The following is a 54,491-nucleotide window of genomic DNA, read 5'->3' on the forward strand; positions in this document are numbered from 1 at the left end:
GCATAGCTCATGATCTGAACGTTGTGATGCCCGCCCATTTCGAGCGCCATGCGGATCGCGTGCACGCGGCCATCCATCATGTCCGATGGGGCGATAATGTCTGCGCCCGCTTCCGCTTGGTTGATCGCTTGATCGACCAGCACGGCCACGGTCTCGTCATTCACGACATAGCCCGTGTCATCGAGCAGACCATCCTGCCCGTGGCTGGTATAGGGGTCGAGTGCGACATCGGTCAGCACGCCAACATCGTCGCCGCAAGCATCTTTGATAGCCTTGATCGCGCGGCACATCAGATTGTCTGGATTGTGCGCTTCCCCGCCATCGTCGCTGCGGCGGTCGTGCGGGGTATTCGGAAACAGCGCGACAACCGGGATACCTAGGTCGACCGCCTCTTTCGCGCGTTTGGCAATCCCATCGACCGACCAGCGCGACACGCCGGGAAGCGTAGCGATTGGCTCCTCGACACCGTCGCCCTCGGTCACGAAGAGTGGCCAGATCAAGTCCGCTGCTGTGAGCACCGTTTGACGGTGCAGATTGCGGCTCCAGGCGCTCGCACGGGTGCGGCGCAGGCGGATGTTCGGATAGCTGCCACTCATGGCGAGCGGTGTTGCCGCAAATTGTCAGTCGGCGCAATCGCGCTGACCGAGATCGTGCCGTAAAGGCTCAGCTGACCTCTTTGGCGCTATCTAGCTTCTCGATTTCACGCTTGGGCGCTTCGACTTCGCTGGTGAGCGGCTCAAGATCCTCAAGCGCGGCGCCCGGGGCGACCGTTTTCAACCGCGCAAGCGCAGCGCGGAAATCAGCAAGTTCGCGCCCTGATAGCTCCGCACGGGTTACAAACTTCACGCTTGCCGGATTGATCGCCCGGCCACCACGATACATTTCATAGTGAAGGTGCGGGCCGGTTGAGAGGCCGGTCGATCCGACATAGCCGATAACCTGTCCGCGCCGTACGCTCTCTCCGCGGTTCACGGCTATCCTGCTCATATGGCAATATCGCGTTGAAAGATCACCGCCATGGTTAAGGCGTACTGCCTTGCCGCATCCGCCAGCGCGCCCAGCTGACGTTACGCGGCCATCGGTCACCGCCACAATCGGTGTGCCGTGGCGCGCGCGGAAATCCATTCCTGCGTGCAAGCGACGATAGCCGAGAATCGGATGGCGACGCATACCAAAGCGGGAGGATACTGGACCAGGCACCGGCGCGACCAGACCGCCGCGCTGCTCGCCCACACCAGAGGCTTCATAGAATCGCCCTTCGCTCCCCCAGCGCATCAGCTGCGTCTTCGGCTTTCCACCACGATCAATGCCAGCATACATCAGCTTACCCGCCTGACGCTCACCTGTAGCCGCGCGGCGGTACGCGATGATCATATCGAATTCGTCACTTGCGCTGACTTCGCGGTCCATATCGAGCTGGTTGTCGAGCGCCTTGATATAATCCTGCACCGCACTGGCCGGAGCGCCTGCGGCGCGCATTGAGCGATAGAGGCTTTCGCCGACCCGTCCTCGAATACGCAACGGCGTCTCGTCAGTGCGGATGATTTTGCGTTGGAGTGCCAATTGACCGCTTTCGCGTGTCACGGCCAATTCGAGGTCGAAACGCGCACGAAACGCCAATTCATCCAACGGTCTTGGAGTGCCTGAGGCTGCTCGACGGCCAAGGATGATATCCATTTGCGTGCCCGATTCGATCTCGCTCAGTGGCATCGCGCCCGAAATCAATGCAGTCACACGGCTGATATCGCCTGTCGAAAGCCCCGCGCGCCGGAGCATCGTCGAAAAACTGTCACCTTCGGCCAGTGTCGCAACCAGTTCGATCTGCGGACGCTCAGGTGCGCTTTTTAAAGGAATCACGTTGGCGGTTGCGCTCATACGCCGTACCGGTGTCTCCACCCATCGCCAGCGGCATGATCATTTGGCTGCGCAATTCATCGCGGGCAGCCGCATCCAGGTTCATCGCCGGGCGCGCTTCTAACGGACCCATGCTTGGCCAGAAAGCCAGTGCGACGGCTCCCAGCACAATCATCGTGAAAAGCCCGCGCAGCCAGCGGCGACTGCCGATATCACTCGCTAGATCGGGCGCAATATCTATCGCCGCGAGCCGTTGCTCGATCCCGAACTTCCATTCGTCATAGCGCTGTGACCAACCATTAACGCGCGCCACGACCAGCTTTTTCGCTGCCTGTGCGCCATTGCGGGGCTGTTCGGCAACGCGCCGCTCGAGCAAATCAAACAAGTCTTCCTGCTCGGACTCAACATTCCGATCAGACACGCCGCGCGCGGCATCAGCACCCAATTCGTCGGGAGCGTCAGACATTTCGCCGTCAGCAATGTCGCGTGCGTGATCCAAATCCGGTCTCATATAGGAATGCAAGTGCCCCGTTGCCGTAATGGCGGAAATCCATGCCCGATTAAAGTAAATGCTGTCTTAACTTTCGACCAATGGACTCTTCCAAGCGACGACTTGTGGAGAACCTGTCGATGCAAATTCCCGTCTGTCATTGCGGCGCGGCGAAGGGGGTGACAGAGTCTTGAGCGTGACACTGAAAACTCGAAGCTTCTCGGACAATGGCCGCGTGCGCGCTGTGCTTGGCCCGACCAACACCGGTAAAACCCATCTCGCGATTGAGCGCATGTGCGGGCACTCCTCGGGTATGATGGGCTTTCCACTGCGGCTTTTGGCGCGCGAGGTCTATGATCGGGTGCGCGCAATCAAGGGTGACAAACAGGTCGCGCTGATCACCGGCGAAGAGCGGATCGAGCCGCCAGAGGCGCGCTATTTCTGCTGTACGATGGAAGCAATGGACCGCTTGGGTGGCGGACACGCCTTTGTCGGCATTGACGAAGCGCAAATCGGAGCAGACCCGGAACGCGGGCATATCTTCACCGACCGCTTGCTGAATGCGCGTGGTCGGGAAGAAACGATGATTCTGGGCTCAGCCACACTTGAACCGATCGTCAAACAGCTGATCCCCGGTGCGGAGCTTGAAAGTCGCCCCCGCTTTTCGACACTTTCACACGCGGGTGAGTGCAAATTGTCGCGCTTGCCTCCGCGCAGCGCGGTGGTCGCCTTCTCGGTCGAGCAAGTCTACGCGATGGCCGAAATGCTTCGCCGGTTTCGCGGCGGTGCAGCGGTGGTAATGGGCGCGCTATCCCCGCAAACGCGCAACAAGCAGGTCGAATTGTTCCAGAATGGCGAGGTGGATTACATCGTCGCCACCGATGCAATTGGTATGGGTCTCAACCTTGATCTGCACCATGTCGCATTCGCGGCACTCGGCAAATTTGACGGACGACGCAAACGGCGGCTCACCCCAGCGGAAATGGCGCAGATCGCTGGCCGGGCCGGTCGCCACCAGACCGACGGCACGTTCGGCACGCTCACCGGGGGTGGAATGCGCGACGGCGCTCCACTCGAATTCAGCGAAGAAGAGATCTATGCGATCGAAGAGCATCAATTCGCGCCGCTCACGAAACTGTTTTGGCGCGAGGCCGAGCCGCGCTTCGACAGCGTAAAAACGCTAATCAAGGACTTGGAAAGCCGTCCAAACGAAGAGGTGCTGACCGCCGCACCGCGGGCAATCGACCTCGCCGTGCTCAAACGTCTCGCCGAAGACGACATTGGCGAGCGCGTCAGCGGAAGCGGACAAGTGCGGCGTTTCTGGGAGGCCTGCTGCCTGCCCGATTTCCGGCAGGTCGGGCCTGACAATCATGCGCGGTTCGTCGCGCGGTTGTGGCAAGATCTGTCCGAGGGGTATATCGGCGCGGATTATGTCGCGGCGCGCATCGCTGAGCTGGACCGAATGCAGGGCGATATCGACACGCTGCAGGGACGCATCGCCGCGATCCGCAGTTGGGCCTATATCTGTCAGCGTACCGGACTGGGTGCTGGCACGTGATGAAATGGCTGCGCGGGCACGCGCGGTCGAAGCCAAGTTATCGGATGCGCTGCATGGGCGGCTCACCGAACGATTCGTCAATCGGAGGACGACAATACTGATGAAGTCTTTGGGCCAAAATGCAGGTGAATTGCCAGTGACGCTGGAACCGGATGGCCAGATCTGCGTCGAAGGTGAGGCCATCGGACGCCTCGACGGCTTTCGCTTCGCGGTCGATCCCAATGCAACAGTTGCAGATCGCAAAATGTTGCTTGCCGCTGGCGAGAAAGCTTTGCCGACGATCCTGACTCAGCGCGCCGACTGGCTGCTTGCCGAGGGCATGGGAGAGCTCGAGATCAAGGGCGGCGCAATTCGCTGGCAAGATCGCAAGCTCGCCGACATTGAAATGCCCGATGACTTTGCTGCGCCGCGGCTCAATCTGTCGCGGGAAATTTCGCTCCTGCCGGATGGACCAAGGGCCAAGCTAGAGGCTGGTCTTTCGGACTGGCTCACCCAGCAGCTTGAACCGCTAGAGCCCTTGCGCAAACTGGCCGAAGCTGCGCGCGATCCCGAGGCTGGGTCTGAGGCGCGCGCTCTGCTGCACACTCTGATCGACGCTCGCGGAGCCGTAACGCGCGAACAGGCCGGCTTGCAGCATCTGCCCAAGGAAATGCGCCCGTTTTTGCGTAAACTTGGGGTGGTTTTCGGATCGCTCGACATTTTCGCGCACCCGCTTCTCAAGCCTGCACCGCGCCAGTTGCTGCACAAACTCGGCTTAGATAAGCGCGCGCTCAACGAAGGGATGCTCCCAGTCATTCCTGAAGCAAAAAGCTTCCCGCTGGGTATCGACCGTACCGGTACGCAGGCAATTCGCGTCGATCTGGCAGAAAAGATCTTCCGCTCGGCCTTTGATGCGCGTGGCAAGGCGCAGGAGAAGCTCAAAAGCAAAGACAGTGAGAGCGAGAAAAAGCCGCGCCATCCGCATTTCGCACTCGACCTCGCGCTGCCAATCTCCATCGGGCTTGAAGAAGACAATGCCCGCCGTTTGCTGAGCGCTGCCGGTTTCAGGGTGCAGCGCGCCTGCGCGCTTGAGGAAGGCGCTTTCGGCCCGCCCGCGCAAGACAGTTGGGTCTGGCGGCCCAAGCGCAACAACGCGCCGGGGAGGCGGGGCGGAAAACCCAATCAGAATACGAAGGGTCCGCGCGGAAAAGGCGCCAAGAGTAAAGGCCCCAATGGCAAAGGGCGTCCCCAGCACGGTCGCGGGAAAAAACCCGATACCGGCCCCGCCAAGGCCAGCGGCGCATTCGACGCTTTGGCTGATCTTTTGCGCTGATGCGGATCGACCGGCTTCTGGTCTATCTCAGGTTTGCCAGAACCCGGTCGATCGCCGATGCGATGATCACAAAGCGGTCTTTACGCTGCAATAGAAAGCATGTGCTGCGAGGATCCCACGATGTGGTAGCGGGCGATGTGCTCACTTTAGCAATTGGCAACCAAGTGCGGGTTATCGAGATACTCACGCTGCCAGAGCGGCGCGGGTCGGCAGATGAAGCTCGCACACATTATCTGGAGCTTGACCGCGCTGGGTAATCCGCCCTAGCAGCCCCGCAAACAGATAGAGTTCGTAAGAAAGACCTTTCTCCATGACTTACGTCGTCACCGATGACTGCATCAAATGCAAATACACCGACTGCGTCGAAGTGTGTCCGGTAGACTGCTTTTATGAAGGCGAGAATATGCTCGTCATCAACCCGAGCGAATGCATCGATTGCGGCGTATGCGAGCCTGAATGTCCCGCAGAAGCGATCCTGCCCGATACCGAAGATGGTCTTGAAAAATGGCTTGAGCTCAACACCAAGCTTTCAGCGGAATGGCCCAATATCACGAGCCAGAAAGAGCCGCCTGCCGATGCCGATGACTACAAGGGCATGAAGGGCAAATTCGAGAAATACTTCAGCGAAGCGCCCGGCGAAGGCGACTGATTCATCGATTTAGGCGCTGTTTTGACACAAAACTTGCGCTGCCAAAGACCCTGTCAAGCTGCGACTCGCAATTTTGTTGCGATTGTGCTATATAATCGAACAACCGCACCAGTTGGTCCTGGTGTCGGGTCGATAACAGGAAGGCAAAGACCAGCAACACCAGCTTGAGCACAGCCAGAATCGACGCGCATGTTTTGCCGTCGTTGGCTTCCTCTTCGCTCTGACAGGTGGGTCGAATGCCGCATGAAAGGATTACGCATGGCAAGCAATTCGCCTGCTTTTACCGTCGGTGACTACGTCGTCTATCCCAAGCATGGGGTCGGACGAGTGATCGAACTCCAGAATGAAGAAATCGCCGGCATGCAGCTTGAGCTGTATGTGCTGCGCTTCGAGAAAGAGCGCATGACCCTGCGCGTTCCGACCAACAAGGTCGAAGCGATCGGTATGCGCAAGCTGTCCTCTGACAAGACCCTCAAAGAGGCGATGGACACGCTCAAAGGCAAGCCAAAAGTGAAGCGCACCATGTGGTCGCGCCGCGCTCAGGAATACGAAGCGAAGATTAATTCCGGTGAGATCGTCCTGATCGCCGAAGTGACCCGTGACTTGTTCCGTCCGGACGATCAGCCCGAGCAGAGCTATTCCGAGCGTCAGATCTTCGAAGCGGCCTCCAGCCGTCTGGCACGCGAGCTCGCTGCGATGGAAGAGACCGACGAGCCGACAGCTCTCGAAAAGATCCTCGACGTGCTGCGCGAACACGCGCCGCAATATTACGACAACGATGAGGAAGAGAGCTAAGACGGCTCGATTTTTGATGAATACAAAAGGGTCGCCCCAGTGGCGGCCCTTTTTGATTCCCACCCTTGCAGTGAGCCAATTGGTGTATTATATCACTAATACGCTAAGAAATTCAGGTGGAGGAATTAACCCGTGGACCGCATTCTCTCAAAGTCACTCACCCCGGCCATCGTATTGTCGATGGGGCTCGCTCTTTCTGGCTGTGAGATCAATATCAACGCCGACGGTGATGGTGTGCCCCTTGCGGAACTCCAGATGGAAGGCGCTGCGCCCGACTCTCTCTCTATCGCCGCGCCCGACCAAGTGATCGTCACCGAAGGCGAGACGCTCGACATAACCATCGAGGGAAGCGACGAGGCGGCGGCTGACCTGCGCTTTGACCTGGATGGCAATGACTTGGCAATTTACCGTGAGAGCGGTTGGGACAATTCCGAAGCGACCACCATTCGCATCACTATGCCCGCACCCCGCGATATTAATATTGGCGGAAGCGGCAATGTCGAAACGGCCGTGATGGGCTCCGAAGCGTCGATCAACATCGGCGGAAGCGGCAGCGTCAACGTCGCAGCATTCGAGGCGACAACTCTCGACGTGAACATTGGTGGTTCCGGCGAAGTGTCGGGCGCTGGCAGCGTCGAAAAACTCGAACTGGTTATTGGTGGCAGCGGCGATGTGAAGTTCGGCGATGTTCAAGTTGGTGATGCCGAGGTCACAATCGGCGGCAGCGGTGATGTGGCCTTCGCCTCGGATGGCAGCGTCGAAGCGACAATCGCCGGATCTGGCGAGGTCAACGTGGTTGGCGATGCGACCTGCGAACTCAATTCATTCGGTTCGGGTGATTTGAATTGCGCCCCGCGCAGCGAACCAGGAGCGAGCGCATCTGAGGAAACACCGCAGGCCGAGGCTGAAGAAAGCTAATCAGGCTTTCGACTCACTTGCCATTCAGGGATGTGCGGGCAACAAAGAGAGCATGCGTCGCACATCTTTCATTTTAGCCCTCACATCCTCGATTTTGCTCAGTGGCTGTGTCGCCAGCGTCGTCAAAGACGTCGTGACGGCCCCGGTCAAAGTCGCCAGCAAAGCAGTGGATGTCGCCACCACCAGCCAGTCCGAAGCGGACGAAAACCGCGGGCGGGAATTGCGCAAACGTGAAGAGCGTCTGGGTAAGCTCGAACGGCGCTATGACAAGCAGATCGAAGATTGCCGCGATGGCGATGAAGAGGCGTGCGACGAGGCCCGCGAAACCTACGAAGAAATTCAGGAAATCCTGCCAACCGTGCCGGTTGAGCCTGAGCGCTAGGGCGTGGGCGTAGCTGCGCGGCGCAGACGATCGTTGATCGCTCTACCGACCTCGCCATAGGGAACAGGCGCGACCGCAATGCGGGTTTTATCCGATGCGGCTCGCGCGATGCAGACATTCGTAAAGGCGCGCGGCTGCTTCATTGAGGTCGCCAGCCGGTGACAAGCTGCAATCGCCACCCACGTCACCGAAGCCAATGAGGTACTCATCATCGTGCGCCTCGACCGCACTGAGCCTCAGCGGCTTGCCGGGCGAATAATGCCGGGCCAGCTGACCGGGTGCTTCTATATTGGCCTCATCCGCAGCGGTCTCTGGGCCAAGAATCCGTTCAAGAGTTTCCTTGGAGACCGGTCCAGGTCGCAAGAGCGACCACTCACCGGCCTCTCGCAAAGCCACAATAGTGGATTCGACACCCTTCTGGCTCGCTCCACCATCAAGCACCATCGGACAATCCTCACCGAAGGATTCCATCACGTGCTCCGGGCGGGTCGGGCTGATCTCCTCGCTGCGATTGGCAGAAGGCGCAGCAAACGCCAGGCCGGTTTCGGCCAGGACAGCCGCCATGATCTTATGCGAAGGCTGCCGCACAGCAATGGTCGGCAGGCCCGCAGTCACCGCAGCCGCAACCGGAGCATCCTCGCGCAAGGGCAAAACCAATGTCAGAGGTCCCGGCCAAAAGCGCTCGGCCAGATCGCGCGCCTGGTCGTTAAAGCGGGCAAGACTTTCAGCCTGCGCCAAATCCCGCACATGCACGATCAGCGGGTTGAAATCGGGCCTGCCCTTCGCCGCGTAGATCTTCGCCACCGCCTCGGCGCTGTCGGCGCGCGCAGCAAGCCCGTACACTGTCTCGGTCGGAACAGCGACAAGCCCGCCCTCTTCAAGGATTCGCGCCGCGCGGGCGATCCCCTCGGCATCCGCCGGCACCACTTCCGTAGGGTTCTTGTCGCTCATGCGATCTGCGCTATATTCACATGCAGGCGCTGCCAAGAGGCAGACTTCCCCCGCTGCCCTAATACTATGCTTCAGAAGGACGAGTTTCGCCCGTGACACCTTTTTCGCCGCCCACCCAAGACCAATTGCTTGCCATCCGCGTGAATGCCGGGATCGAAGATCTGGCCAAGAGTGAACGCTTTGCCGGAGCGGAATCCGATCTGGTGGAAGCGATCGTCGAAGGTGTCGGTCAATTCGCCGCCGGAGAGTTTGCGCCTCTCAATCGCGTGGGTGATCTGGAAGGCGCGAAGCTGGAAAACGGCGTGGTCCGCCTGCCAGATGGCTTCAAAGAGGCGTATGACGCCTATGTCGAGCAGGGCTGGAACGCGATTGCTTCCCCAGAGGAGTTTGGCGGCCAAGGCATGCCTTTTACCCTCGCTTGCAACGTGCTCGAAAACCTTGGCGCGGCAAACATGGCCTTTACGCTGCTACCGATGCTGTCGGTCGGCGCGATCGAAGCGATCAACCATCATGGCAGCAAGGACCAGCAGGCGAAATACATGCCCGATCTGGTCAGCGGCAAATGGTCAGGGACGATGAACCTGACTGAGCCGGCGGCGGGCAGCGATGTCGGCGCGCTTCGCTCGACCGCGACACCGATTGAAAGCGGGGAGCATGCGGGCAAATATCTGATCAAAGGTCAGAAAATCTACATAACTTGGGGCGAGCACGATCTCGCCGAGAACATCATTCACCTGGTTCTTGCTCGCTTGCCCGATGCACCAGAAGGCTCGCGCGGTATCTCACTGTTCCTCGTCCCGAAATATCACGTCAATGATGATGGATCGCTTGGCAATCGCAACGACCTGCGCTGCGTCAGCCTTGAGCATAAGCTCGGTATCAATGCCTCCCCGACCTGCGTAATGAGCTATGGCGACAATGATGAGTGCATTGGCGAGCTGGTGGGTGAACCCAATCGCGGCCTGATGGCGATGTTCACGATGATGAACAACGCGCGCATCAATGTCGGCAATCAGGGCACTCAGATCGCCGAGCGCGCGACGCAGCAGGCGATCTCCTATGCAATGGATCGTGTGCAGTCCGCTCGCGCCGGTTCGCCCGACAAGACGCCCGTCGCCATTATCGAGCATCCGGATGTGCGCCGTATGATCCTGCGCATGAAAGCGCTGACCGAAGGTGTTCGCGCACTACTCTATTACTGCGCTGGTCAGGTCGATCGAGGCACAATTGGGGACGAGGCCGCAGGCGAGCGCGCAGAAGTGCTCGTGCCATTGGTGAAAGCCTGGGGGACCGACATTGGTGTCGAAGTCTCGGGCATTGGCATTCAGGTGCACGGCGGTATGGGCTTCGTCGAAGAAACAGGCGCGGCACAGCACTGGCGCGATTCCAAGATCGCTCCAATTTACGAGGGTACAAACGGCATTCAGGCCGCAGACCTCGTCACGCGCAAGCTCGGCCTGTCAGGCGGCGAAGCGGTGATCGCGTTATTCGAAGAGATTGCGCGCGATGCGTCAGACGAAGGTGCATTGGCTACGCTCGCTGCTGATTGTGCTAACATTGCGCGCTGGATGCGCGACGAAGCGAGCCTCGATGATCGCCTCGCCGGGAGCACGGCCTTCTGCACCATGGCTGCGGTCGCGGTCGCAGGTTGGCAAATGACCAAGCAGGCCCAGGCGGTCGCCAATGGAGCGGCGCCAGCGCTGGCAGAGACCAAGCCTGTCACGACACGCTTCTTCCTCGATCACATCGTGCCGGAAGCCGCTGGGTTGAAAGCGAGCGCGATTAGCGGAGCCGATCTCCTCTACGCTTTGCCAGCCGAGAAACTCGCGGGCTAAAGCACAGCAAAGTCGCGCGGCGCGACTTCTCAGATCATTATTGCGCAGGGACGGTGCGGGCGTAGTCCTCTTCACCAAAACTGGCAGTCGGGTCTCCGCTCAATTCATTGCGCGGAGGCAGATCCTCTGTGTCCAGCCGCGCAATCGCCGTAGCTGGCTGCGAAGCTGGTGCAATCGCGCGCCAGATAATCCCCGCGGTGTCGTCCGAGACGAGCAAAGATCCATCACTTGCCCACTCAACCCAGGTTGGGCGCCCTTTTGTCGTGCCATCTTCGTTGAGAAAGCCAGTCAGGACCGGCACAGGCTTGCCGACAGGGTTTCCGAGATCGTCAAAGTCGACAAATACCACGTCATAGCCCGATGGTGGCTTGCGGTTCCACGATCCGTGCCGCGCAATGAAAGCGCCGCTGGCAAAGGCATCACCCATCCGGTGCCCTTCGCGCGAGAACACCAGACCCAGCGCCGCAACATGCGGCCCGAGCGCATATTCGGGCTTGCGCGCATATTCCATCAGATAGGCGGGCATCGGAGCCTTGACCCGGCGGTCTATCTCCGTTCGATAGTAGATCCACGGCCAGCCATACTGCGCGCCGACGGGTACATTCGTGAGATAATCCGGGACGAGGTCTGATCCCAGCATGTCGCGCTCATTCACTGTGGTCCAGAGTTCACCGGTCCAAGGGCTGAAATCCATGCCATTAGGGTTGCGAAGGCCGACGCCAAACTGTCGCTGTCGCCCTGCCGCCAGATCATATTCCCAGATCATCGCGCGGCCTTCTTCAACCGCCATCCCGCTTTCACCGATATTGCTGACCGAGCCGACCGCAACATAGAGCTGGTCGCCCTCTGGACTCAGCTCGATATTACGCATCCAGTGACCGCCACCCGGGGCCAAATCCATCAGTTTCGTTGGTCCACCGGTCACGGCTGTGGCGCCCAATTCATAGGGGAACGCCAAAACCGCATTGTGGTTGGCGACGTAGAGCGTGCCATCCTTCCAGCTCATGCCCGAAGGAGAATCGAGACCTTCGGACAAGATCGTCTTACGCACCTCGGCTACGCCATCTCCATCCACATCGCGCAGCAAAACGACTTCATTAGGAGATTCGCCTGCCGCGCCCGATTTTTCAAAAAGATAACTCGCAACCCAGTCGCGAATGCTCGCCATGATCCCGCCATCGCCTTCATCTTCGGACTTGGGAGAACGCGTGAGCGTCACCAGCACATCCCCGTTGGGAAGTGTGTAGAGCACGCGTGGGTGATCGAGACCCTCGGCAAATCGCGTGACGGTCAGGCCGTCCGCCGCCTCGGGAAGTTCGCCCTCTTTCCAACCCACTGGCTCGGCAATCTGCACCGTGGGAACAGTCTCGGGATCAGCTTCTTCGAGTGTGGGATCCGTCCCAGCAACCTCTTCAACCGATAGATCGGCTGTGTCCCCGCGCGTGAGGAAAAAACCGGCGATGCCTATAACGGCAACCAAAACGACCAAGGCGATAAGAAGCTTGCGTAAAATACCCATATCCCGCCCGATATAAGAGCTGCGCTCTTGCGGCAATGGGGGAAGCGATTACATCGCGCTGGCATGTACGATTTCAAACCCGACGAAAGCCTCGAGCCAGCTGAACTCTACCGGCAATTGGTGGAAGCTGCGCGCGCCCTTACCGACGGAGAGAGCGACGGAGTCGCCAATATGGCCAATGTCGCGGCGCTGATTGGAGAATTTGTCCCTCGGCTCAATTGGGCGGGATTTTATCGCGTGATCCGGAACGGGACGGAAAAAGAGCTGGTGCTCGGACCGTTTATCGGGCGGCCCGCCTGTATCCGCATTCCGTTTGGCCAGGGCGTTTGCGGGACGGCAGCCGAAAGCGGCGAAACGCAATTGGTTGCTGATGTTCATGCCTTCCCCGGACACATCGCCTGCGATGCCGCGAGCGAATCCGAGGTGGTCGTGCCCGTAATGCGCGATGGCGAAGTCATCGCTGTCATTGATTGTGACAGCCCTGAAAAGGGGCGGTTTTCCGAGGCCGACGCGCGCGGATTGGAGCAGTTGGCTGCAAGTTTGAGCGACCGCATCTGAGCTCAAGGATCACTTAATATAGTGAATCCGCAGCAGAAACGCCCCGAAACGAGACAGCCCTACCGCGATAATGGCTCCTCGGCAGATCAAGTGGTAAACAATTAGCTAACGCAAAGCTTGTCGCGACCGGAGTCGCGTTTGAAACAGGGGATTGAAGATGTCGACTTTACGCATTGCACTGAAAGGCATGAGCGCGTTCGCAATCGTCGCGGCCTCGCCAGCTATGGCTCAGGCCGATGTCACGCTGACCGAAGGCGAAGTGGAAGAATTACCGTTCGAGCTGCGCAGCGCGCCGGTCCAAGCAACCGAAACGGCTGACATTCCAATCCGCGCCTTGGGCGAGACTGAAGAAGTGATTGTCGGAGAAGACGGTGTCGAAACGATCGTTCGCACCCGCTATATCGCTCCACGCACGGCAGCGCGCTCTATTCCTGCGGATGGTGCAGCGTATGAACAGAGTGCAACTGTGCAGTATTATCCAGCGGCGCAACCTGTTGTTTTTCAGCGCGAACAATGGCTCGACGAATGTCGCCGTCGCACCGACGGGATCAATGATCGTGATAAAAAGGGCGGGATTATCGGCGGCCTTCTTGGCGCGATCACCGGTGGCATCATCGGAAACCGCGTTGCCGATGGCGACCGTCTGGCAGGCACTTTGATCGGTGGCGGTGTCGGCGGTCTAGCCGGAGCGGCCATTGGATCATTGGTCGGCGGAAAAGATAGAGATGAAGGCTACGATTGCGAAGCTGCACTCGACAACTACCTCAATCAGGAAGGCGGCCTCGTAGCGGGCCCTGCCCCGCGCCTCGCCAGCCGCACGATTCCTGCACCAGCATATGCATACCCGGCTTACGCACCGGCACCAGCGTATTACGGCTATCCCGGTTATGGAGCGGGCTGCAATTGCTATCAGCCGCAAGCCTATCAACAGAACGTGCTAGTTCCCGTCCAATACGAGCAACGCCAGCGCGTCATCGTGCGCGAACGCGTAACCGAAGAGATGGTGCCTGTTGTGCGTGAGCGGACTATCCCGCCACCACTCCCGCCACGCCTGATCAAGGATCCAGCCCCAGTCGCTCCAGCGCCGCGGCCGGTGAAAATGATCAAGAACTGATAATTGGCAAAAGCCAAGACTGTAACGCGCGGGTCTCGAGAGAGCCTCGCGCGTTTTCTTTTGCACTAATGGACACGAAAGTTGCGCCGCGCGACTCTTGGGGGGCGCGAGGGATCTACAAGCCTTTGATGTGCAGGCCTAAATGTCGCCGCCAGTCAGGCGCTGACATACGAGATCCAGCTGATCGAGCGTGCGGTAGCGAATTGTCACAGCGCCAGAGCGCGGGTCCGCGTCCGCTTTGATGCGAACCTTCAGTCCGAGAAACTCCTCAAGATGGCGCTGAACCGCTTCGATATCGGCGTCGTTTGAAGTTGTCTTCTCTGACCCCGATCTCGCCGATCTTGCAACCTTTCCAGCAACTTGCCGCACCATTCGCTCAATTTCACGAACCGAGAGATTGTCATTTACAGCCTGCTGAGCGAGGCTTGCGGCATCTTCCTGCCCGATAAGAGCCTTTGCGTGCCCCATGGAAAGCTTTCCAACCTCAACCAGGTCGAGCACCGCCTCTGGCAAGGCCAGCAGACGTTGGAAATTCGCGACATGGCTGCGCGATTTGTCGACCATCCGGGCGATTTCCGCCTGGGTCATGTGCTCTTCATCGGATAGACGCTGATAGGCACGCGCCTCTTCAACGGGGTTCAGATCTTCGCGCTGGATATTTTCAATCAGCGCCAGCGCCATAACCTCGCGATCATCAAGATCACGGACGAGAGCAGGGATTTCATGCAAGCGGGCCTTTTGCGCCGCGCGCCAGCGCCGCTCACCAGCAACCAGTTGGAAGCGCCCCTCCCCGCGTGGCCGCACGATAATCGGCTGGATCACACCGCGCGCAGCGATCGAAGCCGCCAACTCACCCAGAGCGGCATCGTCGAAATGTTTCCGCGGCTGACCAGGCAGCGGGCTGATCGAGGCGATCGACAGAGATGCAAGCCCGCTTTCCTTGGCAGCACCACCAGCTTGTGTTGCATTTTCAGAGGTTTGCGCCGCTTCAGAGCGTACGAGCGGCTCTTCGCGCTGGGTTTCACCAAGGAGAGCGCCCAAACCTTTGCCGAGCTTCTTCTTGCTGTGTCCAGGAGCCAATTTTGGGACGCTGAACTTGATCTTGTCGTTATCCGAGGTTGGTTTGCTGCTCATGCCGCTTTCCTTTCAGGTGGGAAGCGCCCGATCAATTCTCTCGCCAGCGCGATATAGGCTCGGCTGCCCGTGCACGAATGGTCATAGACGAGCGCCGGGAGCCCATGGCTTGGCGCTTCGGAAAGGCGCACATTGCGCGGGATCACCGTCTCAAACACCAGATTGCCGAGGCAATCGCGCACATCGTCCGCAACTTGGTCGGTAAGGCGGTTGCGGCGGTCGAACATGGTCAGCGCGACGCCGATAATGCCCAAATCCGGGTTGAAGCGCTGCTGAATGCGCTCAACCGTCTGCAAAAGTTGGCTAAGGCCCTCGAGCGCAAAGAACTCGCATTGCAGCGGAACGAGCAAAGTATCGGCTGCACACAGCGCGTTTAGGGTCAAAAGACCGAGGGACGGAGGACAATCGATAAAGCAGATGTCGTGTTCGCCATGATTTGCGAGCGCGGTACGGAGTCGATGGGTACGCTCGTCGACCGAAACCAGCTCCACTTCGGCGCCGCTAAGGTCGACCGTTGCCGGAACAATATCCAGACCGGGAATGCTCGTAGGGACAGTTGCGTCGCCAAGCGTGACTTGATCGACCAGCAAGTCGTAGCTCGATAGGCCTCGCTCAGCCGCACTCACACCCATTCCGGTGGAGGCATTGCCCTGCGGATCGAGATCAATCAGCAGTGTACGCCAGCCAGTCGCCGCCATAGCGGTCGCGATATTGATCGCGGTCGTGGTCTTGCCCACGCCGCCCTTCTGGTTCGCAATTGCTATTGTCAGCATAGACGCTCCGCCTTCGTTTTGATGTCTAACTTGGCTGTAAACCAAGTCGCACGCGAAAATCACCGACTTACGATGATGCCTGCCTCACAATCGGTCAATGATTGTTCCACGTGGAACATTTTCCGAATCGAAGGCTTTTGGTCTTCCAATTCGTGCGCTGCAGAGCGTCCTTTGGGCAATATGTAGCGGGTCGCCTCGGTGGAAAAGGGTGCGGATAACCGAAGGAGTTTGTCGAGCGGAGCAAATGCGCGTGCCGTTATGATACGGACAGGAAAGGGTTTTATTCGCTCAAGACGCTCGCCGATGACTTTGCACTGATTTAGTCCGAGTGCATCAACAGCGCGATTGAGGAAGTCGACTCGGCGCGCACGGGACTCGACCAGAATGAAGGACATTTGCGGCAAAAGCGCTGACAGGATTATCCCCGGAAAGCCTGCACCTGTGCCCAAATCCATCCAGGGATCACCTTGCGCCTCAGCAATTGTTCCACGTGGAACGTGTTCGAGCAATTGCGCACTGTCGGCAATGTGGCGCTGCCAAATGTGTGCCTCAGACGGGCGTGAAATAAGGTTTTGCTGCTGATTTTCCTCAAGAAGTAGGCCTGCAAAGCGTTCAATGCGTTCCATTGCCGCTCTGTCGGCCCAGCGCTCAGCATAAGCGCGTGCCTGCTCTTCAGTCTCAATCAGCTCGGTATCTCTCATGCAGCGGCTTGCCAGCGGCGAGCATAGACTAACAAGGCAGAAAGCGCTGCAGGGGTTACTCCGGGTACCCGGCCCGCTGCTGCCAATGTCGGAGGCTTGGCCGAAGTCAGGCGTTCGATCATCTCAGACGACAGTCCGGGCACCTCAGCGAAGGGAAAGCCATCGGCCAGTGCAAGCGCCTCACTTGCCCGCAGATCCCGCAATTCCGCCTCTTGCCGGGCAAGATAGGGCGCATAGGCGGCATCTTCAGCCATTTCTGCGAGCAAATCGCTCTGAGATGAAACATCTTCCTCAATCCATGGCTGCAGGTCGCCAAGTTCGACACCGTCATGCCGCACCCATTCAGCAACGGGCTTGTCTCCACCATCGCGGCGGACGGGCAGGCCAGCATCCGCCAGCAGCTTTGAATGCAGCGTGCGGTTGAACAGCGGCCTGAGGTCTGCCCTCGCCCGTTCACGCGCCTCAAACCAGGCTTTGCGCTCGTCACCGATGCATCCTGCTTCCATCCCCAGCTTCGTGAGACGTGTTGAGGCATTGTTCGCGCGAAGACGCAGGCGATACTCCGCCCGCGATGTAAGCATACGGTATGGCTCGCTCACCCCCTGAAGGGTAAGGTCATCGATCATCACCGCAATATAGCTGTTCGCGCGGTCAAGCGCTGGTGGCGCTTCGCCAAGCTCGGCTGCGGCGGCTGACACACCTGCCACGAGGCCTTGCGCAGCCGCTTCCTCATATCCAGTGGTGCCATTGATCTGCCCGGCGCAATAAAGGCCAGGAATCGCTCGCAACTGCAAATCGGGCGTCAGCGCACGCGGATCGATGTGATCATATTCGACCGCATAGCCAGGCTCGACAATCTCGGCCCTGGACAATCCCGGCATTGCGCACACCACAGCGTGCTGCACATCGACAGGCAGAGAGGTGCTAATCCCGTTGGGATAAACCAAATGCGTGCTCAAGCCCTCAGGTTCGAGAAAGACCTGATGTCCGTCGCGGTCGCCAAAACGGTGGATCTTGTCCTCGATAGAGGGGCAATAGCGCGGTCCGGCGGCATCAATGGCGCCTGAAAACAGCGGAGAACGGTGCAAGTTGGCGCGGATTGCCTCATGCGCGGCCTCTGTGGTGCGTGTGATCGCACAAAAGACCTGAGGGTTAGCGCGACGCGCAGTAAGCGCGGACATTGTCCAGTCTTCTTCGTCCGAAGCCTGTTCTGGCAATGCAGCCCAGTCAATCGTACGACCGTCGATCCGCGGCGGTGTGCCCGTCTTAAGACGCGCCATCGGAAAATCGGCACTGCGCAGCTGCTCGGCCAACCGCTGAGCAGAGTTTTCACCGATACGTCCGCCTTCGAAGCGCTCTTCGCCGCGAAAAAGCGTGCCGCCTAGGAATGTGCCAGTACACAGGATGACCCGCGGAGCCTTGAGCTCGGTCTCGTCGGCGAGTTCCAAGCCGGCAACCTTGCCACCAGTAAGCGTCAGCGCCGCCGCCTCACCCTCAATCAGCGTCAAATTGGCCTGCGCACGAACAATCCGCTGAACCTCGGCCTTGAAGAGCTTGCGGTCTGCCTGGACGCGAGGCCCCCACACCGCGCTCCCCTTCGAACGATTGAGCATGCGGTAGTGGATCGCTCCAGCATCCGCCGCGCGGCCGATCACACCATCAAGCGCATCGACCTCGCGCACAAGATGGCCCTTGCCCAATCCGCCGATCGCAGGGTTGCAGCTCATCGCGCCAATCGCGTTCAGATCAAAGCTAATAAGGCCGGTGCGCGCACCCATCCGGGCTGCTCCGCAAGCAGCCTCCACCCCGGCGTGCCCGCCGCCGATCACCAGAACGTCGAAGTTTTGCATGCGCGAGCAAATAGTGGCTCCGATGCCTTACGTCAAAGATGTTCCACGTGGAACATTGCGCAAAATGCGCTTGATGAAGCTCGATGTGGCGAGATTACCCGAGCGACGCTATTTTCCGATGCAGAAACGTCCAAACAACGCATCCAGCATGTCTTCGGTGGTTGCCCGCCCGATCAACCGATCAAAGGCCGCACGCGCCCTGCGCAGTTCCTCTCCGCGCAAGAGTAGATCCTTGTGGGCCTGCGCTCCCGCAAGACAGCCAGTGGCTTCGCTAATCAAAGCGTGTTGCCTGGCGTTGAGTGCAGCTTCGCCAGGCTTGGGGAGTGCCTCTCGGGCTGCATTTAGCAAAGCGGCTTTCAGAGGAACCACCCCTTCCCCAGTTTCAGCCGAAAGCGTGAAGCGCGCGGACCCTTTGGAGACGAAATCCGCAGCATCCTTGCGCGCGGCTATCTCCCAAGCGCCGTCTGGCCCTTCACCTTCTGCTCCGAGCCACATCACCAAATCTGCCTTCTCAAGTTCCGCCTCGGCCCGAGCAATGCCGATTTGCTCGATCTGGTCATTGCTCGCATCATGCAACCCAGCCGTATCGACGAAGGTGAACGGCACACTCTCGATCGCCACGTTCCGTTCGATCACATCGCGGGTTGTCCCGGCTATATCCGACGTGATCGCCGCCTCGCTCTCGATGATTGCGTTGAAAAGCGTGGATTTACCTGCATTGGGCGGTCCTGCCAGCACAACGCGATAGCCTTCGCCCAACTTCTCCGCACGCGGCCGATCAAGCCATTCGCCAAGCTCACACACCACAGCACTCAAATCATCGCTGAATTGCTGCGGGAGCTCGGAAACATCGTCTTCATCAGAGAAGTCGAGCGCCGCCTCAACCTGCGCGGACAATCGCAGGACTTCGCAGCGCCAAGCCTCAACCTGAGCCGAAAACGCACCGCCAGCCATCTCCATAGCCGCGGCGCGCTGCAATTCAGTCTCTGCACTGAGAAGATCGCCCAGCCCCTCGGCTTCAGCGAGATCGATCCTGCCATTGGCAAAGGCACGTCGGGTAAACTCGCCCGCTTCCGCCGCCCGCAGCCCGCCTACCGCCGCCAAGGCGTCACAAACTGCGGAAAGCACCGCCCTGCCCCCGTGACAATGGAGCTCAGCCAAGTCTTCACCGGTCGCGGTCTCTGGCCCAGGGAACCACAGCACCAATGCTTGGTCGAGTGGCGCGCCATCGGAATTACGCAAAGTAGCAAGCGACGCGCGCCTTGGTTTGAATGATCGCCCAGCAAGCTCCTGCAAGGATGCACCAGCTTGCGCTCCGCTTATCCGGATAATACCGATTGCTGCGGGTGGGGTGCCACTGGAAACGGCGAAGATCGTGTCACTCATAGAAAGCGCCTGAATATCGCTTTATTTCAGATATTTAAACGTCGTCTTTCTTGCTCGACGATCCGCCAAACCCACCCCGCAAACCGCCTTCGACAAAGTTCTGGAACATCTTCATGCCCATTTGGCCCATGGGAGCCAGTGCGCCTGCAAACTCGGCCAATTGCTCGGGATTGCTGACACCTTTCATCGCCTTGGTGATGTTGTCGACATAGATGTCATTAGCTTTGCTGACATCAGGAAGGCCCAAGAAGGCGCGCGCTTCTTCGGGTGTACAGTCGATCTCAACATTCACTTTCATTGCGGCTTCTCCCGTTGCCCCTGCGACATCTCGTCTTCCGACAGGCTACCATTCGGTTTCCGCTTTGCGAAGCGCTATGAATTCTCTCGCAAAAATTTCTCGACTGACGCCTTGACGCCGGCCTTGTTCAGCTGATCGCCAATATCTTTCAACGCATTTGCAGCGCTGTCAGAGCCGCCTCCAATACGCTTCATACGCCAACGATCGAAATGCAAAGCCTCGATCGTCCGATCCGACGCCACCTCGATCTCAGCATGTCGTGCGTCTTTGCGAATACGGGCAAAAACCTGATCAATGGCTTCCGCACCACCTTCAAGTACCTGAAAGAAATTGCCATTCTGATAGATCAGGAATCCGCAAAGGCCAGCGTCACCGTTACGTCCAGCCGATATCTGGACGATTTGAAACACGTCATCTTGACCCAATCCGGGGGCAGCCTTGCTGGTATAAACGAGTTGTCGCATCTCAGTTGTCCCATTTCGATAGGGCGAATTAGAAGAATGCGGCAAACGATCCGTTAACGACGGGATGTGGGTTCAGAAGCCGATTTTTGGCTCCGTATCCCTTAGTTCAACACCGCGAAATTCATGATGATCTTGCGGGTTTGCTCATCCAAGGATTTAGGTAGCTGGGTCTCCAGAGCCTTGCGGCGATCCTCAATGCTTTCAGCAATCATGATCCGCCGCATCGCCCAATCCGGGCACATGCGTTCATCAATCTGGCGACGATCAAGAATCGAAACACCCGAATGCCGCGGATCGTGCGAAATGCGCAGCATAAGAGCGACCAACTCCGCTTCATCGCCCTCAAGCAATTGCAGGAAGTTACGACCGTTATAGAGCAGCAGGCCCGTCACTCCTCTCTGGGGGTTGTTGCGGGCACTGCTGGCCAAAATCGCCTCAACCTCTTTGCGCGAAAGGCTAGGTGCGGTGCTGATGTAAAGATACTGCGTCAGCATTAAGCGCGAATCCTACTGGTTCATCGTCTCGAAGAAATCCTCGTTCGTCTTCGAGTCTTTCATTTTGTCGAGCAGGAATTCCATAGCATCCACCGTGCCCATTTGCATTAGGATCCGGCGCAGCACCCACATCTTGGAGAGCTGATCCTTGTCGACCAGCAGCTCTTCCTTACGCGTGCCAGACTTGCCGACATCAAGCGCTGGGAAGATGCGCTTATCGGCAACCTTGCGATCAAGCACGATTTCCGAGTTACCGGTGCCTTTGAATTCTTCGAAGATAACCTCGTCCATCCGGCTGCCAGTGTCGATTAGCGCAGTAGCAATGATGGAAAGCGATCCGCCTTCTTCGATGTTACGCGCCGCACCGAAGAAGCGCTTCGGGCGCTGCAAAGCGTTGGCATCGACACCGCCGGTCAGAACCTTGCCCGAGCTTGGCACAACAGTGTTGTAAGCACGACCCAAACGCGTGATCGAATCCAGCAAAATCACCACGTCATTTTTGTGCTCAACCAGGCGCTTCGCTTTTTCGATAACCATTTCAGCGACTTGAACGTGGCGATTGGCCGGTTCGTCGAAGGTTGAGGAAATCACCTCACCCTTCACGCTGCGCTGCATGTCCGTAACTTCTTCCGGGCGCTCATCGACCAGCAGGACAAGCAGGAACACTTCCGGATGATTGTCGGTGATTGCCTTCGCGATGTTTTGCAGCAGCACGGTTTTACCCGTCCGCGGCGGCGCCACGATCAGCGCGCGCTGGCCCTTACCTTGCGGTGAGATGATATCGATTACGCGGGCCGATTTGTCGGTGACGGTCGGATCGGCCTGATCCAGCGTCAGCTTTTGATCAGGGTAGAGCGGCGTGAGGTTGTCGAAATTGGTGCGCATCCGCACCGCTTCGGGATCATCGAAATTGACCTGGGTGAGGCTGGTCAGCGCAAAATAGCGCTCGCCGTCTTTGGGCGCACGAATCTCGCCTTCGACCGTATCACCAGTGCGCAGACCCCATTTGCGAATCTGGTTGGGTGAGACGTAAATATCGTCAGGGCCGGCGAGATAGTTCGCTTCAGGCGAGCGCAGGAAGCCAAAGCCATCCTGCAGCACTTCAATCGTGCCGATGCCCATAATGTCTTCGTTGTAATCTTCGTCCTCTGCCAGCTCGCGCAGGATGCTGAAGAGCAAATCCTGGCGGCGCATGGTGGACGCGCTTTCAACCCCGAGTTCCTCAGCCATCTGGACGAGTTCGGCAGGGGTTTTCTGTTTTAAGTCTTTGAGATGCATAGTGAAAAAATTTCCGTCTTAGGTGATGGCCGGCGGATCAATAACCTTGTGAAAACAAGGCACTTTGCAAGATTTATCGAGCAAAGCTTGGGCTTGGAGAAAGCAGACCTGATTGCGCGTCATCACACAATCTCAGCCGGTTTTGACGTCTCGTAAATATGAGTCGCGCACACTCAGGTCAATCGCGGAATCGCGCCGTAAGCGAGAAAGGTGCAGCATAAGCGCCGGGACAAACCCGGGATAAGTCGCGCTTAGAATGGCTTGATATAGACCAGCACTACGATCAGCACGAGGATCAGGCCAGGCACTTCGCCGATCATGCGGAGCTGCTTTTCGGACAAAGGTCGCTCGCCGCGCGCCATTTTCTTGGTCTGCGCCACCAGCCAACCGTGATAGCCGGTTATTACCAGCACCAGCAGCAGTTTGGCGTGAAACCATCCTTGGCTGAAAGCACCGCTCTGATAAGCAAGGGTCAATCCGAGCACCCAGACAATGATCAGGCTCGGTGTAAGGATGATTTTGCGCAATTTGCCCATGCGCGTGGCCCATTTGGCTTCACCGGCAGAGCCAGGCTCGTGATCGAGCATGTAAATGCACTGACGCGGCAACATGAAAAGCCCCGCCAGCCAGAATACCATGAAAATCACATGGCCCGCTTTAAGCCAGAAATACATCAGAGAGAGCGCTTCTTGCATGGAGCCTGTGTAGGGAGCCGTCCGCGCATTTTCACCCCCTGACAGCCTTTAGCAGCGTTTCTACGTGCGAAATGGGTGTGTGTTGTCCGATCCCGTGGCCAAGATTGAAGACATGCGGGCGATCGGTGAAGGCCTTGAGGATGTGTTTGGCGCGCGCCGCAATGGCATCGCCTCCAGCTTCGAGCAGCAACGGATCGAAATTGCCCTGTACCGGCATGTCTTCAGGCAAAACCGAGTGCACCCAATCTGGATCGAGCGTCTCGTCCATTCCGATCGCATCAACGCCTGTCTCGCGCGCATAGGCCGGGAGCTTTGCGCCAGCGCCTTTCGGGAAGCCGATAACCGGCGTTTCCGGATGAGATTGCTTGATCGCCGCTGTGATCGCCGCATTGGGCGCGATGACCCAACGTTCAAACTCGTCCGGCGCAAGGCTGCCCGCCCAGCTGTCGAACAATTGCACAGCTTCTGCGCCTGCATCGATTTGTCCACGCAGATAGCCGACGGTCACCTCGATGATCGCGTCCATAATTGCCTGCATGCGCACCGGATCGCGATAGGCGAGCAAGCGGGCTGCGCCCTGATCCTTCGATCCCTCGCCCGCGATCATGTACGTCGCGACCGTCCACGGACTGCCCGCAAAGCCAAGCATCGTCACGTCGTCACCGATCATGCCGCGCGTCAGCCGCACCGTCTCATAAATCGGATCGAAGCGCGTATGATCCGCGGTGAAATCTGCCAGTTCTGCTTCGAGCAGTGTCGGGCTGAGCTTCGGCCCTTCGCCTGCGAGAAACGCCAAGCCCTGACCCATTGCGTGCGGGACAATCAGAATATCGGAAAACAGGATTGCCCCGTCAAAGCCAAATCGACGGATCGGTTGAACCGTAATCTCGTACTGCAGCTTCGCTGTCATATACCAACTCAAGAAAGCCGCCCTTTTCCGCCCGTAACTCTCTGTATTCGGGTAAATACCTACCGGCCTGACGCATGAGCCAGACGGGAACTTTTTCTTGTTTCGTGCCTTTTAGAGTTTCGAGAAGACATCCCGGCATGCGTCGATCCAATCAATAATAATATATATTTATATATAGATAGTGGGTGTATGTTGGCCCTGTGGAAAGCGGGAATTACCAGCCTGTGCCTGATTTCCCCAGCGGTGAACAGAGTAAAAGCGTCATGCGACTCTGACACATTGCGTCGTCAAGCGGAATGTATCCCCACTGTCCCCAGCCTGTCGAAAAACGTTAACGCCTGTTAAGATTTACCGGTGCAGACATGCGGGTATCGGGCATGAATCCCATCCACGATCTTGTCGACCGACTTCTCCCGTGGTTTATGCCCACAACCATCAACACCCTGATCCGCACCTGTTTTGACTGCCAACAGGATCGCCAGAAAAGGCTAAAAACTGCATGAATTTGCACCTGGTGTCCGATTCAACCGGTGAAACCTTGGAGATGATTGCCAAGGCGGCTCTGGCCCAGTTCGACAGCCCGCAGGTCAACCGCCATTTCTGGCCTATGGTCCGATCACGCCAGCATCTCGACCGGATCGTGCCTGACCTTGCAGACAATCCCGGTCTGGTCCTTTTTACTCTCGTTAATCCCGAAACGCGGGCCCGGTTGGAGGAGCATTGCCGGCAGATGGGTCTCCCTGCAGTTCCTGTGCTTGATGGAGTAACAGCCGCATTTGAGGCGCAACTCGGGGTCGAAGCGCATGGCCGCCCGGGCCGCCAGCACTTGATGGACGAAGCCTATTTCAAGCGGGTCGAGGCGATCCAATTCACCATCGCTCATGATGACGGGATCGGATGGGAGAATTGGGAGGAAGCCGATATCGTCCTTGCCGGCGTTTCGCGCAGCTCGAAGACGCCGACCAGCATCTATCTTGCCAATCGCGGGTATAAGGTCGCGAATATTCCGCTGGTTGTAGAGAGCCCTCCGCCCAAAGCCTTGTTTGGCCTGCGCCACCCGCTGGTTGTCGGGCTCACCACCGCGCCAGAGCGGCTGGTGCAGATCCGTCGTAATCGGCTGTTGTCGCTGAATGAAGGCACCGAGACTTCCTATGTTGATGGCGAGCGCGTGAAGGATGAATTGCAGTTTGCCCGGCGCATGTTTGCCGACAATGGCTGGCCGGTCATCGACGTAACGCGGCGCTCGATCGAGGAAAGCGCAGCGGCGATCATCCGGCTGGTGCAGGAGCGTGAGCGGCGGGACAGGCCGGTCGATGGAACGGCGAAACCAATATGAGCGCGCCCAGCCTGATCCTCGCGTCCAGATCTGCCTCGCGCCGCGCGATGCTCGATGCCGCCGGCGTTGCTTATGATGCGGTGCCAGCCGAGATTGACGAGCGCGCGCTCGAAGCTGAAATGGCCGATGCAGCGCCCGCCGAAATCGCCGAAGCCCTGAGCGTCGCTAAGGCTGCTCATATTGCAGCCTCTCATCCCGAAGCTTTGGTGCTTGGAAGCGACTCTTTGGTCGTCGCGGGCGGTAAGCGGTTCGACAAACCGACGTCGCGCGAGAATGCGGCGGAGCATTTGCGGTTTTTCTCAGGCAAGGCGATTGAGCTCCACAGCGCTGCCGCGCTGGTGCGAGGTGACACCTGCGAATGGAGCGGCAAGTCGCTCGCCAGCCTGCATGTGCGCGAATTGTCCGAGAACTTTATTGAGCATTATCTCGAGCAGGAATGGCCCGAAATCGGCTACACGGTCGGGTGTTTCCGAATTGAGGCGATGGGCGTGCAATTGTTTGAGCGGATCGAAGGCGATCAGTTCACCGTGCTCGGAATGCCGTTGCTTCCGGTGCTTGGCGCACTTCGCGAACACGATGTGTTGATCGCATGAGCACAAGATATGCCGAGGTGATCGGAGACCCCATTGCGCAATCCAAATCGCCGCTGATCCACGGCTTTTGGCTCGAAAAGCTCGGAACTGAGGCTCACTATCGCGCGCAGCATGTCGCAGCGGAGGGTCTGGCGGATTACATAAAACAACGCCGCGCCGATCCTGACTGGCTAGGTTGCAACGTGACCATGCCGCACAAGCAAGCGGTCATGGCTTTGCTTGACAAAGTGGATGACGAAGCGCGCGCGATTGGCGCGGTGAATACGGTTTATCGCGGCGAGAATGGCGTACTTATCGGCACCAACACTGATGCGCCCGGCTTCCTCGAGCCGATCAACGGTGAACTAGACGACGAGCATTTTTTTCGCATGGCTCGCATCCTGGGCACCGGCGGTGCGGCGCGGGCGATCATCACTGCTCTGGCTGAGCAAGGCTTCACTCTGGTGGTCGCGGGGCGCAATCCCGACAAGGCGCGCGCGTTGCTCGATGAGTTAGCGCCGGTTGGAGAACACCACGCGGTTCACCTCGATCATTTTGCCAAACCGACCGATTTCGCCTTTGATGATCGCCAAGGGTGTCTTGATCTGGTGGTGAACGCCTCCCCGCTTGGTATGAGCGGCAATCCGCCCCTCTCGTTCGATTGGAGTCACGCGCCGCCCGGCGCTATTGCCTACGATATTGTCTATTCACCGATTGACACACCTTTCTTGCAGGATGCGCGGAGCTCTGGTCATCGCACTATCGGCGGTCTGGCGATGCTGATCGGGCAAGCGGCCCATGCGTTTGAGATGTTTTTCAGCGCGCCGCCGCCGCGCGAATATGACGATGAACTAAGGGCTTTGTTGGAAGCATGAGCAAACCCAAAATCCTCGGTCTCACCGGCTCGATCGGTATGGGCAAATCGACCGTCGCGGCCATGTTTGAACGCGCAGGTGTGCCGGTGTTCGATGCCGATGCCGAAGTGCGCAAGATGCAGGGGCCGGTACCGGCGAATTGCTCGAAGCCATTGAAACAGCCTTTCCCGGCTCGACAGGTTCCGAAGGGGTGAAACGTGAGGAGCTCGGCAAGATCGTCTTTGCCAATCCCGAAAAGCTCGCTGAGCTCGAAGCCATCGTGCACCCGGCAGTAGGGCATAAGCGCGCTGATTTTCTCGCTGACAATGCTGATGCTCCGATGGTCTTGTTCGACATTCCACTCTTGTTCGAGGGAAGCGGACATGAGGCGGTCGCCGCCATCATTGTGGTCTCCGCACCAGCAGATATCCAGCGCGAACGCGTGCTCGCTCGCCCCGGCATGACGATTCAAAAATTCGAGCATATCTTGGGCTTGCAGGTCCCCGATGCTGAAAAGCGCGAGCGCGCCGATCACATCATCAACACCGGCACCAGCCTTCAAGAAACCGAGGCGCAAGTGCGCGCTCTGATCGAAGAACTCGGCGGCAGCGCTCATGCATTGGACGGAACGGCGGAATAAAGCGCCATTCTGGCCAAATTTGCGCGCAGCAACCCCTTGCGTGTCAGCGATTTGAGTCCGATAGTGCTGCCAATGCGGGAAATCGTTTTTGACACCGAAACCACCGGCCTCGACCCCAAAACAGGGGACCGGATGGTCGAAATCGGCTGCGTGGAAATGGTGGGCCGGGTGCCGACCGGAGAAACCTACCACGCTTATTACAATCCGGAACGCGACATGCCGCAAGCCGCCGAGGCGGTGCATGGCTTGTCGATCTCGTTTCTCGAGACAAAGCCGCTGTTCAAGAACACCGCGCAAGAGCTGCTCGATTTTCTGGGTGACGCGCCGCTCGTCGCGCATAATGCCGGTTTTGATTTCGGCTTCCTCAACAACGAATTGGAGCTGATCGGCCTGGAGCCCATCTCGATGGAGCGGATGGTCGATACAGTCGCCCTCGCCCGCAAGAAGCACCCGGGCGCGAAGCTCTCACTTGATGCGCTTTGCACGCGCTATGGCATTGATCGCAGCCACCGGGTGAAACACGGCGCGTTGCTCGACGCGGAATTGCTGGCGCAGGTTTATGTCGAGCTGACTGGTGGGCGGCAGATCGGCCTTGGGCTGGCGGCAGATGAGGCTGCGGGCGCACCGACAGGTCAAGCTACCGATCATAGCGTGCCGACCATGGCAGCCAGCGCGGCGGAGCGTCGCCGCGAACGACTGGAACCACGCCCGTATTCAGCTACGCCGGAGGAATTGGCCCGGCACACAGCGTTTATCGAGGGAATCGACAAAGCAATCTGGGCGCGGTGAGCGCCTACCTTTCGGCCCGGCGCAGCGGGCAACCACCAGAGGAGGACTCCCACAATGGATATCCGTGTATCAGGGCATCAAGTGGAAACGGGCGCGGCCTTGCAAGAGCATGTCGAGGACCGACTTGGCGGCATTGTCGACAAGTATTTCGACAAGGCGATCTCCTCGCACGTTACCTTTGGCAAGGCGCCGGCGGGCTTCTTCTCCTGCGACATCGTGACCCATGTGATGCAGGGCCTGATCCTGAAAGCGCGGGCAGAAGCGCATGACGCGCATCAGGCGCTAGACAATGCCGCGACCAAGATTGACACACAGCTGCGCCGATATAAGCGACGACTGACCGATCGGCACGAACAGGCCGCCCACGCCCAGCGCGAGGAAGAGGCTGCTTACACGATTTTTGCCGCGGCTTCCGATGAGCCTGCCGAGGAAGAGCAAACATCTGATGCTCCGCTCGTGATCGCAGAGACCAGCACCGACATCCCGACTTATAGCGTAGCTGATGCGGTGATGATGCTCGATTTGCGCGACACTAATGCGCTCTTTTTCAAAAATGCTGGAACTGAGCGTCATAATATGGTTTATCGCCGCTCAGACGGTTCGATCGGTTGGGTCGAACCAAAATAGGGCTAACCGGCACACTTGGCCGACAGACACGCCCACTCCATATCCCCCGGTGGATCGCCGCTTGATTGCGCGGCACCTGATGCTGTGGACTTGGAGCGTAAATGACTGATTTGGGATCGCTATTTAGCCAATGGATGTAAATTTGAGTTTGCTGCCCGAGGCGGTTGCCTCGGTTCGTCTGGAAACGCGCGATGAAGTCTTGGCGAAAGTTGCCGGGCTGTTGTCGCAGGTCCACGGAATGGACAAGCACACGATTCTTGAACGGCTTGAAGAGCGCGAAGCGCTTGGCAGCACCGGATTTGGGCGCGGCGTCGCGATTCCGCATTGCCGTTCCACCGATGTGAGGCGCCCGACGGTGGTTGTGCTGCGGCTTGAACAGCCGGTCGATTTCGCAGCAGCCGATGCCATGCCGGTAAATCTGGTATTTGGCCTCGTTTCTCCCGAAGATGCGGGTGCGACGCACCTGCACGCGCTGGCCGCAATCTCGCGCGTAATGCGCGACGATGCGATTATCGAAGCTTTACAGGATGCTCCTGACGCCGAGGCGCTTTACGCGGTGCTGACCAATCGATTCCTGCGTGATGCCGCCTGAGGATGAGGCTTTTGAGGCTGGCGCCGCTGCATCATCCGGCGGGGCAGAGCGCCATTATCGCGCGCTTGAGCGGCTTTACAGCTCCGCTCCGATCAATTCGAAATTCGCCTCCAAGCTCGAGATCCCGGCTGAGGGACGCTCGCGCCTGATTTTCACGGTCAGCGAAGATGTTTTCCACGCGGCTGGCGCGGCGCACGGTACGATCTATTTCAAGATGCTCGATGACGCGGCTTTCTATGCGGCAAACACCCTGGCGACCGACCGATTCCTCCTCACGACTGGGTTCAACCTGCACTTCACGAAGCCGGTGCGGACTGGAGAAGTGGTGGCGGAGGGGCGCTGGATCAGCGGTAAGCGCCGAGTGTTCGTAGCCGAATCTCGCCTAATCGACGCCGAAGGGGACGAAATCGGGCGTGGGACGGGCACGTTCATGCGCTCACGCATCGCCCTCTCGAGTCTTGAAGGATATGCCGCGTAAAAGCGGCGAACGAGGCGCATTTGAGCGACGCTCGCTTACCAGCCCATATCGAAATCAGCGGTCTGATCCGCGCTGCTCAGGCGCAAGGTGGTATGGCGACAGTGCTTTCCAAAGGTGAGCGGGACGCCGGCACTATCCTCGTGGTAACCATGTATCGCGGTGAAAACGCAACACTTTATGAGCGGATGCCGCAGCTTGACGGTTCGCGCTCCTTCAGCGTTGCGAAGTCGCAAGATACTGAAAATTCGAATGAATTCGAAGAATATCTGGCTCGTCGCGGCTTCCAGGATCCGGATTGCTGGGTCTTGGAGGTGGACATCGCGGACTCAGAACGGTTCGTCGCAGAGAACCTGCGTTAACTTGACTTAGTTTCAGTTGTGACTACTTGGGCGACAACTTCCAGACGCGCAGGCGGTTCGACACGGCAATAAAGCTGGCGAATTAGCACGCAGACGGGGGGCAGCCGGCAGGCTTAGCAGACCACCTCTCCTTTTCATGTTCGCGAACACTCGCAACAGGTCTCAACCTGCGTCGGAGCTTGCTCACCGCACAGATTGAAGAGTTTTATGAGTCGCAAGACTTATTCTTTAAGTGCAGCAGCGATTGTCGGTGTTGCCAGTTTGAGTTTCTCCAGCCCCGAAATGTCGGGCGCTATCGCTCAGGAAAGCGACGCCGAATTGGTGTCGGTTCCTGAACCAGAGGCTGAATCGATTGAGTTCGTCGCACAAGAGGTGGTCCAGCCACTTCCCGAAGTGGGCGAAGAGTCGGTCGAAGACGTCCAAACCCCCGAAGCTAGTTCGCTGCGTGAATTGGTCGGCTTGGTCGACACCGATGCCAGCTTGAGCGAGCAGATGCGCTGTCTTGCGGGCGCCGTCTATTTCGAATCCCGCGGCGAACCGCTCAAAGGCCAGCTGGCCGTTGCGCAGGTTGTGATCAACCGCGCCGATGATCGCCGTTTTCCGGCTAGCTATTGCGGCGTAGTTTACCAACGTGCGCAGTTCTCTTTTGTGAAGAATGGCCAGATGCCTAAAATCCGAACCGGATCGAAGGCATGGGAGCGCGCCAAGGCGATTGCTCGCATCGCACATGAAGGCATGTGGGATTCTGAGGCGCAGGACTCGCTCTACTTCCACGCGAAGTATGTGAGCCCGAGCTGGAGCCGCAAAAAGGCTCGCCGCGCCAGCATCAACACGCATATCTTTTATAGATGACCCTCAAACGCCGGGCGCGGGCCATCCGGCCCGCTTGGCTTCGCGGCATTAGCCGCGGCGGCCAGTCGGCCTATGACTGCCGTGACCAAGAAATTGGCTCAGAGTCAAACGGCTGCGTAGCAGCCGCAAGCCCAACCGGGCGCCCGCAGCGACGCGACCTTTAGGTCGCATGAGCGAGGATATCGCACTCCGGATGGAGTGCGCAAAATAAAGGATTCCTAATCCCTCAAGACAGCCCAGGTCGGCGCATGGTCGCTCGCCTTTTCGCGGCCGCGATGCTCCTTGTCGACGCCGACCGCTTGCAATCGGTCAGCCAGCTCGGGTGAAAGCAGGATGTGGTCGATGCGAAAGCCGTGGTCGCGTTGCCATGCGCCAGCCTGATAATCCCAATAGGTCCACACCCCGCCACGCGGATTGAGTGTTCGCACCGCATCGGTCCAGCCATCTGCAAGCAAGCGAGAGTATGCCGCGCGCGATTCCGGCTGCATCAGGGCATCGCTCGCCATGGCTTTGACGGAAAATGTATCATCGTCTTGCGGGATAACATTGTAGTCGCCGAGTACAGCGGCGGGCACTTCCTCGTCCCAGATCGCCCTCATGCGCGCGCGCAACTTCTCCATCCAGGCGAGCTTGTAGTCGAACTTCGGCCCTGGGTGCGGATTGCCGTTGGGAAGGTAGATGCATACGATTCGCGTCGCCTGTTCGTCCTTCACGACATCGACTTCGAGATAGCGGGCCTGTTCGCCCTCGCCTTCCTTGGGGCCATCAATCCCAAGGCCGCGCTGGACCTCCTTAGGCGCTTTGTAGCCTGCCTTGCCATCGGTCAGTATCGCGACGCCGTTGAAAGCCTTCTGCCCGTGGGTGAGGACGTGATAGCCAAGCTCTTCAAGCTCACCCGCCGGGAAATTCTCGTCGATCGACTTGATTTCCTGAAGGCAGGCGACCGCAGGGCGCGTTTCCTCGAGCCACTCCTTGAGCCGGGGCAGGCGGGCTTTGACCCCGTTGATGTTGTAAGTCGCGATTTTCATGATAGCCGTAATGGCTCATGATTGTGCTGGCGTCCATGCGAGCGGCCCCGGTATCCGGAACCAACCCCTCAAATTCAAATACCGAAGCTTGACCCGCAGCCGCATCCTGCCGCCGCTTTGGGGTTCTCAACCCTAAATGCCGCGCCGCCAAGGGATTCGACGAAATCAACAATGCTGCCGCCGACCAAATCCAGACTGATCGGATCCACCACCAGCCTTACGCCATCGGTCTCGCTCACGCTGTCATCGCTTGCGGGCGCGTCGGCGAGGTCAAACTTGTATTGAAAGCCTGAACAGCCGCCGCCTTCAACCGAAAGCCGCAAGATTGCTGGCTTGGTCTGCTTTTGCGCGATGGCGGCCACACGTTTGGCCGCTGCAGGTGTCAGGGTGAGCATTTCAGACATGCGTCTAATTTAGGATGCGCAGCTGCAATGCTCAAGCTACGTTTGGATATAAGCCCGCAGAGCCTCAGCCTCGTGCTCGACCTCGTCAATCTTGCTCTTCACAAGGTCACCAATCGAGATGAAGGCGCACAGCGCGCCGTTATCGATGACGGGGAAGTGCCGGAAGCGCCGTTTGGTCATCATCGCTAGCGCATCATCGATCTTAGTCGATGGTTCGACTGTGACCGCAGGGGATGTCATGATCGCGCCGACATTCTTGTCGAGACAGGCCGCGCCCTCTTCGGCCAATCGATAGATCACATCGCGCTCTGAAAGGATTCCGGCGACCGAGCCGTTGTCGAGCACTGGCAAAGCGCCAATTTTCTTGCCCGCCAACAGAGCTACCGCCTCGCGCACCGGGGTGTTCACATCACAGGAAATGATGTCCGAAGAAACACGATTGGCGATAATCTTGGCGATGGTCATTATGCGGTGCCTCCTAAGGTGACATGCAAAATATGCCATCTTAGGCGCAAAAAAGCGAATCCGCTTCATCGCTTAGCCCAGCCAAACCCATTGAAACTGGGCCGCGAGGCGCGCATGTGGAGCGCATGGTCAATAAATCTCCGCTCGATGATCCGGAAAATGCGGCCCATGCCTGGGCGCGCTATCGCCGCATCATGCGCCTGCTGATGATGGTGACGGTTGGTGTTGTACTGATCGCGCTCGCGCTGCTTTATAAGTACAATGGCGCGATTTCGGTGCATTTCTACATCGCGGTCGCGCTCGGCATCAGCTTTACGATGCTGCTTGGCGGTGGGCTGATGGGTCTGGTGTTTCTGTCAAATGGCACAGGCCATGATGAGAGCGTCGACAACAAGCTGCCCGATCCTGATGAGCTTTGGGGTAGTCGCGACGACGACTAGACGCGCGGCACGCCGAGGCGAAACTCTTCAACGGGTTGGCCGCCGACAAGGTGCTCGTGAATAATACGCTCAAGCGCATCCGGCGTGCAGGAGTGGTACCAAACGCCGTCTGGCCAAATGACAGCGATCGGTCCGCGCGCACAGATTTGCAGGCAATCCGCTTTGGTCCGCTGAACACCGCCGCCTGCCCCGCGCGGATGGTCTGATGTGCGCTTGGGCCCGGCAAGCCCTAACTCTTTCAGTCGCCCTTTGAGGTAAGCCCAGGATTCCGCCCCTGCCTCAGGCGAGCAGCACTTCCCCTTCTCCGAAACAGCGCACAGGAAGATGTGACGCTCCGGCGCTTCGCCATACTTCTTCGCGAGAGCGGTTTGCGCCGCCAGCAGGCTGGTGTCGGGTAGGGTATCGCTCATGAGTCTTTGATCGTCTCTATCCACTGCACGACCGTTTGGTCCACCCATTGCGGCGTATCTTTTCGCTCAACGCGCTGTGTTTTCAGCGCGCCGGACAGGAGCTCACGAAACGGTCCGAGAGTTAAGCTGCGATTAGCCGCGCTTCCCAGCGATCCGCGCGATCTCGGCCTGAACCAGCTTTTCAACGATACCGGGCAGGTTCTTGTCGAGCCACTCCGCCAGCATCGGTCGCATCAGTTCGCGCGTCAGTGCTTCTAGCGAAGTCTCGCCCGAGCGCACGATTTGTGGCGGAACGCCCGGTTCGGCCAGCATGGCGAGCGCCTCGAGGTTTTCGCGCATCGCACCGCGCACTGCATCAGTGGTCAGTTGAGGGTCTTCCATATCGGAAACGGGAGCGTCGACGTCCTCGGCAAATTCCATTTCCGCGAGATCAAGCACTTCTTCGGCTTCGTCAGCATCGGCGGGCTCTGGTGCGGCGGCCTCGGCCTCTTCTTCACGGCGACGACGCGCATCGAGTGCGCTTTCACGATTATCCCGGTTGATCACCTTCTTGATCGATTCAAGAATCTCATCAACTGACGGTTCTTTATCTTGCGCCATTAGTCGCCTCAATTTGCACTCAGTTAACCACGAATCGGATGGAATTTAGCCTAGTTAGGCGGATTGTCATCCAAAGTGGGGCCAACTTTTGCGTCAGCTGCCGGAATGTCAACGGTTCTCGTCGAATTCGGCGAAGCTTCTGGATCGCGGTCCCAATCCCAGAATTTTCCGCGCACGCGCTTATAATTGACCTGCGGGTCGTAAAGCGGGCCGCCGGTGTCGAGATTTAGATCGCGCGCCTCTGCACGGCCCATCAAGGCGAGCAGACTGAACCCGGCGACATATGCGTTGCGGCGCGCGGTCACCAATTGGGCGCGGGCCTGCAACAACTCTTGCTCAGCATTGAGAACATCTAGGATCGAGCGATTGCCGATCGAGTTTTCCGCGCGAACGCCCTCAAGGCTGAGTTCAGCTGCTTCAACAGCGGTTTGCGAGCTTTCGATCACTGCATTGGCTGCAATCCAACTGGAATAGGTCGAGCGGGTTTCGGCGATGACGCTGCGTTCAATCTCGATCACTTCTTCGAGTGCAGCGGTTTCGCGCGCGCCCGCCTGCCTTTGCCGGGCGGCTGGAAGCCCTCCCTGAAACAGCGGGATCGTCAGCCGGACCCCCACATTTGCCGTCGTTTCGCTTTGCGCGAAGTCTTGCGCGATCGGCCCGCCAAGCGTGCCGAAGAAATCGCTGTAATCGCCGTTTGCGAACAGGCCGACGGTTGGAAGTCTGCCAGCGCCAGCAGCTTTTGTATCGAAGCCCAGTGCCTTGGCGCGCTCCTTCGAGGCAATCAAATTGGGGTTGTTTTCAAGCGCTGCGACAATTGCACCGCCAACTGTGTCAGGCAGGCCTGGCAGCGGTGGCGGCGCTTGCAGGTCGTTGGGCGCCTTGCCAACCAATTGAATATAGGTTTCGCGCGCGTTGATAAGGGCGGCTTCGGCTTGACGAAAGTCACCTTGCGCAACTGCGAGACGTGATTGTGATTGAGCGACGTCGGTGCGGGTCAAATCCCCGATTTCAAACCGGTCACTTGTCGCCTGCAGGTTTACGCTGAGCACCTGCACCTGGTTGGCTGAAAGCGCAGCCAAGGCTTCGGTGCGCAGCACATCCATATAGGCCGCGACGACCTGGCCGAAAATCGCGCTCTCATTGTTTCGTAGGGCTGCTTGGCCCGCAACAACCCGGCCCTTTGCCGCTTTGATGCTGTTTTTGACCGCGCCGCCCGAATAGACCGGAACCAACACCTGCGCGTTCACGCCAAGATTACGCTCTGGCGCTGTGAACGAGTTGGCTGAGCGCCGCACGAACTCGATATGCGTCGCAGTGACCGTCGCGCTTGGCAGGCCTGATGCGCGGTTGATCGGAACGTTTTCGTCCAACGCGCGCTGGTCCGCGCGCGAACCCTGCAAAGTGGGGTTAGTGTTATACGCCTCGACCAGAGCTTCGCGTAGAGTGTCAGCCGATAGCGGAGCCGCTGCACAACCCGCGGCAAGGATCGCCGCAAATGATGCGCCTTTGGTGGCGATGCGAGTGCGACCCCCCATGACCTTCAAAAGCTCCAGCTTTTCGCCTGGGCAAATTCAGGCAGCACCGGAATACCAATATCTGCGACCGCTTGCAGCGTGACCGAGCCAGCGATTTTGCGTCCAAATGCAAGTCGCGTGACACCCTTATCGACCAAGCCGGTGACGATCCGTCCACCTTCATCAAGCCGCTTGGCAAGCTTTGCCGGCAAGTGTTCAATCGCGCCGTCTACAACAATCAACGAATAGGTTTTGCGGCCAGCTTTCTCGACAGCATCAGAGGCGCTGATCTGGTCTACGCCGCCAACCAGAGGTGCGATCAACTCGGCAAAATACTGGGTGCCGCTCTCAACCACGAGCACTGTGTCGCTCGTGGTCGGAACAGCCTCGGCAAGCATCTTTGCATGCACCAGAGGAGCCGGCAAAAACCGGCCCTCTCCGACCGGCACGGCGCGATCCATATAGGCAATCGCACGGGCATCGCTGGGAACGAAATTCTCGCGCGGCACGGCATTCATGCGCGCCAGCACATATGCCTCATTCACACCGCTGGTGCGCAATTGGCTATCAATCATGGCCTTGCGCGCGGTTTGAGTGTTCAGATCGGTCAATTCTTCCTCCAAGAGGACTGTATTACCCTAGCAATACAGCACGTCAAGACGTTTAGCCGCTTGCGTGGCGTGCGCCAAGGGCTTTGACGTTCACTATTAGCGGTGCTTATGGGAGCCTGAAATAGACCGAATGGAGTATCTCTTCGATGAGCGACGTGAACCAAAGCCCTGAAACCGCCTCTGAAACCGGAAACACCGGTCCGGTGCGTATGGAAAGCGATTCGCTTGGCGAAGTAGCAGTCCCGGCGGATAGCCATTGGGGCGCGCAGACACAGCGCAGCCTAGCAAACTTCGCCATTGGTACCGAGACGATGCCCGCGCCGCTGGTCAAGGCTCTGGGTATTCAGAAGAAATGTTCCGCGCTCGCCAATATGGAATTGGGCGTGCTCGACGCGAAATTGGGCGAAGCGATTGTTGCTGCCGCTGGCGAAGTGATCGACGGAACGCTCTCTGATCAATTCCCGCTTGTCGTTTGGCAGACGGGATCGGGCACACAGTCGAACATGAATGCGAATGAAGTGATCGCCAGCCGCGCAAATCAAATCCTCACTGGCCAGCATGGCGGCAAGGAGCCGGTTCACCCGAACGACCATTGCAACATGGGTCAAAGCTCCAATGACACCTTTCCGACTGCGATGCATATTGCGGCGGCGGGCGAGACGATTGAGCAGCTAATCCCGGCATTGGCTGAATTGCACGGTGCGCTCGATGCCAAGGCAAACGCCTTTGCCGACATAGTAAAAATTGGCCGGACGCATTTGCAGGATGCGACGCCGCTGACGCTCGGCCAAGAATTCTCAGGTTACGCCAAGCAGGTCGAATATGGGATTGCGAGGCTGGAAAATGCTCTGCCGCGCGTTCTGGAACTGGCTCAAGGTGGCACGGCAGTCGGCACTGGCATCAACTCAAAAGTCGGGTTTGCGGAGAAGTTCGCGAGCCATGTGGCGAGCGAGACCGGGCATGATTTCGTAACCGCTCCCAACAAGTTTGAGGCTCTGGCAGCGCATGATGCGCTGGTTGAGCTGTCGGGCGCTCTCAATACGATCGCGGTCAGCCTGATGAAGATCGCGAACGATATTCGCCTGCTAGGGTCTGGCCCACGCAGCGGCTTGGGTGAGATTGCTTTGCCAGCCAATGAGCCGGGCTCTTCAATCATGCCGGGCAAAGTGAACCCGACGCAGTGCGAGGCGCTGACCATGGTGTGCGCGCAGGTGATGGGCAATCACACCACTGTAAGCGTTGCAGGCTCGAACGGGCACCTTGAGCTCAACGTGTTCAAGCCGGTCATGGTCTATAACGTGCTGCAATCGATCCGTTTGCTGAGCGACAGCGCGCACAGCTTCACCAGTAACTGCGTCACCGGGATCGAAGCGAACACCGACCGCATTGACAAGCTGATGAATGAAAGCCTGATGCTAGTCACAGCGCTTAACCCGCACATCGGCTACGACAACGCCGCCAAGATCGCCAAGAAAGCGCATGCAGACGGCACCACACTGAAAGAAGCGGGAGTGGCGCTGGGCCTGCTAACCGAGGAGCAGTTTGCCGAGTGGATTGTCCCGCGCGAGATGATCAAGCCCAAAGCCTGATCGCGGCCACATAATTAGCTCAAGTTGATCGAAATGTTCCTTGCCAGCACACAATGGTGCTCGACGGGCTTTCGATCAACGTCTGACCGTGTCCGACGAGAGATTGGCCGAATCTCTCTTCGCGCGCTATTTCATCACCACTCATGAATAGACCTATCGCCAAGAAGGCGCGCTCAAGCGTCCCATTTCGCACAGTTCTTTTTTCGATGTGCATCCTGTGGGCGACGTATTTCGTTCTGATCACCCTGCGCAGTTTCGTTATCGACTATGATGGCGTGAACCCGATCGACTACGCGATGCAAGTCGATATGATGTGGCGCCGCGCGGTTGTGACCGTGGCGGCCATTGCGCTGACCATCGCCTTGTGGGGTCTGTTGCGCCTGTTCGATGCGCGTCCGCTCTGGGTGCGGGTCACGGCGGCGATCATCCTGGCGATCCCGGTTGCGATTGCGATTGGCAAGACGAACCAGCTGGTTTTTCAGAGCATCCAAAAGGTTGCCGAGCAAAAATATGCCGAGAAAAACGGCATCAATTTGCGCCGTGATGAATCGGGCAATCTACTGGTCGATGTGCCCGTGACGCGGGTTGATCCCTCGAGCCCGGACCAGGGTAACACGATAGTCGGCTCTGAAAGCGTCATCATCGTGCCGGCGGAATCGAATTTGGAGATGTGGCGCCGCGTCCTCGACATTGCACTGGGCCGCTATTTTCTCCTGCTTGCATGGGCTTCGCTTTACTTTGCATTGCTCGCTGGGGTTCAGGCCCGCGCCGCCGAACGGCGAGAGCAGGAATTCCGCTCAGCAGCCAAGGCAGCAGAGCTGCGCAGTCTACGCTATCAGGTGAACCCGCATTTTCTGTTCAACACGCTCAATTCCCTCTCTGCGCTGGTGATGACTGGCAAAGCAGAGCGCGCTGAGCGGATGATTCAGACGATGTCGCGCTTTTATCGTCACAGTCTTGCTGACGAGCCAACGTCCGACGTCGCCCTGAAAGACGAGTTTGACCTGCAACAGCTCTACCTGGACATTGAAGCGGTTCGCTTTCCCGAGCGATTGGTGTGCGATTTCGACCTGCCAGACGATCTGGCCGAGGCGCGCGTGCCGGGTATGATCCTTCAGCCGCTGGTCGAAAATTCGGTCAAATACGCGGTTTCCGAAATGAAAGACGTCGTGACAATCTCGGTGAAAGCGCGCGAAGAGTTTGACCGGCTGGTGATTACCGTCAGCGACAATGGACCTGGCGTTCCTGCGGGCGTCAGCCACGGTTTTGGCATTGGCCTTGCGAATGTGCGCGACCGGCTCGAGGCACGGTTCGGGCCTGATGTCGCCTTGACATCCGCGCCGTTTGACGGCGGATACAGCACCGAAATGCGGATACCTTTGACCCGACATGGCTGAAACCGAAAATGAAGCGCCGGCCCTGCGCACGCTTATCGTCGATGACGAGCCACTTGCGGTCGAACGCATCCAGGTGATCTGCGCGGAAATCCCATCGATCAACGTCGTTGGTACGGCCAGCGACGGTGCGGCTGCGCTCCGTCTGGCCGAAGCGCTGTCTCCCGACCTTGTGCTGCTCGATATGACCATGCCGGAACTGGACGGCCTCGGCGTCGCCAAACAGCTGGCTGAAGCGGAAGAGGCTCCTGCAGTCATATTCGTGACCGCGCATGATCACTTTGCGGTTGAGGCGTTTGATCTCGAAGCGATTGACTATGTTCTCAAACCGGTTTCGGCTGATCGTTTGGGCCGCGCTATCGAGCGCGCAGGTGCGCGCCGTGGCGAGCGCAAGGAAAAATCGAGCGAATGGCTCGAAGAACTATGGGTTCCGCATCGTTCGGAATTGCTCCGGGTGGCGGTGAGCGAAGTGCACCAGATTGACGCTGAGCGTGATTATGTGCGCTTGCACATCGGAACCGAAGATGCGCCGCAATCCTACCTGCTGCTACAGACCATCGCTGGCTTGGAAAAGCGGCTGGATCCCGATGAGTTCATCCGCATCCATCGCTCCACTATCCTGCGCAAAGACAATATTCGCGGCCTGCGGCATGACGGGCTTGGCGTGTGGTCGGCTGAATTACAGAACGGCGACGCCATGCGGATTGGCCGGACCTATCTCGCAAAGGTCAAGGCAATGGCGGGCCGCTGATCTGCATTTGCAGTGCTGCGCGCCTGATCGAGCTATTCTCTCCATCATAATGAAATGCGGCCCGAACCCTGGGACTGGTTAAAGGGTCCGAGCCGCATGCACAGCACCAAGCGATCGGTGCCTCGCGGGGTATGAGATCTGCAGGGGTTAGCCGCCGCGTTGTTGCGCTTCGATCAATGAGGCAACTTGCGCTCTGGTGCTGCTTAGCGCTGCGTCATAACATTTCTGACGATCAGCGGATGGAATGCGGCTGGTGCTTTGCGCCTTGCCGATCTGGCAAATCTTCTTGGCCGCTGCATGAATACGACGATCAAGACGCTTTTGGCCTTCCGCCGTGCTCAGATTAAGGTCGGCGACCTTGACCTGAGTGTGTGGCACATCGCTTGAGCCTGCGGTTGCAGCGGTAGAAAAGGCTGCAAAACTCAAAGCGGCTGCGGTCATTGCGGTCTTCAACATAATTTCCTCCAATGCGAAGTGCGGCTCTGCCCGATCCGGGGGAGATCGGGTTTGCGGGGATCAAAACCGCCCTTGCATCTTCAGAAATAGGGGAAGGGCTCCAACTGTTCATTTGTTGCTCGATTACCGATGTAATCGACTCGACTGATGCCACACGGCTCGGACCGACGATACAATCTCTCCGACGAATACCTCTTTCCAGCGGACCAGCGTTTACGCCATACTGTCATCATGCTGCCGATCGCCATCATCTTCCTGCTTGGAGTCGGAAACTTTGCCCTGCACAAGGCTGTGCTCGAAAGCGGCCATCCGCTGCTTGGGCAGATGCCCTGGTTCGTGCATATGCTCGGCGGAAGGCTGACCCTGATCACAGAGTTCATGGTTTTGCTGGCTGCGATGATGCTGGCGGCGAATGGCTGGCCGGGCCTGGTCTGGGCCTATGTGGCCTATAGCGGCCTCAATGCCATCGCAGCGTGGCTGGTCCTTTCCGATCAGGTCTGACTGCCAATTAGCGGTTGCGCTTTGTTCGCTTTCGCGCTTGGCAGGTTCAACGATGACAACGCGCTTATTTCATATATCTGATGTGCACTTTGGCGTTGAGGACCGCGCCGCGCTTGATGTGGTGGCGCGCGCAGTCGTTCAAGAGAAGCCCGATGCGGTGGTGTGCACCGGCGATCTCACCCAGCGGGCAAAACACAGCGAATATGCAGCGGCGGCTGAATGGTTCGGAGCTTTGGGTGTTCCGGTGGTGTTGCAGGCCGGCAATCACGATATGCCATATTACAATCTGTGGGAGCGGTTTACCGATCCGTATCGCAGATACCGCGAACTTAATGCCTTGGTCGGCGCTTCTTTCGAGACCGACGATGTCGTCCTGGTACCGCTGGTGACAACGGTGAGGGCACAGCCGCGCTTTCCCTGGTCTGACGGGTTTGTTCGCCAGAACCCGCTTGAGCGGACGGTGGCAGCATTGGAGGCCTTGCGGGACGAGCCGCGCACCAAGATCGTGTACGGACACCATCCATTGCTTGGGCCTAGTGGCGAAAAGGGCAATCCCACGATCGGCGGCACGCCGGCGTTTGAAGCGATTGCTGCCGCCGGTGCGGATGCAATTATGTCGGGCCATGTCCACACCCCATTCGACGAGATTCGCGAAAGTGGCGGGCTTTCCCTTCGGATGATCGGGGCGGGAACACTCTCCACACGGCTGCGGCACGGAGCCCCGCCATCCTATAAAGTTCTCATCTGCTCAGCAGGTGGAGATATATCGGTTGAGACCAGGACCGTCGGCGCTCCAGCTGCCAGTTGACCGGTCAGTCCAGCGAATTGTCCCTGCAGCGAACTTAACCACCTTTATCATATTTAAAGAAACTTGCTGTTAGGCATGGGTTGAAAGCGTTCTGCAGGGCTTCGGCTTGGCAAGACGCATGCTTAAACGAACCCGATTCGACGCAAGGAGTACGGTCATGGGTGCGATCAAAGCTATGATCCTGGGTGGGATACTCACCGGTGTTGTCGCGCTGGTAATTGGTTCTCAAGGGACAAGTGGCGGCTATCTTGCCATTCATAACATGCGCGTGGGCGACTATTCGCTCTATTGGTCTTGGCCGTTGTTCTTGGCGGGAACCGGACTGACCTGGGCGCTGATGCTGCTGCAGCCCGACTAAAGCATTCTGTCAGCGCAAATGAAAAAGGCGGCCCCCTCGATTGAAGGGACCGCCTTTTCGCGTTCGATATAGTCGGAACGATCAGCGCTTGCTGAACTGGAAGCTCCGGCGGGCTTTCGCGCGGTACGTACTTCTTACGTTCAACAACACGGCTATCGCGGGTGAGGAAGCCGGCGGCCTTCACCGTTGAGCGCAGCTCTGGCTCGTATTTCGCAAGCGCTTGGCTGATGCCGTGCTTCACCGCGCCAGCTTGGCCCGACAGGCCGCCACCGCGTACGGTTGCGACAATGTCATACTGGCCAACGCGGTCAGTGATCGCGAATGGCTGGTTGATGATCAGGCGCAGCGTTGGGCGCGCAAAGTAAACGTCCTGCGTGCGGCCATTGATCGTGACCTCGCCCTTGCCCGGCTTCAGCCAGACGCGTGCAACAGCGTCTTTCCGGCGACCGGTGGCATAGGCACGACCATACTGGTCAAGCTCTTGCTCGCGCAGCGGAGTTGCTGGGTTGGCAGCAATTTCAGCTGCATCAGCAGCCGGTGCATCACCAGCAATGTCTTTAAGATCGGCCAGATCAGACACCGTCTCGCTCTTGGCTTCAGGAGCGGCAGCTTCTTCAGCTTTCGGCTCTTCTGCTTTGGCTTCTTCAGCAGGCGCTTCAGCTGTGGTCTCTTCAACCTTCGCTTCTTCCGCTTCGGTTGCTTCTACCTTTTCCTCTGCAGCCTTCTTGGCAGGTGCCTTTTTGGCAGCCGCCTTCTTTGCTGGAGCTTTCTTCGCAGCAGGCTTCTTCGCTGCGGTTTCTGTCTTCTTGTCAGCCATTATGCGGTGACCTTGTTCTTGCGGTTCATGGAGGCAACGTCGAGCACAGCCGGGTTCTGCCCGTCATGTGGATGCTCGGTGCCGCTGTAGAGGTGGAGGGCGCGCATTTGCTGGCGACCCAACGGTCCGCGCGGGATCATCCGCTCAACCGCTTTGGAAAGCACGCGCTCAGGGAAGCGACCTTCGAGTACTTTCTCAGGCGTGGTTTCCTTGATGCCGCCGGGGTGACCGGTGTGCTTGTAATAGACCTTGTCAGACATCTTGTTGCCGGTGAACTTCACCTTGTCGGCATTGATGACGATCACGTGATCGCCGCAATCAACATGCGGGGTGTAGCTTGGCTTGTGCTTACCGCGCAGGATGTTGGCGATGATCGAGGCAACGCGGCCAACGACCAAACCTTCACCGTCGATAATGTGCCATTGTTTTTCGACCTCGGCCGGTTTGATCGACCGGGTCTGCTTGCTGAGCGCCTTCATTGGCTTTGTCCTTAACCTGTCAGAGGTTTGTGAAAATCGAAGCAGTTTGCCCTATCGAAGGGCCAACCGCGAATCGCAGGCTAGCGGAATGCCGAGCCGTTGATGCGCGGCGCGATTTGTCGTTTTGCATGGCCAAAGTCAAGCAAAAGCGGGCGTTTCAAGAGAGGTAAAATAATACCGCCTGAAATTTATCGAGCCAGACGGCCCGTTTCAAAGCGGCCTAGCTCAGCGTCCAAAGCTCGCTGGAATATCGCTTATCATCTCCGATGCGCGTGACGATTTTCCGCTCTGCACGGCTCAGCCACGGGCCTCCCTCCGCCGTGTGCGCAGTGTAGGTAAACTCAAATTCACCTGTCGTGCCATCAGCAAGCGCAAGCGGCTTTACTGTCCGGACAGATTTGGCGTCGGGAAAGAACAGGTCGCGCGGCATTTGCTCGAGCATTGTGCTTCCGGCCTTTTGCAATTGGGCCAGATGCATCAACCGCGCATTGCGATCGCTCAGCGTACCGCTCGTTTCTGCGATGGTTTTTTCAGCCTCGATAACAGCGGCATCAAAGTCCCGCTCATCCATGTTCGATCCAGCTGTCATGATCATCCCGGTTTGATCCAGCATGATTGGAAACATGCCTTCGGTCGATCGGCTGCGCTCAATCTCCGCCAAAGCGCCAAGCACTGCCGGAGCCTCGACCACGACGTCGACTTGCTGCCCTGCTACGGAGAAACCGCGCCCCATCGGCGCAAATGCAATGTCCCACTCACGCGCAACGATCAGCGTTTCCCCGTCACGAAGCTCACGAGTGACACGCCTGCCAAGCCGCATGGGCCCTGCGGGAGTAACAGGAGAGCTTGCTCGCATTGCATGGGTAAGGGGGCGGGGCCTATCAACGCACCCGCAGCGATCAGAGAACCAATTGCGGCCCTTCGGCTGAAGCTGACCATCTTAACTGCCCCACGAAAACTTACTTTCCACCAAGTGCATGGAGCCAATCCAGCGTCGCTGGCGCGGCGGCATCACACTGCCATCCAAGTATTGCCGGAGTATCGTAGGGATGCAACTCCTCCAAACGCACTACGAGATGTTCAAGACTTTCACTGCGTGTCTTAAGCAACACCCCAATTTCAGTGCCGCTTTCCAGTTTTTGCTTCCATGTGTAGAGCGATTCTATTTCGCCGACCAAGTTCGCGCAGCGGATAAGGTCTTCGTCCAGCAGGATTTTTATTGCTTCACGCGCTGTCTCTCGATCCGGAAAAGGGCACCAGACGAGCGCACCTTTTGGAGCAGAATCATCAGTCATTCAGCACTCATAGAGCATTCGCGCCGATCAGGCCCGATCTTGCGCGCCCAGACTGTGCATACCCCATGCAACGGAGGCGACCAGCAAAGCTCCGACCAATTGATGCGAAACCGCAATCCAAAGCGACACTTCGGTTAGGACGGTGGCAATGCCGAGCAATACCATCGTGCCAAAGGCGCTGTGTATTGCGACCGAAGCCATCCGATCAGTGTGACGCACCTTGCGCGCCATCCAGACCAGCGCAATGACCGCGATCCAGGCCCACCAGCGATGGAGGAAATGCAGAAGGAAGGGATCGTGGGTCAGTGTCCAAATGACACCGCGCGAGAAATCGACTTCGGGGATCAGGCGACCATTCATCAGCGGCCAGTCATAGCTTGCGTGCCCTGCATTCAGGCCTGCAACCCATGCTCCGAGCAACAATTGCACAAACAATATAAGCGCCGTGGCAATCGCGACGCCTGTCAAACGCGCTGGCTTGGCATCCGGGTCACGCGCCAATCGCCTCAGATCCAGCGCGGTCCACACCAGCCCGCCCAAAAGGAACAATGCCGTCAGCAGATGCGCTGACAGACGGAAATGGCTGACATCGGTCAGATCGGTGCCGACCCCTGAGGCGACCATGTACCAACCAAGCGCTCCTTGACCGCCGATCAGGGCCAGCAGTGCAAACAGGCGCGCCTTGTAGCCTTGGGGAATTGCGCCTTTGATCCAGAACCACGCGAGCGGCAGAGCAAACGCCAGCCCGATCAGGCGGCCAAGATTGCGGTGAAACCACTCCCAGAAATAGATGAACTTGAACGCGGCCAGATCCATCCCCGCAGGGCCGCTTTCAAACCTGTATTCGCCAGTTTGCTTGTAAAGCTCGAATTCGGCCAGCCACGCCTCTTCGCTAAGCGGTGGCAGAACTCCGCTCACCACATCCCATTGGGTGATCGACAGGCCGCTTTCGGTCAGCCGGGTGATGCCGCCGACGAAGACGATCACGACCACCATTGCCGCGACCACCAAGAGCCAATTGGCCAGCGCCAGCGGACGGCCCAAAGGGCCATCTTCTGCCATAGGCAATATCGAAGTGTCGGTCTGGCTAGCCATCGCGCCGCCTAAGTGTCGCTGGACGCTTCAAGTTGCAAGTCCATTCGGCGCAAATCAGCATGCGCGCTCTGCAATCAAAAATCCGATTCATCTCTTGCGAAATGTGATAATGTAACATACATGAAACTCACCTCATGAGCAGTGACACGTCTTCGAATCGCCCGGTTGTCAGACGGCGGCTTGACCGGATCGGCATTGGCCTTTCCGGGCTTTGCGCGTTGCATTGCCTCGCGAGTATTTTTCTCGTGTCATCACTTGGGATCGGCGGTCAGTTTTTCTTCGCCGAAGAGTTTCACCGCGTCGCTCTGGTGCTCGCGATGATCATTGCTGGTGTTGCCATCGGTTGGGGCGCTCTCAAGCACCGCCAGCCGGCGCCCTTCGTCATCGCGATGATGGGCCTTACCTTTATGGGCGGCGCGCTGGCTGTGCCACATGGCGTGCAAGAGGCTGTGCTGACGATCATCGGCGTAGCGCTTGTGACGATCGGCCATTTGCTCAACTTGCGTCACGCGCAATGACCCCACTCTCTTGGCGGTAGCGCTTGCGCCGCTCGCCAAGGGCATTATCTGAGCGCGCATGACTGCATCGAAAAGCATAACCTTGAACGGCGACAGCCGCACGACCTCTGCCGACACCATCGCCGCTTTGGTGCGCGAGCTTGACCTTGAGCCTGAAAAGGTCGCGGTAGAGCGCAATGGCGAGATCGTGCCGCGCTCGACCCTTGGCGAGGCCGCGCTGGCTGATGGCGATACGCTGGAAATTGTGCATTTCGTCGGCGGCGGAGACCATGCGGCTGACACTTGGAGTGTTGCCGGTCGAACCTTCACTTCGCGGCTGATTGTCGGCACTGGGAAATACAAGGACTTCCAGCAGAACGCTGATGCGCTCGCTGCGAGCGGCGCAGAAATCGTCACTGTCGCGGTGCGCCGGGTCAACGTATCCGATCCCAAAGCGCCGATGCTGACGGACTTTATCGATACCAAGCAGACGACCTATCTGCCCAACACCGCCGGGTGCTTCACCGCAGACGACGCGATCCGCACCTTGCGTCTGGCGCGCGAGGCGGGCGGATGGGATCTGGTAAAGCTCGAAGTATTGGGCGAAGCGCGCACGCTCTATCCCGATATGCGCGAGACGCTGAAAGCGACCGAAGTGCTGGCCAAAGAGGGCTTTCACCCGATGGTCTATTGCGTCGATGATCCGATCGCGGCGAAGCAATTGGAGGAAGCGGGTGCGGTGGCGATCATGCCTTTGGGCGCGCCGATTGGTTCTGGCCTCGGCATTCAGAATCAGGTGACTATTCGACTGATCGTCGAAGGCGCAAGCGTTCCTGTGTTGGTCGATGCAGGCGTTGGCACAGCCTCCGATGCGGCGGTCGCGATGGAGCTTGGCTGCGACGGAGTGCTGATGAACACGGCGATTGCCGAGGCGAAAGACCCGATCCGTATGGCGCGCGCGATGAAGCTCGCGGTCGAGGCCGGGCGCGAGGCGTATCTGGCTGGCCGCATGGGTCGGCGGAAGTATGCCGATCCGAGTTCGCCGCTTGCGGGGTTGATCTAAGTTACCTGTTTGTTTTTCCGCGCGCCCATCCGGGCACGCGATTTCCTCGCGGCTTGCGGACAAGTCCGCGCCGCTGCGGGCGGGCACAAGGCCCTTGCGGCTCACTGCGTGAGCCGTGCTCCGCCACTTTACTGGCCTATGTTTGGATGTTCCGCCTCCAGGACTGCCAGTGCGCAAACAAAAAACCCCATCCCACCCTAACGCTTAATTAACCACGTTCGGCGATTGTCTCTTTTATCAACTACGGGGGCAATGATGGCGACTATCGGCACAGCGAGTATGGCGATTGGAGAAATGCGCGAGTTTGCGGGCTTTTCTGCCGCAGAGCAGCGCTACATCAAGCGCAGCCTCGATATCGGTCTGGGCCGCAGCGATGCGTTCAAGCTGTGGGCGCGCGACGAGGAAGAAAACGCCGCGATCCGCCGCCAATATGTCGCCTATCAGGATTTGAAGGCCCTGCGCGACATGATCCCCGCCGACCACGCAATGGCCGACACCGAAGCCTTTATCGGCAAACTGGTGCGCATGGCCGCCTTTGACCTGCGGCAGGATCGGATTGCGAGCTTTTCCGCGTTCCGTTTCCTTTATGAGCGTCTGCTCGGGGCCGAAGCGCGCCCGTGGCTGCCCGCCGCGTTCTGCGCTGCGGCTGCTCTGCCGCAAATCCGCCCGGATCGCCGCAAGGTGCTGCTGCAAAGCCTCTCTGAGTCTGCCGCAACCGCGCCGGGCTGGTCAGACAAACGCCCGAGCTTCTATCCCGAATTTGTCGAGGAAGCCGAAGCGGCTTAGTGACGTTAGCCCAGCCAGTGCTGGTAATCTGGTTAACTGCCGAGTGCTTGCTCCACCCACACAACACTTTTCGAAACCGGATCATATTTGAAGATCGCTGCCTCGGGCGTATTCTCTGGGCAGACTAGCACCGGCTTGCCGGTCGTCGTGCCGAGCATTTGAATGAATTCGATGAACCGCTCCCAAAATATCGGCTTCATCGCGCGTGGATCGATGTCAAACTCGATCTCATGCTCGCAAAAGAAATGGCAGTTCAATGTGGTGTTACCGAGGGGCACATAGAGGGTCGGGCACGGGTCCAACTCGCCGCGCTCCAAAAGCTCGGCCACGTCTTTAGGCAACTCTGTCAGGTTGCCACCGATGTACAATTCTACTGGCGGACTGAACGCTCTCAGATTTTCGAGGACCCTCTGCCAATCTGCTGCGGTTGTATCGTGAACAAGGATATCCCGCAGTTCGCCTTCTGATTCAAAAGCAACCGATACCTCAGCCCAGTCCATCTCGAATCAGCTACCCCCGATACAGCCCATTGATCTGCTCCTGATAACGGTCGCGGATCTTATGCCGGCGGATCTTCATGCTCGGCGTCATTTCCTCATTCTCGATTGAGAACGCCTCATCCGCGAAGGTAAACTGCCGCACCTTCTCGATCACCGAGAGATCCTTGTTCACCCGGTCGACCGCCGCGCGCACAGCTTGCTTGAACGCAGGCAGAGCTTGCAGCGCTGCCATGTCGAACTTCTCATCATTGGCGCGCGCCCATTCGACCGCCCATTCCGCATCCGGCACGATCAGGCCGACCACATAAGGTCGCTTGTCGCCGCTCACCATCGCCTGCGCGATTTCCGGCTGCAAAGTCAGCATGCCTTCGATCTTTTGCGGCGCGACATTGTCGCCCTTGTCGTTGACGATCATGTCTTTCTTGCGGTCGGTGATGACGATCCGTCCGGCATCGTCCAGATGGCCGATATCGCCAGTGTGCAGCCAGCCATCCTTCACTGTGCGCGCGGTTTCAGCATCGTTCTGCCAATATCCGTGCATCACCAGCTCGCCGCGGCACAGGATTTCGCCATCCTCGGCGATCTTGATCTCGACCCCGCGCATCGGCGGGCCGACCGTGTCCATCTTGAGGCCTGCCGCAGGGCGGTTGCAGCTGATCACCGGTCCGGCCTCGGTCTGCCCATAGCCTTGCAGCATGGTCAGCCCCATCGCATCGAAGAAAATGCCGACATCGGGATTGAGCGGCGCACCGCCCGAAACCATCGCCTTGATCCGTCCGCCGAACTTGGCGCGGATTTTGGGCCGCAAAGTGCGCTCGACGATGAAATCCATCGGCTTGTCACGCTTGCGCTTCTTGCCGCGTTCAGCCTCTTTCTCGCCAATCGTCAGCGCGCGGTCCATCAGGTAATTGGCGAGCTTGCCCTGTTTCTGCACCTGCTTGAGGATGCGGGTGCGCAAAACCTCGAACAGGCGCGGCACGACGACCATGATGGTCGGGCGCACTTCCTCGATATTGCTGGCGAGCTTTTCGAGGCCTTCCGAATAATAGATCTCCGCGCCCACCCCGATCGGCAGATATTGCCCGCCGGAATGCTCGTAAGCGTGGCTCAATGGCAGGAAGGAGAGGAAGCGCTCGTTTTCGATGCCGAAATCGTCGATCAGGATTTCAGCCGCACCGGCGACATTGCACAGGATCGATCCGTGGTGTTGCTTCACACCGCGCGGAGCGCCGCCCGTTCCCGAAGTGTAGATTAAGCAAGCAGTATCATCGCGCCCAATGCCAGCGATCCGCTCATCCACAGCAGCACGAGCGGCTGCCGCATCGCCCGACGTCACCGAATCCCAGCTGTGAAATTCGAATCCGCTCGACTGATGACGCTTCAGATCATCAATGCCGATGACGTGATCAGCAATGCCGGTCGACTGCACAGCGCCATGCACCGGGCCTAGCAGCTTCTCGTTCGACACAATCACCGCGCGCGCGCCCGAATTGTCGAGGATGTGGCAGTGATCGCGTTCGGTGTTGGTGATGTAGGTCGGCACGGTGATGCAGCCCGCCGCCATCACGGCAAGATCAGCAATGCACCATTCGGGCCGGTTTTCCGAGATCAGCGCTACCCGGTCGCCGTCTTTCAGGCCAAGGCGTCGCAGACCTTCGGCGAGCAAGCAGACCTGCTCTGCCACTTCGCGCCAGCTTTGCGTGGTCCATTCGCCATCCTGCTTGCGACCAAGGAACGGCGCATCGCCTTTTGCATCGGCGCGCTTCAGGAAAAGTTCGACGAGGTTGTTCGCGTTGTCGATTTCGTCGAGGTCTGTGTTGTGCGGCACTGAAATTTGGCTCCCCCACCAATTTTTCGGTTCTGCTCCAAGCTAGGCGTGCGCAGGCGCAGCGGCAAGCTTGGATCGTTTCATTTGTGATCAAGCAATGCGCCGAAAGCGCGCATAGTTCCTTTACCGGGTGTAGACTAGCTTGGGCGCGACGCGCGGTTCGGTCGCCACTTCCCAGCCGCTTGTGGTGCGTAGCAGAGCATTGGCTTTGAGCGGTGGGCCAAAGCTGCGAATTTGCGCATGGCCGAGCGCTTCGAGCGCGGGCTTCATCGCTTCAAGCCGTGTGCCCTCTTCGATCACGACGGTTTCGCCGAATGCCATGATCAGCGGCAGGCCGAGCGATTCCTGCGCGCTCATGCCGAAATCCACGACGCCAATGATCGATCGGGCAACTTGGACCGGGATCGTCGGACCACCCGCAGCGCCGATTACCAGCACAACCTCATCGTTTTCGTCGAAAACGATGGTCGGCGCCATCGAGCTGCGCGGACGCTTACCGCCTTCGACCGCATTGGCGACCGGCTTGCCGTCGCGCTCAGGCGAAAAGCTGAAATCGGTGAGTTCATTGTTGAGGTAGAACCCGCCGAAGAACAGACCTGAGCCAAAGGCGCCTTCGACCGTTGAAGTGTAGCTGACCGCATTGCCAACCGCGTCAGTAACGGAGAAATGCGTCGTGCCATTTTCTGGCGGTTCATCGCCATCGGCGCGGGCCAATGGGGCGCCCGGAGGCGTGCCGGGCTTAAGATCAGTTATTGCAGCATCCGAGCTGATCAATGCACTGCGGCTGGCGATGTAATCCGGATCAACCATCCCCGCGACCGGCACGGAGACGAAATCGCTGTCCCCGATATAGAGTTCGCGGTCGGCATAGGCGACGCGCTGGGACTCGAGAAACAAGTGCCAGAATGTCGGATTGTCGGGTCCGAGCGCGCCAAGGTCAAAGCGTTCCAATTGTCCGAGCATTTGCGCGACCGCTACCCCGCCGGAAGAGGGCGGCCCCATACCGCAGACTTTGTACTCGCGATAACGCGCGCAGACCGGATCACGCAGCTTGGCTTGGTAAGAGGTGATATCGCTCGTCACCATCTTACCATCGACCGGGGTTTTCTCAGCGATGTATTCGGCGAGGTCTTCGGCGTTGTTCTGATAAAGCGCCTCTGGCCCAGTCTCGGCGATGTCACTTAGGGCTTCGGCCAGCTCGCCATTGCGGACGATGGAACCGACCGGCAGCGCGTTACCATCGGGGCCGAAGAACACAGCGCGTGCTTGCGAGGTCAGCCCGGCGCGTTCTTTGCGACCGTTGAGCGATTCGTTCAGCCGCACATTCATGCGGAAGCCTTCTTCCGCAAGCATGATCGCAGGCTGAAACAGATCGGCCCAGGGCAGTTTACCGTGCGCGGCGTGAGCCTTTGCCGCGAGCGCGATATTGCCGGGAACGCCAACGCTCAGGCCGGATGTAACACTGATTTCGCGCGGCAATCGCTCGCCATTTTCTTTGAGGAAACGTGTTCCAGTGGCAGCAGCGGGCGCTGTTTCGCGGCCGTCATAGGTTAAAAGCTCGCCGTCATTGCCATCGGCACGGACAAGGAAGCCGCCCCCGCCGATGCCTGAGCTTTGTGGTTCTACCACGGTAAGCGCCAGCATGACCGCTATGGCTGCATCCGTGGCAGAGCCGCCCTTTGCAAGGATTTCTTCGCCAGCTGCTGTCGCGCGAGGATCGGCGCTGCTGACAGCACCGGCACTCGCAAATTCTATGCTTTCGACGCCTTCGAGAGGCACTGTTTGCTGGGGAGCGTAGCAGCCTGTCGTCAATGCAAAGCTGGCGAGGCTGAAAGTGATGCGTTTGATCATGTGCGGATCGCTATTCGGTTCCGACCGCCTCTGCAATGCTCGAAAAGCCATCGCGCTTCATCAATCGCTCCAGCCCGCTGGCGATCCGAGCACCGAGGCCCGGACCTTCATAGACCATCGCCGAATAGAGCTGCACTAACGATGCGCCTGCACGGATCCGCTCCCACGCATGTTCTGCGCTAGAAATGCCGCCGACACCGATGAGCGGCACTTCACCGCCGGTCGCCTTGCGGAAATCGCGCACACGCTGGAGGGCGAGTTCGCGCAAGGGAGCGCCTGACAAGCCGCCCGCTTCATCGGCGTGATGCGACTTGAGAGTGTCTGGCCGCGAGATCGTGGTGTTGGACACGATCAGCGCCCCAAGCTGCTTGTCGAGTGCGATTCGCGCTATTGCATCAATATCTTCCGGCTCCAGATCGGGCGCAACCTTCAGAAAAACAGGCGGAGGATTGGTGCTGACGGCCTCGTCGCGCGCCTTCAAAACTCCATCAATCAAGGCGGTTAGCGCGCTTTCATCCTGCAGCGCGCGCAGGCCCGGCGTATTGGGGCTTGAGACGTTCACGGCGAGATAGCTCGCGAGCGGTGCCATCATCCGCGCCATCTCAGCGTAGTCGGCGATGCGATCTTCGGAATCCTTGTTTGCGCCGATATTGATGCCGACAATTCCAGGCCTGTCCTTGCGCCTTGCGAGCCGCACGAAGGCCGCTTGTCCGCCGCCATTGTTGAACCCCATCCGGTTGATTACGGCCTCGTCCTCAACAAGGCGAAACAGGCGCGGCTTGGGATTGCCGGCCTGCGGGCGCGGTGTGATCGAGCCGACTTCGGTGAAACCAAATCCGAGCCCCAACAGCTGGTCTGGCACTTCCGCGTCCTTGTCGAACCCCGCTGCAACGCCGACGGGATTGGGGAACTCCAAACCAGCCACCGTTATCGCGCTTGCTGAAGGCTCAACGGGAGTCCGCAAGGGCAATGCTTTGAGCGCGGCCACGCCCAGCCGATGGGCATGTTCCGAATCGAGGGCAAAGACAGCCGACCGCAGAATCTTGAACAACATAAGTGCGCGCTATCGCAAGATTCGGACGATTGTCGAGGTTTGCGGGAAATTCCTGCAGTAAAAAACAGAAAGAGGGGTGCGACTTGTCGTTTGCATACAATTATTCGTCGCAAAACTGGTCTAACACACTTCTGCGACCCGAAGGGCTCGGAGCAGTAATGTGAAGAGTTCCTCAACTTCAATAGGGCGGTTCTTTCGAGAGCCGCCCTTTTTTTGTGTTAAATCACATACAAAGCAGCTAAGGCCGCCGCTGTGGGCGAGCTTTATGACGAACTTTGACGGTCAAGATGCTTCGGGTCAGTCGCACGATTCTCTCGAGACCAGCTTCGACCTCACGCCCGAGTCGCTCATCGCTGTCGACTACATTCCGCCACCTTCTGGCGTGAGCCAATATGTGACCACGCTGTATCACTTCCGCTGCGATGAGCCGGTGATCCGCGATATTCAGCCAGCTTCTATTGGCCATCTGTCGTTGTTCCCCAAGGGAAGGGGGAATGCATTTCGCCGATGGCCGGCGAGATTCCAATCACAGCGTGGCGATGCTTTCGCCGCTTTCCACGGCAACGCCCATATTCGTGAACGGGCCCATGCATGTCATAGGCGCAGCGCTAACCCCGCAAGGTTGGGCAGCGCTCACGGGGCTCCATGCAGGTGAGAACCGTGATCGCATGCTCAAGGCGAGCGATGTTCTCGGCCCCGATGTCGTTGCGATGGGTGAACCGCTGATAGCAGGATATTTGTCGGGCAAGATCAGCGGTACCGTGAATGCGCGCTTCAAGTCGGGGAATATATCGAGAAGAGGGCGCGCAATCTTAATCCGCGCCACATCGATCTGATCCGGCAGGTGAACAAATGGCTGGGCGCATCGCTCAACCCCGAT

59 protein-coding genes and 5 pseudogenes (2 of these 64 only partly in view) are annotated in these 54,491 nt (G+C 58.5%); 31 read left to right on the forward strand and 33 right to left on the reverse strand.

Annotated elements, in window-relative coordinates; genetic code table 11:
- From hemB to ACZ1GU_RS00405, 3 genes are all read right to left on the reverse strand, one after another.
- Positions 1-596: the 5' portion of a porphobilinogen synthase gene (gene hemB / locus ACZ1GU_RS00395; protein WP_472646175.1), read on the reverse strand. The gene continues 400 nt to the left of window position 1, outside the view; the window shows 596 of its 996 coding nt (coding positions 1-596); its start codon is at positions 594-596; the stop codon falls past the left edge of the window.
- Between the two features lie 67 nt (positions 597-663).
- Positions 664-1,857: a peptidoglycan DD-metalloendopeptidase family protein gene (locus tag ACZ1GU_RS00400; protein WP_472646176.1), complete on the reverse strand. Its 1,194-nt coding sequence runs from the start codon at positions 1,855-1,857 to the stop codon at positions 664-666.
- Complete coding sequence (locus ACZ1GU_RS00405; protein WP_472646177.1) at positions 1,832-2,365, reverse strand: hypothetical protein; 534 nt, start codon at positions 2,363-2,365, stop codon at positions 1,832-1,834. The genes ACZ1GU_RS00400 and ACZ1GU_RS00405 overlap by 26 nt, the downstream gene beginning before the upstream one ends.
- Before the next feature lie 271 nt (positions 2,366-2,636).
- Here ACZ1GU_RS00405 and ACZ1GU_RS00410 point away from each other — a divergent pair.
- The 6 genes and pseudogenes from ACZ1GU_RS00410 to ACZ1GU_RS00435 all read left to right on the forward strand — a co-directional run bounded on the left by ACZ1GU_RS00410 (position 2,637) and on the right by ACZ1GU_RS00435 (position 7,958).
- Positions 2,637-5,214, forward strand: a pseudogene (locus tag ACZ1GU_RS00410) (helicase-related protein).
- On the forward strand, positions 5,214-5,471 hold the full coding sequence (locus ACZ1GU_RS00415) for a S4 domain-containing protein (RefSeq protein ID WP_472646178.1): 258 nt from the start codon (positions 5,214-5,216) through the stop codon (positions 5,469-5,471). Before ACZ1GU_RS00410 ends, ACZ1GU_RS00415 begins: the two are co-directional and overlap by 1 nt.
- A gap of 53 nt (positions 5,472-5,524) precedes the next feature.
- A complete protein-coding gene (gene fdxA / locus ACZ1GU_RS00420) occupies positions 5,525-5,863 on the forward strand; it encodes a ferredoxin FdxA (protein WP_472646179.1) in 339 nt (112 codons plus the stop codon).
- Between the two features lie 258 nt (positions 5,864-6,121).
- A complete protein-coding gene (locus ACZ1GU_RS00425; RefSeq protein WP_472646180.1) occupies positions 6,122-6,658 on the forward strand; it encodes a CarD family transcriptional regulator in 537 nt (178 codons plus the stop codon).
- Positions 6,659-6,790: 132 nt separating this feature from the next.
- Positions 6,791-7,576, forward strand: coding sequence for a head GIN domain-containing protein (locus tag ACZ1GU_RS00430; protein WP_472646181.1), 786 nt, complete (start codon positions 6,791-6,793; stop codon positions 7,574-7,576).
- Between the two features lie 52 nt (positions 7,577-7,628).
- Complete coding sequence (locus ACZ1GU_RS00435) at positions 7,629-7,958, forward strand: hypothetical protein (RefSeq protein WP_472646182.1); 330 nt, start codon at positions 7,629-7,631, stop codon at positions 7,956-7,958.
- On the opposite strand, the pseudogene ACZ1GU_RS00440 reads toward ACZ1GU_RS00435, so the two are convergent.
- Positions 7,955-8,909 (reverse strand): annotated as a pseudogene (locus tag ACZ1GU_RS00440) (L-threonylcarbamoyladenylate synthase). The gene ACZ1GU_RS00435 and the pseudogene ACZ1GU_RS00440 overlap by 4 nt on opposite strands.
- Positions 8,910-9,001: 92 nt before the next feature.
- Here ACZ1GU_RS00440 and ACZ1GU_RS00445 point away from each other — a divergent pair.
- Positions 9,002-10,744, forward strand: coding sequence for an acyl-CoA dehydrogenase (locus ACZ1GU_RS00445; protein ID WP_472646183.1), 1,743 nt, complete (start codon positions 9,002-9,004; stop codon positions 10,742-10,744).
- 37 nt (positions 10,745-10,781) lie between these two features.
- Here the strand turns inward: ACZ1GU_RS00445 and ACZ1GU_RS00450 are convergent, their stop codons facing one another.
- Entirely contained in the window at positions 10,782-12,263 is a 1,482-nt protein-coding gene (locus ACZ1GU_RS00450; protein WP_472646184.1) for a PQQ-dependent sugar dehydrogenase, read from the reverse strand.
- Between the two features lie 63 nt (positions 12,264-12,326).
- Between ACZ1GU_RS00450 and ACZ1GU_RS00455 the strand changes: the two genes are divergently transcribed.
- Together ACZ1GU_RS00455 and ACZ1GU_RS00460 are read left to right on the forward strand one after the other, a co-directional pair.
- Positions 12,327-12,821 carry a GAF domain-containing protein gene (locus ACZ1GU_RS00455; protein WP_472646185.1) on the forward strand — a complete coding sequence of 165 codons (495 nt, stop codon included), beginning with the start codon at positions 12,327-12,329 and terminating at the stop codon, positions 12,819-12,821.
- A gap of 157 nt (positions 12,822-12,978) precedes the next feature.
- Positions 12,979-13,935: a glycine zipper 2TM domain-containing protein gene (locus tag ACZ1GU_RS00460; protein WP_472646186.1), complete on the forward strand. Its 957-nt coding sequence runs from the start codon at positions 12,979-12,981 to the stop codon at positions 13,933-13,935.
- Positions 13,936-14,073: 138 nt separating this feature from the next.
- On the opposite strand, the gene ACZ1GU_RS00465 is transcribed toward ACZ1GU_RS00460, so the two are convergent.
- The 11 genes and pseudogenes from ACZ1GU_RS00465 to hemE all read right to left on the reverse strand — a co-directional run bounded on the left by ACZ1GU_RS00465 (position 14,074) and on the right by hemE (position 24,057).
- Positions 14,074-15,069: a ParB/RepB/Spo0J family partition protein gene (locus ACZ1GU_RS00465; RefSeq protein ID WP_472646187.1), complete on the reverse strand. Its 996-nt coding sequence runs from the start codon at positions 15,067-15,069 to the stop codon at positions 14,074-14,076.
- Positions 15,066-15,842 (reverse strand): ParA family protein, encoded by a 777-nt coding sequence (locus tag ACZ1GU_RS00470; protein WP_472646188.1) that lies wholly within the window; start codon positions 15,840-15,842, stop codon positions 15,066-15,068. The genes ACZ1GU_RS00465 and ACZ1GU_RS00470 overlap by 4 nt, the downstream gene beginning before the upstream one ends.
- Before the next feature lie 59 nt (positions 15,843-15,901).
- Complete coding sequence (gene rsmG / locus ACZ1GU_RS00475) at positions 15,902-16,543, reverse strand: 16S rRNA (guanine(527)-N(7))-methyltransferase RsmG (RefSeq protein WP_472646189.1); 642 nt, start codon at positions 16,541-16,543, stop codon at positions 15,902-15,904.
- The gene (mnmG, locus tag ACZ1GU_RS00480; RefSeq protein ID WP_472646190.1) at positions 16,540-18,393 is read right to left on the reverse strand and encodes a tRNA uridine-5-carboxymethylaminomethyl(34) synthesis enzyme MnmG; all 1,854 of its coding nucleotides are present in this window, start codon (positions 18,391-18,393) and stop codon (positions 16,540-16,542) included. The genes rsmG and mnmG overlap by 4 nt, the downstream gene beginning before the upstream one ends.
- A gap of 108 nt (positions 18,394-18,501) precedes the next feature.
- Entirely contained in the window at positions 18,502-19,779 is a 1,278-nt protein-coding gene (gene mnmE / locus ACZ1GU_RS00485; RefSeq protein WP_472646191.1) for a tRNA uridine-5-carboxymethylaminomethyl(34) synthesis GTPase MnmE, read from the reverse strand.
- A gap of 34 nt (positions 19,780-19,813) precedes the next feature.
- Complete coding sequence (locus tag ACZ1GU_RS00490; RefSeq protein ID WP_472646192.1) at positions 19,814-20,077, reverse strand: DUF6489 family protein; 264 nt, start codon at positions 20,075-20,077, stop codon at positions 19,814-19,816.
- 74 nt (positions 20,078-20,151) lie between these two features.
- Positions 20,152-20,541, reverse strand: coding sequence for a BLUF domain-containing protein (locus ACZ1GU_RS00495; RefSeq protein WP_472646193.1), 390 nt, complete (start codon positions 20,539-20,541; stop codon positions 20,152-20,154).
- Between the two features lie 101 nt (positions 20,542-20,642).
- The gene (locus tag ACZ1GU_RS00500; protein WP_472646194.1) at positions 20,643-21,035 is read right to left on the reverse strand and encodes a BLUF domain-containing protein; all 393 of its coding nucleotides are present in this window, start codon (positions 21,033-21,035) and stop codon (positions 20,643-20,645) included.
- 12 nt (positions 21,036-21,047) lie between these two features.
- Complete coding sequence (rho, locus tag ACZ1GU_RS00505) at positions 21,048-22,313, reverse strand: transcription termination factor Rho (RefSeq protein WP_472646195.1); 1,266 nt, start codon at positions 22,311-22,313, stop codon at positions 21,048-21,050.
- 251 nt (positions 22,314-22,564) lie between these two features.
- Positions 22,565-23,008, reverse strand: a complete 444-nt coding sequence (locus tag ACZ1GU_RS00510; protein WP_472646196.1) for a CopD family protein — start codon at positions 23,006-23,008, stop codon at positions 22,565-22,567.
- Positions 23,009-23,039: 31 nt separating this feature from the next.
- Positions 23,040-24,057 (reverse strand): annotated as a pseudogene (hemE, locus tag ACZ1GU_RS00515) (uroporphyrinogen decarboxylase).
- 360 nt (positions 24,058-24,417) lie between these two features.
- On the opposite strand from hemE, the gene ACZ1GU_RS00520 reads away from it, so the two are divergent.
- The 10 genes and pseudogenes from ACZ1GU_RS00520 (at position 24,418) to ACZ1GU_RS00565 (ending at position 31,017) form a co-directional block, all read left to right on the forward strand.
- Positions 24,418-25,254 (forward strand): pyruvate, water dikinase regulatory protein, encoded by an 837-nt coding sequence (locus tag ACZ1GU_RS00520; protein ID WP_472646197.1) that lies wholly within the window; start codon positions 24,418-24,420, stop codon positions 25,252-25,254.
- Complete coding sequence (locus ACZ1GU_RS00525; protein ID WP_472646198.1) at positions 25,251-25,847, forward strand: Maf family protein; 597 nt, start codon at positions 25,251-25,253, stop codon at positions 25,845-25,847. Before ACZ1GU_RS00520 ends, ACZ1GU_RS00525 begins: the two co-directional genes overlap by 4 nt.
- Positions 25,844-26,701, forward strand: a complete 858-nt coding sequence (aroE, locus tag ACZ1GU_RS00530; RefSeq protein WP_472646199.1) for a shikimate dehydrogenase — start codon at positions 25,844-25,846, stop codon at positions 26,699-26,701. Before ACZ1GU_RS00525 ends, aroE begins: the two co-directional genes overlap by 4 nt.
- Positions 26,698-27,320 (forward strand): annotated as a pseudogene (coaE, locus tag ACZ1GU_RS00535) (dephospho-CoA kinase). Before aroE ends, coaE begins: the two are co-directional and overlap by 4 nt.
- Before the next feature lie 72 nt (positions 27,321-27,392).
- Positions 27,393-28,109: a DNA polymerase III subunit epsilon gene (gene dnaQ / locus ACZ1GU_RS00540; protein WP_472646200.1), complete on the forward strand. Its 717-nt coding sequence runs from the start codon at positions 27,393-27,395 to the stop codon at positions 28,107-28,109.
- A 54-nt stretch (positions 28,110-28,163) separates the two neighbouring features.
- The gene (hpf, locus tag ACZ1GU_RS00545) at positions 28,164-28,736 is read left to right on the forward strand and encodes a ribosome hibernation-promoting factor, HPF/YfiA family (protein ID WP_472646201.1); all 573 of its coding nucleotides are present in this window, start codon (positions 28,164-28,166) and stop codon (positions 28,734-28,736) included.
- Positions 28,737-28,866: 130 nt separating this feature from the next.
- Complete coding sequence (locus tag ACZ1GU_RS00550) at positions 28,867-29,328, forward strand: PTS sugar transporter subunit IIA (RefSeq protein ID WP_472646202.1); 462 nt, start codon at positions 28,867-28,869, stop codon at positions 29,326-29,328.
- Positions 29,318-29,806 (forward strand): PaaI family thioesterase, encoded by a 489-nt coding sequence (locus ACZ1GU_RS00555; protein ID WP_472648664.1) that lies wholly within the window; start codon positions 29,318-29,320, stop codon positions 29,804-29,806. Before ACZ1GU_RS00550 ends, ACZ1GU_RS00555 begins: the two co-directional genes overlap by 11 nt.
- Before the next feature lie 20 nt (positions 29,807-29,826).
- Positions 29,827-30,165, forward strand: coding sequence for a DUF1491 family protein (locus ACZ1GU_RS00560; RefSeq protein ID WP_472646203.1), 339 nt, complete (start codon positions 29,827-29,829; stop codon positions 30,163-30,165).
- Between the two features lie 207 nt (positions 30,166-30,372).
- Positions 30,373-31,017 carry a cell wall hydrolase gene (locus tag ACZ1GU_RS00565; protein ID WP_472646204.1) on the forward strand — a complete coding sequence of 215 codons (645 nt, stop codon included), beginning with the start codon at positions 30,373-30,375 and terminating at the stop codon, positions 31,015-31,017.
- A gap of 218 nt (positions 31,018-31,235) precedes the next feature.
- Here ACZ1GU_RS00565 and xth read toward each other — a convergent pair whose 3' ends face one another.
- From xth to ACZ1GU_RS00580, 3 genes are all read right to left on the reverse strand, one after another.
- On the reverse strand, positions 31,236-32,045 hold the full coding sequence (xth, locus tag ACZ1GU_RS00570) for an exodeoxyribonuclease III (RefSeq protein WP_472646205.1): 810 nt from the start codon (positions 32,043-32,045) through the stop codon (positions 31,236-31,238).
- 74 nt (positions 32,046-32,119) lie between these two features.
- Positions 32,120-32,449: a HesB/IscA family protein gene (locus tag ACZ1GU_RS00575; RefSeq protein WP_472646206.1), complete on the reverse strand. Its 330-nt coding sequence runs from the start codon at positions 32,447-32,449 to the stop codon at positions 32,120-32,122.
- A gap of 36 nt (positions 32,450-32,485) precedes the next feature.
- Positions 32,486-32,914 carry a CBS domain-containing protein gene (locus ACZ1GU_RS00580; RefSeq protein WP_472646207.1) on the reverse strand — a complete coding sequence of 143 codons (429 nt, stop codon included), beginning with the start codon at positions 32,912-32,914 and terminating at the stop codon, positions 32,486-32,488.
- A 125-nt stretch (positions 32,915-33,039) separates the two neighbouring features.
- Between ACZ1GU_RS00580 and ACZ1GU_RS00585 the strand changes: the two genes are divergently transcribed.
- Positions 33,040-33,354: a hypothetical protein gene (locus ACZ1GU_RS00585; protein WP_472646208.1), complete on the forward strand. Its 315-nt coding sequence runs from the start codon at positions 33,040-33,042 to the stop codon at positions 33,352-33,354.
- On the opposite strand, the gene ACZ1GU_RS00590 is transcribed toward ACZ1GU_RS00585, so the two are convergent.
- The 4 genes from ACZ1GU_RS00590 to ACZ1GU_RS00605 all read right to left on the reverse strand — a co-directional run bounded on the left by ACZ1GU_RS00590 (position 33,351) and on the right by ACZ1GU_RS00605 (position 36,489).
- Positions 33,351-33,764: a (2Fe-2S) ferredoxin domain-containing protein gene (locus ACZ1GU_RS00590; RefSeq protein ID WP_472646209.1), complete on the reverse strand. Its 414-nt coding sequence runs from the start codon at positions 33,762-33,764 to the stop codon at positions 33,351-33,353. The two genes, ACZ1GU_RS00585 and ACZ1GU_RS00590, sit on opposite strands and share 4 nt — an antisense overlap.
- Before the next feature lie 132 nt (positions 33,765-33,896).
- Positions 33,897-34,364 (reverse strand): DUF2497 domain-containing protein, encoded by a 468-nt coding sequence (locus ACZ1GU_RS00595; RefSeq protein WP_472646210.1) that lies wholly within the window; start codon positions 34,362-34,364, stop codon positions 33,897-33,899.
- A gap of 50 nt (positions 34,365-34,414) precedes the next feature.
- Positions 34,415-35,899 carry a TolC family outer membrane protein gene (locus ACZ1GU_RS00600; RefSeq protein ID WP_472646211.1) on the reverse strand — a complete coding sequence of 495 codons (1,485 nt, stop codon included), beginning with the start codon at positions 35,897-35,899 and terminating at the stop codon, positions 34,415-34,417.
- A gap of 5 nt (positions 35,900-35,904) precedes the next feature.
- Complete coding sequence (locus tag ACZ1GU_RS00605) at positions 35,905-36,489, reverse strand: protein-L-isoaspartate O-methyltransferase family protein (protein ID WP_472646212.1); 585 nt, start codon at positions 36,487-36,489, stop codon at positions 35,905-35,907.
- 146 nt (positions 36,490-36,635) lie between these two features.
- Here ACZ1GU_RS00605 and fumC point away from each other — a divergent pair, with 146 nt between their 5' ends.
- The 3 genes from fumC (at position 36,636) to ACZ1GU_RS00620 (ending at position 40,223) form a co-directional block, all read left to right on the forward strand.
- Positions 36,636-38,078 (forward strand): class II fumarate hydratase, encoded by a 1,443-nt coding sequence (gene fumC, locus ACZ1GU_RS00610; RefSeq protein ID WP_472646213.1) that lies wholly within the window; start codon positions 36,636-36,638, stop codon positions 38,076-38,078.
- A gap of 143 nt (positions 38,079-38,221) precedes the next feature.
- Positions 38,222-39,475 carry a sensor histidine kinase gene (locus ACZ1GU_RS00615; RefSeq protein ID WP_472646214.1) on the forward strand — a complete coding sequence of 418 codons (1,254 nt, stop codon included), beginning with the start codon at positions 38,222-38,224 and terminating at the stop codon, positions 39,473-39,475.
- Positions 39,468-40,223 carry a LytR/AlgR family response regulator transcription factor gene (locus ACZ1GU_RS00620; protein WP_472646215.1) on the forward strand — a complete coding sequence of 252 codons (756 nt, stop codon included), beginning with the start codon at positions 39,468-39,470 and terminating at the stop codon, positions 40,221-40,223. The genes ACZ1GU_RS00615 and ACZ1GU_RS00620 overlap by 8 nt, the downstream gene beginning before the upstream one ends.
- Positions 40,224-40,370: 147 nt before the next feature.
- Here the strand turns inward: ACZ1GU_RS00620 and ACZ1GU_RS00625 are convergent, their stop codons facing one another.
- Positions 40,371-40,679, reverse strand: coding sequence for a UrcA family protein (locus ACZ1GU_RS00625; RefSeq protein WP_472646216.1), 309 nt, complete (start codon positions 40,677-40,679; stop codon positions 40,371-40,373).
- 147 nt (positions 40,680-40,826) lie between these two features.
- On the opposite strand from ACZ1GU_RS00625, the gene ACZ1GU_RS00630 reads away from it, so the two are divergent.
- From ACZ1GU_RS00630 to ACZ1GU_RS00640, 3 genes are all read left to right on the forward strand, one after another.
- Positions 40,827-41,180, forward strand: coding sequence for a hypothetical protein (locus ACZ1GU_RS00630; protein ID WP_472646217.1), 354 nt, complete (start codon positions 40,827-40,829; stop codon positions 41,178-41,180).
- A gap of 52 nt (positions 41,181-41,232) precedes the next feature.
- On the forward strand, positions 41,233-41,988 hold the full coding sequence (locus tag ACZ1GU_RS00635) for a metallophosphoesterase family protein (protein WP_472646218.1): 756 nt from the start codon (positions 41,233-41,235) through the stop codon (positions 41,986-41,988).
- A gap of 157 nt (positions 41,989-42,145) precedes the next feature.
- A complete protein-coding gene (locus ACZ1GU_RS00640; protein ID WP_472646219.1) occupies positions 42,146-42,346 on the forward strand; it encodes a hypothetical protein in 201 nt (66 codons plus the stop codon).
- 81 nt (positions 42,347-42,427) lie between these two features.
- Here ACZ1GU_RS00640 and rpsI read toward each other — a convergent pair.
- The 5 genes and pseudogenes from rpsI to ACZ1GU_RS00665 all read right to left on the reverse strand — a co-directional run bounded on the left by rpsI (position 42,428) and on the right by ACZ1GU_RS00665 (position 46,032).
- A pseudogene (gene rpsI, locus ACZ1GU_RS00645) lies at positions 42,428-42,899 on the reverse strand (30S ribosomal protein S9).
- 263 nt (positions 42,900-43,162) lie between these two features.
- The gene (rplM, locus tag ACZ1GU_RS00650; protein WP_472646220.1) at positions 43,163-43,642 is read right to left on the reverse strand and encodes a 50S ribosomal protein L13; all 480 of its coding nucleotides are present in this window, start codon (positions 43,640-43,642) and stop codon (positions 43,163-43,165) included.
- Between the two features lie 220 nt (positions 43,643-43,862).
- On the reverse strand, positions 43,863-44,462 hold the full coding sequence (locus ACZ1GU_RS00655) for a hypothetical protein (protein WP_472646221.1): 600 nt from the start codon (positions 44,460-44,462) through the stop codon (positions 43,863-43,865).
- 139 nt (positions 44,463-44,601) lie between these two features.
- A complete protein-coding gene (gene cutA, locus ACZ1GU_RS00660) occupies positions 44,602-44,937 on the reverse strand; it encodes a divalent-cation tolerance protein CutA (RefSeq protein ID WP_472646222.1) in 336 nt (111 codons plus the stop codon).
- 27 nt (positions 44,938-44,964) lie between these two features.
- On the reverse strand, positions 44,965-46,032 hold the full coding sequence (locus ACZ1GU_RS00665) for a COX15/CtaA family protein (protein ID WP_472646223.1): 1,068 nt from the start codon (positions 46,030-46,032) through the stop codon (positions 44,965-44,967).
- 134 nt (positions 46,033-46,166) lie between these two features.
- Between ACZ1GU_RS00665 and ACZ1GU_RS00670 the strand changes: the two genes are divergently transcribed.
- The 3 genes from ACZ1GU_RS00670 (at position 46,167) to ACZ1GU_RS00680 (ending at position 48,378) form a co-directional block, all read left to right on the forward strand.
- Positions 46,167-46,550 carry a MerC domain-containing protein gene (locus tag ACZ1GU_RS00670; RefSeq protein ID WP_472646224.1) on the forward strand — a complete coding sequence of 128 codons (384 nt, stop codon included), beginning with the start codon at positions 46,167-46,169 and terminating at the stop codon, positions 46,548-46,550.
- 58 nt (positions 46,551-46,608) lie between these two features.
- Positions 46,609-47,592 (forward strand): sulfur carrier protein ThiS, encoded by a 984-nt coding sequence (thiS, locus tag ACZ1GU_RS00675; RefSeq protein ID WP_472646225.1) that lies wholly within the window; start codon positions 46,609-46,611, stop codon positions 47,590-47,592.
- Between the two features lie 255 nt (positions 47,593-47,847).
- Positions 47,848-48,378, forward strand: a complete 531-nt coding sequence (locus ACZ1GU_RS00680) for a hypothetical protein (RefSeq protein WP_472648665.1) — start codon at positions 47,848-47,850, stop codon at positions 48,376-48,378.
- 32 nt (positions 48,379-48,410) lie between these two features.
- On the opposite strand, the gene ACZ1GU_RS00685 is transcribed toward ACZ1GU_RS00680, so the two are convergent.
- The 4 genes from ACZ1GU_RS00685 to ACZ1GU_RS00700 all read right to left on the reverse strand — a co-directional run bounded on the left by ACZ1GU_RS00685 (position 48,411) and on the right by ACZ1GU_RS00700 (position 53,611).
- Positions 48,411-48,878, reverse strand: coding sequence for a hypothetical protein (locus ACZ1GU_RS00685; protein ID WP_472646226.1), 468 nt, complete (start codon positions 48,876-48,878; stop codon positions 48,411-48,413).
- A 10-nt stretch (positions 48,879-48,888) separates the two neighbouring features.
- The gene (locus ACZ1GU_RS00690) at positions 48,889-50,706 is read right to left on the reverse strand and encodes an AMP-dependent synthetase/ligase (RefSeq protein WP_472646227.1); all 1,818 of its coding nucleotides are present in this window, start codon (positions 50,704-50,706) and stop codon (positions 48,889-48,891) included.
- Between the two features lie 123 nt (positions 50,707-50,829).
- On the reverse strand, positions 50,830-52,557 hold the full coding sequence (gene ggt, locus ACZ1GU_RS00695; protein WP_472646228.1) for a gamma-glutamyltransferase: 1,728 nt from the start codon (positions 52,555-52,557) through the stop codon (positions 50,830-50,832).
- 10 nt (positions 52,558-52,567) lie between these two features.
- Positions 52,568-53,611 (reverse strand): quinone-dependent dihydroorotate dehydrogenase, encoded by a 1,044-nt coding sequence (locus ACZ1GU_RS00700; protein ID WP_472646229.1) that lies wholly within the window; start codon positions 53,609-53,611, stop codon positions 52,568-52,570.
- 494 nt (positions 53,612-54,105) lie between these two features.
- Between ACZ1GU_RS00700 and ACZ1GU_RS00705 the strand changes: the two genes are divergently transcribed.
- Both ACZ1GU_RS00705 and ACZ1GU_RS00710 read left to right on the forward strand, forming a co-directional pair.
- Positions 54,106-54,447 carry a hypothetical protein gene (locus ACZ1GU_RS00705; protein ID WP_472646230.1) on the forward strand — a complete coding sequence of 114 codons (342 nt, stop codon included), beginning with the start codon at positions 54,106-54,108 and terminating at the stop codon, positions 54,445-54,447.
- An 8-nt stretch (positions 54,448-54,455) separates the two neighbouring features.
- Positions 54,456-54,491, forward strand: partial view of a helix-turn-helix domain-containing protein gene (locus ACZ1GU_RS00710; protein WP_472646231.1) — the start only. It continues 309 nt past the right edge of the window; only the first 36 of its 345 coding nucleotides appear in the window; the start codon lies at positions 54,456-54,458; the stop codon falls past the right edge of the window.

This window comes from Erythrobacter sp. HA7-11 (assembly GCF_055693605.1).

Coding starts and splice junctions, on each gene's coding strand:
- ACZ1GU_RS00405 (WP_472646177.1), bottom strand. CDS start 2,365: ATGAGACCGGATTTGGATCACGCACGCGACATTGCTGACGGCGAAATG.
- ACZ1GU_RS00415 (WP_472646178.1), top strand. CDS start 5,214: ATGCGGATCGACCGGCTTCTGGTCTATCTCAGGTTTGCCAGAACCCGG.
- fdxA (WP_472646179.1), top strand. CDS start 5,525: ATGACTTACGTCGTCACCGATGACTGCATCAAATGCAAATACACCGAC.
- ACZ1GU_RS00425 (WP_472646180.1), top strand. CDS start 6,122: ATGGCAAGCAATTCGCCTGCTTTTACCGTCGGTGACTACGTCGTCTAT.
- ACZ1GU_RS00435 (WP_472646182.1), top strand. CDS start 7,629: ATGCGTCGCACATCTTTCATTTTAGCCCTCACATCCTCGATTTTGCTC.
- ACZ1GU_RS00450 (WP_472646184.1), bottom strand. CDS start 12,263: ATGGGTATTTTACGCAAGCTTCTTATCGCCTTGGTCGTTTTGGTTGCC.
- ACZ1GU_RS00455 (WP_472646185.1), top strand. CDS start 12,327: ATGTACGATTTCAAACCCGACGAAAGCCTCGAGCCAGCTGAACTCTAC.
- ACZ1GU_RS00460 (WP_472646186.1), top strand. CDS start 12,979: ATGTCGACTTTACGCATTGCACTGAAAGGCATGAGCGCGTTCGCAATC.
- ACZ1GU_RS00465 (WP_472646187.1), bottom strand. CDS start 15,069: ATGAGCAGCAAACCAACCTCGGATAACGACAAGATCAAGTTCAGCGTC.
- ACZ1GU_RS00470 (WP_472646188.1), bottom strand. CDS start 15,842: ATGCTGACAATAGCAATTGCGAACCAGAAGGGCGGCGTGGGCAAGACC.
- rsmG (WP_472646189.1), bottom strand. CDS start 16,543: ATGAGAGATACCGAGCTGATTGAGACTGAAGAGCAGGCACGCGCTTAT.
- mnmG (WP_472646190.1), bottom strand. CDS start 18,393: ATGCAAAACTTCGACGTTCTGGTGATCGGCGGCGGGCACGCCGGGGTG.
- mnmE (WP_472646191.1), bottom strand. CDS start 19,779: ATGAGTGACACGATCTTCGCCGTTTCCAGTGGCACCCCACCCGCAGCA.
- ACZ1GU_RS00490 (WP_472646192.1), bottom strand. CDS start 20,077: ATGAAAGTGAATGTTGAGATCGACTGTACACCCGAAGAAGCGCGCGCC.
- ACZ1GU_RS00495 (WP_472646193.1), bottom strand. CDS start 20,541: ATGCGACAACTCGTTTATACCAGCAAGGCTGCCCCCGGATTGGGTCAA.
- ACZ1GU_RS00500 (WP_472646194.1), bottom strand. CDS start 21,035: ATGCTGACGCAGTATCTTTACATCAGCACCGCACCTAGCCTTTCGCGC.
- rho (WP_472646195.1), bottom strand. CDS start 22,313: ATGCATCTCAAAGACTTAAAACAGAAAACCCCTGCCGAACTCGTCCAG.
- ACZ1GU_RS00510 (WP_472646196.1), bottom strand. CDS start 23,008: ATGCAAGAAGCGCTCTCTCTGATGTATTTCTGGCTTAAAGCGGGCCAT.
- ACZ1GU_RS00520 (WP_472646197.1), top strand. CDS start 24,418: ATGAATTTGCACCTGGTGTCCGATTCAACCGGTGAAACCTTGGAGATG.
- ACZ1GU_RS00525 (WP_472646198.1), top strand. CDS start 25,251: ATGAGCGCGCCCAGCCTGATCCTCGCGTCCAGATCTGCCTCGCGCCGC.
- aroE (WP_472646199.1), top strand. CDS start 25,844: ATGAGCACAAGATATGCCGAGGTGATCGGAGACCCCATTGCGCAATCC.
- dnaQ (WP_472646200.1), top strand. CDS start 27,393: ATGCGGGAAATCGTTTTTGACACCGAAACCACCGGCCTCGACCCCAAA.
- hpf (WP_472646201.1), top strand. CDS start 28,164: ATGGATATCCGTGTATCAGGGCATCAAGTGGAAACGGGCGCGGCCTTG.
- ACZ1GU_RS00550 (WP_472646202.1), top strand. CDS start 28,867: ATGGATGTAAATTTGAGTTTGCTGCCCGAGGCGGTTGCCTCGGTTCGT.
- ACZ1GU_RS00555 (WP_472648664.1), top strand. CDS start 29,318: ATGCCGCCTGAGGATGAGGCTTTTGAGGCTGGCGCCGCTGCATCATCC.
- ACZ1GU_RS00565 (WP_472646204.1), top strand. CDS start 30,373: ATGAGTCGCAAGACTTATTCTTTAAGTGCAGCAGCGATTGTCGGTGTT.
- xth (WP_472646205.1), bottom strand. CDS start 32,045: ATGAAAATCGCGACTTACAACATCAACGGGGTCAAAGCCCGCCTGCCC.
- ACZ1GU_RS00575 (WP_472646206.1), bottom strand. CDS start 32,449: ATGTCTGAAATGCTCACCCTGACACCTGCAGCGGCCAAACGTGTGGCC.
- ACZ1GU_RS00580 (WP_472646207.1), bottom strand. CDS start 32,914: ATGACCATCGCCAAGATTATCGCCAATCGTGTTTCTTCGGACATCATT.
- ACZ1GU_RS00585 (WP_472646208.1), top strand. CDS start 33,040: ATGGTCAATAAATCTCCGCTCGATGATCCGGAAAATGCGGCCCATGCC.
- ACZ1GU_RS00590 (WP_472646209.1), bottom strand. CDS start 33,764: ATGAGCGATACCCTACCCGACACCAGCCTGCTGGCGGCGCAAACCGCT.
- ACZ1GU_RS00595 (WP_472646210.1), bottom strand. CDS start 34,364: ATGGCGCAAGATAAAGAACCGTCAGTTGATGAGATTCTTGAATCGATC.
- ACZ1GU_RS00600 (WP_472646211.1), bottom strand. CDS start 35,899: ATGGGGGGTCGCACTCGCATCGCCACCAAAGGCGCATCATTTGCGGCG.
- fumC (WP_472646213.1), top strand. CDS start 36,636: ATGAGCGACGTGAACCAAAGCCCTGAAACCGCCTCTGAAACCGGAAAC.
- ACZ1GU_RS00615 (WP_472646214.1), top strand. CDS start 38,222: ATGAATAGACCTATCGCCAAGAAGGCGCGCTCAAGCGTCCCATTTCGC.
- ACZ1GU_RS00620 (WP_472646215.1), top strand. CDS start 39,468: ATGGCTGAAACCGAAAATGAAGCGCCGGCCCTGCGCACGCTTATCGTC.
- ACZ1GU_RS00625 (WP_472646216.1), bottom strand. CDS start 40,679: ATGTTGAAGACCGCAATGACCGCAGCCGCTTTGAGTTTTGCAGCCTTT.
- ACZ1GU_RS00630 (WP_472646217.1), top strand. CDS start 40,827: ATGCCACACGGCTCGGACCGACGATACAATCTCTCCGACGAATACCTC.
- ACZ1GU_RS00635 (WP_472646218.1), top strand. CDS start 41,233: ATGACAACGCGCTTATTTCATATATCTGATGTGCACTTTGGCGTTGAG.
- ACZ1GU_RS00640 (WP_472646219.1), top strand. CDS start 42,146: ATGGGTGCGATCAAAGCTATGATCCTGGGTGGGATACTCACCGGTGTT.
- rplM (WP_472646220.1), bottom strand. CDS start 43,642: ATGAAGGCGCTCAGCAAGCAGACCCGGTCGATCAAACCGGCCGAGGTC.
- ACZ1GU_RS00655 (WP_472646221.1), bottom strand. CDS start 44,462: ATGCGGCTTGGCAGGCGTGTCACTCGTGAGCTTCGTGACGGGGAAACG.
- cutA (WP_472646222.1), bottom strand. CDS start 44,937: ATGACTGATGATTCTGCTCCAAAAGGTGCGCTCGTCTGGTGCCCTTTT.
- ACZ1GU_RS00665 (WP_472646223.1), bottom strand. CDS start 46,032: ATGGCTAGCCAGACCGACACTTCGATATTGCCTATGGCAGAAGATGGC.
- ACZ1GU_RS00670 (WP_472646224.1), top strand. CDS start 46,167: ATGAGCAGTGACACGTCTTCGAATCGCCCGGTTGTCAGACGGCGGCTT.
- thiS (WP_472646225.1), top strand. CDS start 46,609: ATGACTGCATCGAAAAGCATAACCTTGAACGGCGACAGCCGCACGACC.
- ACZ1GU_RS00680 (WP_472648665.1), top strand. CDS start 47,848: ATGGCGACTATCGGCACAGCGAGTATGGCGATTGGAGAAATGCGCGAG.
- ACZ1GU_RS00685 (WP_472646226.1), bottom strand. CDS start 48,878: ATGGACTGGGCTGAGGTATCGGTTGCTTTTGAATCAGAAGGCGAACTG.
- ggt (WP_472646228.1), bottom strand. CDS start 52,557: ATGATCAAACGCATCACTTTCAGCCTCGCCAGCTTTGCATTGACGACA.
- ACZ1GU_RS00700 (WP_472646229.1), bottom strand. CDS start 53,611: ATGTTGTTCAAGATTCTGCGGTCGGCTGTCTTTGCCCTCGATTCGGAA.
- ACZ1GU_RS00705 (WP_472646230.1), top strand. CDS start 54,106: ATGCATTTCGCCGATGGCCGGCGAGATTCCAATCACAGCGTGGCGATG.